We start from the raw sequence: 57,671 nt of genomic DNA, 5'->3' as shown, positions 1-57,671 counted from the left end.
CTTGTGGATCCAGACCTTTGTAGATGCCGCTATCAATATCAGCCCGCTCATTGGCGAAGTCTTCCATTTGCTTAAGGACAGGGGCTTTCGCCGGTCTCCACTGATTAATGATTACAGGGTTACGCATCATCCAATAAGTATCCAGAATGCCATACTGCTTCTCCATTTTCTCAATATCGTTTTCCTGCAAATCAACCATTTCAGGCTTCAACTGCGGCTTGTCACCGACCATCTCCCATGTTTCGCCTTCTTTACCCAGGAATAAATCGCGCTGGCCTTCTTCGCTGGCCAGATAGGTCAAGAAGCGGATGGCCCGCTCAGGGTTTTTGGTAGATTTGCTAATCATCGTCACCATCCAGCCGTCCATGTTGCCGGGGAATAGCTTTGGAGCGTCACCCTTGCTGTTCTTAGGGCCATCGACAGCGATGTAGTAGGAGTCCGGATTGGCGCTTGCAGCCAGCATTGGATTGACCGCTGCCATTCCGTTCCACTCGCGGACCATCATGAAATAACGGGCGTTATTCGTTTTTTCCTCTACCTGAGTATCGGAATCCACCAGGAAATCTACATTAATCAGCCCGCGCTCGTAAGCTGTGCGGAAGGTTTTCAACCAAGCGATATAATCAGGGTCAGTCACGCGGTCATATACTTTCCCGTCCTGCTCATGCGGCACGGCCAACAGGTTCTGCAGAAATTCAGTCATCCCGTAAGGGACATTCCCTTGTGCGAAGAAGGGGCTGATAGGCTGGCCTTTATACTCCGGATATTTATCCTTCAGCAATTGCAGCGCGTTCAAAAAGCCTTCCGGGGTACTCAGGTCCGGGCTGCCCATCTCCTCATATAGATCCTTCCGAACCAGGAAGGTCTGGTTAGCGGCTGTCATGCCGGTCTCATGCATCAGAGTGGGGCTGTAGGAATCATTCGGCACGCCATAAGTGTTGCCATTTTCTTGCCGGTACCACTTCAGTGATCCTTCACCAGCTACCTTAAAGAAGTAGGGATCATACTGATCAGCCAATTCATTCAGGGCATACACATGATCGCCCTCCCACAGCTTTTTGACAGCGTTTTCCCAAGAACCCATAGAGATTAAGTCTGGCAGCTTGCCGGAGGTCATCATTAAGGTAACATGCTCATTGGCTTCGCCGGAGGGGACTTCCAGCTTGATGTTGACGCCTGTCTTTTCCGTAACATATTTGGAGGCTAAGCTATCCCCCCAGGTTTGGCCGTACCAGTTAGCACCTACGAACCAGGTTAAATCTACGGGGCTGGTATCCAGCTTCCAGGCAGGTTCCTCGGGATTGAGCTTGACTTCGCTCGGCGGCTGCGTACTATCTGTGGGTTGCGGGGTCGGGCTACTTTCGCTCGATGAATTGCTACACGCGGCCATACCTAGCGCCAAGGATGTAGCCAGAACAAGGGTCAAGCCTGGCTTGAGAAGATTGCGTTTCATGACAGGATCATCCTTTCTTTTATCTGAATTTTTGTATTACACCTACCCTTTAATAGCTCCAATCATTACGCCTTTGACCAGATAACGTTGGATGAAAGGATAAACTACCAGAATAGGCAGTGTGGCCACCATCATGGATGCAAATTTGATAGAGTTGCCGGGCAGTCTAGCGCCGAATTGCGCCATCGCTTGCTGCTGCATGAAGGACATGGAGTTCTCTGCAATGATTTTGTACAGCATGGTCTGTAGCGGCAGCAGGTTCTGCGAGCGGATGTAAATGACACCCTGGTAATAATCGTTCCAATGATAGACGGCTGAAAATAGCGATATGGTCGCAATAACAGCCATGCTGTTGGGCAATACGATTCTGAATAGGACGCCATAGTCTGAAGCCCCGTCTACCTTCGCAGATTCCTCCAGGCTATCGGGAATGGTACGGAAGAAACTCATGAAAATGACCATATTAAAAAAAGTGTACATAGAAGGAATGATAAATACCCAGAAATTATCGTATAAGCCCAGCTTCGTCATGAGAATAAACGAGGGGATCAGCCCGCCTGAGAACAGCATCGTAATCAAGGCGATTTTCATATACGCCTTACGGCCAATCAAATTAGACTTGCTCAATCCGTAAGCGACAATGGCGGTGAACAGCACATGCGTCGCTGTCCCGACCACCGTGCGCAGAGTAGTGATGTAAAAACCATTCATCATCGTCTTATCATTGAACACAACACTATAGCTGGCCAGTGATAATTCTTTGGGAAACCAATTGACGGTACCCAGCGATGCCTGCTGCGGCGAGTTGAGCGAGTTAACGAATACAAACCACATCGGGTACAGTGTTAAAAAGCAAACCGCCAGCATCAGCAGGGTATTGCAGACCTCAAATAATCCAATATGCCGAAACCTTCTGCGTCTTTCCATACCTCTGTCCTCCCCCTTTTAAAAAATGCTATCGCCGGTAAGTTTTTTAGCTGTGGAATTAGCCAAAAATAGCAAACCTAGCGCTACAATAGAGCGGGCGAACAGGACGGCTGTTGAGAAGGAATGACGCCCGGATACCAACCCCATGTTGTAGATGTACAAGTCCAGGCTTTCCGCCATTCGCATATTCATGTTGTTCTTCAACATAAAGATCTGCTCAAAGTTACTACCGAGGATCCCGCTGACAGCGAGGATGAACAGAATAGCGATGGTGGGGCGTATGCTCTGAATGGTGATATGCCACATCCGCTGCCACCGATTTGCGCCATCCAGCTCGGCCGCTTCGTACAGCCCCGGATCAATACCGGATATTGCTGCTATGTAGATAATGGCGCTCCATCCCGTTTCTTTCAGCGTATCGGTGAAAAAGGTAATCCACCAAAAGTACTTGGGCTCGCTGTTAAACAGGATTTCGCGTTCCTGGACTCCGATCGCCATCATCAGCTGATTGATCACACCCCCCTCGCCCAGCCAGTTGAGCGCAATCCCGCCAAAGATCGTCCAGGCAATAAAGTGCGGCAGGTACGAAATGGTTTGAACCGTACGCTTAAATCGAAGACTCCGTATTTCATTAAGCAGTAAGGCAAACAAGATAGGAATGGGAAAGCCCAAGATCAGCTTGATGCTGCTCATCCCCAAGGTATTACGGATCGAACGCCAGAAGCGCTCATCCGATAAAAAATCCTGAAAGTGCTTCAGACCGACAAACGGTGAATCAAATAAGGGCTTGGCGATACTGTAATCCATAAATGCAATAATGAGCCAAAACATGGGAATATAACAAAAGATAAACATCCAGATGATTCCTGGAATGACCATGCTTTGCAATTGCCACTGCTTAAGAAGCGCTTTCATTTGTCCCGTTCTGTATTGGAACATGTTCCGTCCCCCTTTCTATTTCATCGTATGAAAATGCGCATAGGAAAAAAAGCCCATGATTATGGACCCTATCCCATTTTTTTAGATTTGGTTGATCAGCCGCAAAATTTAAGTATGCTGTGATTAAATGAGGGGAGTGTGTGAAGGATGAACAAGCTAGTATGGGAGCAGAATTTCTTAAAGCAAAGTGCTGATTTGAAAGCGTGGAATATACGCATCGGGAATGACTTGCTTGATGACAACGGCAATCCTATAGATACGGGTTGGGGCAACAACGAGCAGCAGTTTTATAGTGATCATTCCAGCAATCTGTATTTCGATGAATATGGTTTGAACCTGTGCGCGCGCAGTGAAAGCATAGAACTAGCGGGACGGAAGTTTGCATATACTTCGGCCCGTTTGGATACAAAGGACCATTTTTCTTTCTGCTACGGTAAGCTAGTCGTACGTGCAAAGCTGCCTGTAGGGCAGGGGATATGGCCTGCCATCTGGCTGCTGCCCCAAGACCAGGCTTACGGACCTTGGCCCGCCTCCGGTGAGATTGATATTCTGGAAGCGAAAGGCCGCTTGCCCCAGCAAATCTTTGGCACGCTGCACTACGGTAAGGACTGGGAACATAAAGTCATTGAGGAGTTCTCCTACCAATTAGAAGACGGAACGATTAATCAATTTCGTGATTATGCGCTTGAATGGGACGCTGACAAGATGCGATGGCTGGTAGACGGGCATTGCTATGCCGAGCATCGCCTGGAGCCAGGCGTAACGCCTTTTGACGAGCCTTTTTATCTGCTACTTAACCTTGCGGTGGGTGGGTGGTATGACAATGTAGCCGTGGATGAATCTTCGCTGCCGGCGGTTATGACCGTTTCGGGGATCTGGCTGTACCAATAAGCTAGACCTTGATGATTGATTAGATTGAAAAGGCCAGGGCATACCTATGTTGGGGATGCCCTGTTTTTGCATAATGTTGATATAGTGAGCGGTAGCGATCATTCTCTCGATTTTATGTTGAAAGAATGACCACCTAATATTTACAATTAAGCTACGGCTGAGCAACCTTTTGCATTAGCCAAAAAGGAATTAGAGATCGGAGGATTCACTGTGATCAATGTTCAATGGAGTGAGCAAGAACCATCTTTCGCTGAGTGGCTAAATCAAGGAATGGATATTACTTTCCGTGAAATAACAACTGGATTTGAAGCCGATATATTATTACTGCAGAAGAAGGATGAACCTAAGTATGTGTTAAAGGTATGGAAACAACTTTTTAATTCACAAGCACATCAACAATATAAGTTCTTATTTAATGCACAGATTGCAGGATTACCTGTCCCAACGCCTGTTGGTTGGGGAAGAACAGATACGGGGACAGAAGTTCTAGCCACTGATTTTTCAGGCTATCCAGTCGATAAACCATCAAAGCGTCAAATCGAACAATTTGCAAGGGTTCTATATCAGATTCACCATACCCCAACCCATCATCTTGGATTGGATAGTGATACCGGGGGTGAAATCATTGATATAATTATAAATCAGTATTTTCCCGATATTGAACAGCATCAAGATATTATGATTATACTGGAAAGCTTGAGAGGAACCTATCCAGATCGAGAACGCAGGCTAATTCATGGTGATTTTAACTTAGGGAATATTCTTCTTAAAGATCATGAGATCACTATAATCGATTGGACTAATGTTCAAGTGGGAGATATCCGTTACGATGTAGCGTGGTCCGCTGTTCTGCTGTTAATATCTTTAGGAGAGAATGAATACAACTGGTTCAAGTCGGCCTATTTATCTCAGCAACCCTTTGAAGATATTGAACTGAATGTATTTGAAAGCATCGCTGCTTTAAGGTGGCTGCTGCTAAACAGGATCGTTTCATTTCCGAATGGAGAGGAAAAGAGCAAAGAGCTGCAATGTTTTTTGGAGAAACGACTTCCAATAAACTTTAAACTTCGTTAAAGGGCACCAGATCAGAAGATGCTTAATGGAGCTAATACTTGCTTCTAAGCCTGTTCTATCATTTGAAGTAAGCTTGACAATGCACTGGAGAAAACCGAATCCCGGCGATGCACAAACCATACCTGTAAATTTCGATACCCTTCAGGCAAACGGTGGGAAGCGATAGCTCCCGCCTCTTCCGCCTTGGTAATCGACGATTGGGGTAGCAAAGACACGCCGAGTCCGGCGGCAACCCCATTTAGAATCACTTCCAACGTTCCAAACTCCATAATCTGATAAGAGCTGATCCCGCTCTCACTTAGGAAGCGTTCAGCTTTTGCCCGGTGTGTACATCCAACGTCGAAGAATAACATCGGCTTCGTAAGTAGTTCGTGCAAGTCGCTTTTATCCGGTTGTGAGATCAGCACCAATTCCTCGTCGAAAGCCGCAATATAATCTATATCAGGCTGGTCAATTGGCCCATACACAAAGGCTCCATCTAGCTCATAATCAAGCACCTTTTGTAAGAGACCATGTGTTTCGCCCGTTACTAGTGATAGATTGACATCGGGATATCGTAAATGATACTCGGTCAGAAGAGGGGTCAGGTGAATAACCGCTGTCGCTTCGATAGACCCTAAGCGGAGAAGGCCCGCAGGATGTTCCGAGTATTGTGTGGATTTTACAGCTTCGTCCATCAGCGTAAGTATTTTATCCGTATACTCCAGCAAGTTCTTACCTGCCGCTGTTAGTGTCATCCCCCGATTAGATCGACGAAAGAGAGGGAGCTTCAGCTCAGCCTCAAGGTGTTGTATTCGGCTCGTCACATTGGACTGGACGTAGTTCAAGGCTTGCGCAGCCTTGGTTATGGTGCCCTCGCGTGCAACGGCTTGAAATATTCTCAAATCTCCACTTTCCATTTCCACGCCACCTGCCTGGTATGATTCTTTATGATAGTCGCCTTCATTTTTGATCATTTTACTGGATTGTGTCCTCTATGTACAATTCACTATATACGATGAACTTAAGATCCGAACGTAAAGCTCGGTCGTCACTACGGTGAATGTTTGGACTTCCGGTCGCTGTTGTCTCCAGATTTCTTCGATTAAACCGCTTCTAGCGGTTGAAATCAGCAGACAAAGGCGAACGCTACGCTCCTACAGTTCCAATCATTCCCCTCCATTCCTCCTCACTTTCTGTTAATCTCTTCTGTTCATCTTATATATATTCATTAACAACGATTAAAGGAGTAATCAAAATGAAAGCAATTGTACATGCCGGAAAAAGTGGCCTGAAGGGCCTGAAATATAAAGATATTACAGATAGACAGCCGGGGGCTGGAGAAGTGAAAGTAAGGATAAAGGCGGCAGGGCTGAATCATAGGGACTTGTTCATCATGGCCGGTCGGACAGAACAGGATGACCCTCTGATTATGGGTTCTGATGGCGCGGGCAAGATTGAAGCAGTAGGTGAAGGTGTATCCAACCATACAGTGGGTGCCGATGTCATCATTAACCCGTGTCTCGGATGGGAATCTGTCGACAATGTTCCGCACATTCCAGCCATTGTGGGTGGCCCTTCAGAAGGTACATTCGCCGAGTCGATCATCATTCCTGCACAGAATGCCATCAGCAAGCCTGCGTACCTGTCTTGGGAAGAAGCGGGTGTGCTACCCCTGTCTGCCTTGACCGCCTATCGGGCTCTGTTCACGAGGGGCCGCTTACAGCAAGGGGAGCACGTTCTTATTCCTGGCATCGGCGGTGGTGTTGCGACCTATGCCATGATGATGGCGTTAGCGGCGGGAGCACGTGTTAGTGTAACGTCACGCAGTGAGGCGAAAAGACAAGCTGCCCTCGCACATGGGGCTCATTATGCATTTGACAGTAATGGTGATTGGAAGGAAAGTATGAACGGGAACAGCGTGGATCTCATCCTCGACAGCATCGGACCTGCGACGTTCCCGCATTATTTTGACATTATTAGACCCAATGGCCGTATTGTCACGTTTGGCGCAAGCTCGGGAGATCGAATAGAGATCCCCGTTCGGTCCATATTTTTCCCGCAAATCAGTATCATTGGTACCTCTATGGGAAGCAGCGAGGAGTTTGCTGATATGCTGCAATTTATGGAACGCCACGGTCTCCGTCCGATCATTGATCGGATATATCCCTTACAAGATACCGCCGAGGCATTTCACAGAATGCAGCAGGGCGAGCAGTTCGGTAATATTGGAATAAGAATAGATTAAGCGGACACTCTTGCGGATTTGAAGATTGATTTTTGAAACATTCGTTAGTTAAATTGTAATTTCATAATAATACTCCAGTTATTTTGTAATCTTGAGTATCAAGAGATGCATTGTTGGAACATTGGAGTTCAATGGTTTTATTTTTAGTAGAAATATTGTATTTGATCACATAGGGCGTTTCAATGTAAAACAAAGTGAGCACCAAGGTATCTTCGCCACACCAATATGCGTGAGTAGCTACTTCTTGATCGTGGAGCGCCAAATCTTTCGTGAATAAGTCTTGTCCATGAAAAAGAGTGCCGAACTCAAACAAATAGCCCTTATTTACTTTGTTGTCGTACATCATTTGGAACTCTAGCTGATTGTTTTGGAAAGAGAAACGGACTTCCTCTATACATTGAGGATTTTTGTGGATAGAATATCGGGCATCCTTGAAAACTAACTCTTTGTCTATTAAATCTTTAGATACTGGGAGGGGGTAAGCTATGTTAGAAAGGTATTTTTGTAATGCAAGTTCATCTTTTAAATTAGAAGAAGTCTCATAATTAATTTGCCCAAGGATATATTCATATATCAGATCCAAAAGCGATTGTAGATGCTTCATACTAGGTAGGCATGAGGTCGCTGCGATCACTATCCTCTCCTTAGGAGCTACAAAGCAAAGCTGTCCGTATCTACCATTACCCATGAAACAATCGCTACGACATAGAAATAATTGATAACCGTAACCTTTTGAAAAATCAATTCTATCCTCGTCTCGCATCGTATCAGCATTTTTTGACGTGGCGAGGTTAATGTATTTCTCAGATACAATTCGTTTATTATTGAACAAACCTTTCTCTAACAGCATTTGGCCAAATCTTGCAATGCCTTCGGTTGAAATACTTAACCCCATACCCCCCGCTGTAATCCCCTTTGGACAAGTCTCCCACGACGGTCTGGGAATCTCTAGAGGTTCGAACAATCGAGGCATCAAGAAATCGACTAAATTTTGACCGGTCACTTTTTCAACAATAGAAGATAGCATGTAAGTAGAGTGCGTACTATATCGATAATAACTTCCTGGCACATGATGTACCTCTTGGGAGAGGAATGATGCTATCCAGTCAGAATGCTTTATCACTTCGCCATAAATATTATCTTGGTGACCAGCAGTCATTGATAAGAGATGATGTATTGTCATCTGTGACAAATTAGGCGATATATGATCAGGAAGTTTGTCTGGGAAGAACGAGATCACCTTATCGTGTAAGTCGAAGTATCCTTCATCCCAAGCTATTCCTACTGCAATAGATGTAAAGCTTTTACTAAGAGAGAATAATAATTGTGGTGTATCCTTTCGATAAGGCTTCCGATAGAATTGAGAAATAGCCTGCCCGTCTTTCATTAAAATAAAGCTATTTATATCTAAATTAGACTCTTGGACTTTTTTAAAGAACGATAATAAATGTTTTGAAGTTAAACCGTGGTTTTCTGGAAGATCTTGAATAGTGGCTTTAATCAATATCGTGCCCCCTTAAGATTAGTTGTTATATTCACTATAGATTTATAATCCAATTATATAATACATAGCATCACTGACAGCAGATGTCAGTGATGCTTTTTTATAATGATGATAATCATTGATCACCAACGAAGTCGTGGTATCACTGGACGAATTGTAAAATAAGGAGAGCTTGAGAATGAATCATACGGTATACCTCTATGTATTTGACACAATGGCAGACTGGGAAATAGGTTACTTAACGGCCGAGCTGAACTCGGGAAGATATTATAAGAAAGGGCTGGCTCCATCAAAAATAGTTACCGTGGGTATTGAAAAAACGCCTGTAACAACCATGGGCGGATTGAAAATACTGCCTGACATCAAGCTGGATGAGTGCAGCATTGAAAGCACAGATACCTTGATTTTACCCGGTGGAGAGACATGGACAGAAACCATTCATGAGCCCATTTTAAAAATCACCGAGAGATGTTTACAGGAAGGAATAGTAGTTGCAGCGATTTGTGGTGCTACGGTGGGCCTTGCCCAGGCAGGGCTACTGAATTCGCGTGCGCATACAAGTAATGATCTGGATTATCTTAAAATGATCTGCCCCACTTATACGGGCGAAGAGAATTACCAAATGAAGTCTGCTGTAACGGATGAAAACCTGATCACTGCATCTGGAATGGCCCCGTTGGAGTTTACTGTTCATGTCTTGAAAGCTCTGGATGTGTTTTTTCCAACAACGTTAGATGCCTGGTACAGTCTTAATAGGACTCATGAATCCAGATATTTCTTTGAGTTGATGGAATCATTAATAGATTGAATAAGTCGATTCATGTAGTTTTATTACCACTTTCAGAAGCTCGCTGATATAATTAATATATTAGAAATTAAATTATGTGGTGAATTCATGAAAGAATTGTACAGTGCGGTGAATCGAAAAACATATTATATTGTGATGTCAATGATCATCGTTCTTATGGTTGCGGGATTAATACTTTCTACAACAGAGCTCGATAGCATAACTTTTGGGTACATTTTGCATGTTTTTTGTGTAATCTTTGTATCTGTTTCTTTGTTGATCTACCCTAAGCATGAAACGCATCTTCTCAGAAAGATCATCATTTTATTAGCCTTTGCTTATTTCTATCTTCTTTTCTTTTTATATCCTCAGACTTGGTCCACCTATATTTTTATTTGCCTCATTCCTGCTCTTTCTATTCTATTTTATGATTTAAAGTTGTTTTATTTTTCTTTTATTGTAAATGGAATATTGATAGCCCTTACTTTTAGTTATATCTTCTTGATTGATATTAATAGAGGTAATTTATATGCATATTTACATCAAGATAGTCTAGGTAATCTTATTAATATAATAGCTACTCAAGCCTTATTATTTCTTATTTTTTATCTTTCTTTTAGAAGAATGAGAAGTCAGCAACTTTATTATGAACAATTACAGCAATCTGAGCGGTTAAAGATGGTCGCTCATTTAACAGCTGCTGTGGCACATGAAATCAGAAATCCGGTAACAGTAGTTAGAGGTTTTTTGCAGTTTTACAAAGAAGATGCTTCATTTAGTGATCCTATCAAAAACAAGTTCAAATTAATGATAGATGAATTGAACACAGTAGAACAAATTATCTCGCAATTTCTCACACTGTCCAAACCGAATGGAGACCAAACAACAGAGAAAGTCGATGTGAAGGAAGTTCTGGAGAGTGTGTCAGGTCTGCTCCATTCGTATGCAATGCTATCTGATAATGAGATTCATATAGACGTGGAGGAAGATTGCTTTATTTCCATAAATAAAATTGAGTTTAAGCAGCTGCTCATTAATTTAATAAAAAATGCTTTAGAAGCTTCGGATGTTGGTAAATCCGTATCTGTTACAGCAAAGAGAAATAATAATTTTGTCGAGATAAAAATCATCGATGAAGGCAGTGGAATGTCAGAAGCTGAGGTGAAGTTGTTAGGCACTCCTTTTTATTCAATAAAGAGTAATGGAACAGGTTTAGGGTTAATGATCTGTTTTAATATCGTGGCAAAATATGATGGAGAGATTCTTTATAAAAGCTCTAAAGGTAAGGGAACAACAGTCAATATTCGCTTTTTAGCTAAGAATGACCAGTAATATTAGACTCTCACACAATGGAAAAGGGGATTACCTTCGGCCTTGCAGCCGGATAGGTAATCCCTTTTTTTGCAGATAAGAATGAATCTATTGGCTGTGACAAGGATTATTTCAGAGGAATTTTAATTTCCAGCTGCTTGTTGTAGTTTTTAACTACCTCTCCCTTAGCATCCAATTTATATGCCCCGGAGTTGCCTTTTTCGAACACTGCTTCATATGGTCTGATGGTCAGATATTGTGCGTCTGGGCGAACCTTCTCGAACAACAAATCTTCAGTAGTAGTATCCTTGGAAGTTTTAGTAGATTCCCGGGCAATGAATTCTACTTTATTCCCCAAATTATCATAAATGTCATATCCGATTGCGTACGCTTGCTCCGGTACTCCTGTAACCGTCAATCCAATGCGCACAGAGGCTTCTCCCACAGCGACTACATTGGTTTGGATTTTAAATTGTTTGTCTGCCTTTGGAGCAGGCGCTTGAATGTTACGCACCAGTCCTCCTTGCTTGAGCGAGAACTTCAATGTATACGGATCTTGGACACCATTCAGCTTCAAATTAACACTCAATTCAGAGGAAGCCAGGTTTGCCCTTTGTTTCTCATCTAACCATCCTGTTTGCAATACAATAACTGCCTTGTTGGCATCACCGTCACTGATCCAGCGTGGGGACTTTAACTGAATTCCTTCTGGCTTAGTTATTTTTGCGTCAATCCCAACAACAGTTCCTTCTGCCAGATAAGGCTCGCCTTTATCATTTAAGGTTATTCCTGCGAGATTTCCTGAGTATAAGGTTCCCTCACGGCTCAGATTGATCTTAATATAGTTACCGTCAAACTGTGCAACGCCTGTTAAAGTAAGCTTATCGTGTGAATCGGAGGCTTTCGCTGTATTCAGGGAAGTATACGCGGCCGGTTGAACAGCGGCTGCATGGGTTGCGGCCGGTATCCCCAGCCCTCCAAGACCTACAGCAGCAGCACATAGAATTGCAGATAATTTCATTGTTTTTGTTCTCATGATATTCATCTCCTAAGTTTGTTATTGGACTAGCACGCTTATCTCCAGACCGTCGATATAATGCTTCACCGGGTTGCCGGAACTGTCTGTCCTGAATGCTCCAGTTTTACTTTTCGGGTCCTTGAACTCATTAAGATAGGCACGGATGGTGAGTCTATTAGGGTGCTTATCGAACGGCTCAGTCAGCAAATCCACATGAAATGACCCATTGGAAGACGGAAGGGTTTTTTGTGATATAAAATTCAGTACCACTCCCTGTTCATCCTTTACTTCGAAGGAAATTCCATTCAGAGCGGATGGATCTCCATCTGCCCCTTGTTCAAACATGAGCGATAGACGAGTCGTTAATGGACTGTATTCCAGCTTTTGCAGCAGCATAGTCCATCCTACTGCTTGTGCGCTTATATCAGGTGTAGAAATGGTATTCGTTGTGACCTTTTGTGCAGGAATTTGAAGAATAAACGGTTCATCGATACCCTCCAAGCCAATGGTTACGGTCAGTACAAATTGGTCCGGGAACGGTTTGGCGGAGAGACCCAAATTCGAAGAATCCACCAGTCGGAAAATAGCGGTATTGTCCTCTTTGCCTCCCAACCAGGTTAGTAACGGCATAGCTTCCCAAAGACCGTCTGAGTATTCCTCCAGGGTAGCCCCGTTGATCAATACAGTTGCAGAGGTTATTGTGCCTTTCTCTAGAAAAGGCTTTCCATCCGAACCTACTGTCACTCCAGTTAGATTACCGTCCAGTTCTTCCGCCTCACGCTTCACAGAAAATGCTAAACGGCTACCGTCAAATACCGCCTCTTCGGCAGAGAGGGTAATCCCATCATGCGTATCACTGCTGTTCGGACGGGAGATCAGTCCCAAACGCTGGGCGGCCTGCAACCCCAGATCATCTGCCCGCTCAAAAATGCCGCCTACCCATGGAAGCTGCTTCAGCGCATTGGCCAGTGCTGGCGGATAGATTGCCGTTAGCATAACACTGATCAATATAGCAGCAGCCACAGCTGCGATTTTAGGATATACCTTTCTTTTCTTTTTCTTCTCCGGAGGATCTTGGACAATGGTGCCAAGTGTTGCATAAATTGAATCCTGCCGCGATCGTAGTAAAGGAGGAAGCTCCGGCGTATTAGCTCTCCCTAGTTCTCTAAGCTGCTTTTCTAAATTGTTATTATTCATTTGCAAGCCCCTCCTCCCGCACAGGATGTATCTGTTTGGATAACAATCGCCGTGCGCGGTGAAGCCGTGCCTTGACCGCTCCTTCGGAGATATCAAGAACATCTGCAATCTGCTTAATGGATAAATCTTCATAGTAGAAAAGCACGATAGCAATTCGCAGGGATTCGTCCAGCTCATTAATGAAGCTTTGCAGGTCCACAGCTCCTGAATTTTCAAAGTGCGCATAGGAAACGTCCATTTCCTCGGGAATTTCCGCCACAACCACCGTTCGCTCTCGTATGCGAAGCAACTGGTTGCATTCATTAATCAGGATGCGAATGACCCATGTTTTAAAAAACTTAGGGTGTCTAAGATTGATGAGTCCTTTATATACCTTCAGTGTTGTTTCCTGAAGCGCATCCGCACAATCTTCATCTTTCATAAGAATGGTCTTAGCTAATCTGTACAACTGTGATTCCAGTTGCCTGAAAAGACGGATAAACGCCTCATGGTCGCCTCTCTGCGCCTTTTTGATATCCAGTTCGTTTTCCAGCAAATCATTCTTCCTCCTTGAGGGCCCTCTATATGATTAGATGGAGATGTGATACAAAAGGTTATTTTCATGGAAAAAAATCTGAAACGCAGACATAACGAAAGGCACCCCAGCGGGTGCCTCGCCATTTGGCTTAATGAATAATGAGCTTCACAACTGTTATTATTCAATCCATTTTCTTGGCCCAATACGATGGAATAGCTGGTGTTTATCGTCATTTAGTGCATCCTCTATACGCTTACAGGTGAAATCACTTATCGGTCTAGGGAGGTCATCTCTTGAGCAGAATCTGCATTCCAAAATTTCGGGTGAACTTGGTTGAGGTACTTCATCGTGCTCATTCTTTGCAATGAATACAAAATGATGCATGTCATAGTCGGGATCGTAGTAAATGCCTGTTAATTGGCCTACTTCCACTTCTAACCCTACTTCTTCATGTACTTCTCTTTTAGCTGTGCCCTCCGCAGACTCGTTATCTTCAGCCTTTCCGCCTGGCAAGTCCCAATTGTTTTTTCCATAGCTGTGTTGTACCAACAATATTCTTCCTGCGGAATCCAAGATAACTGCTGCTGCACCGATTAACTTAGGCAAAATATTATCCTCCTTAGGAGTATGGAATACTACTTATTTGATTTAATGTTATAATTATCAAATTATATTGTACATTATTTTCTGTAAAATAGCGGGGAGAGAGATTGTAATGATGAAAATCGAAAAAATAAAGAGCAGAAGTGTGTTGTTTACAACCCGAACTACTTCAGGGTGGGATCTGAACGTTCAGCTTATTTTGGGGGATAAATACAATTATCTTATTGATACAGGACTTGGCTCTCTAAGCGTTGCAGCGGTTAAAGAATACATAGGGAATGATAACAAACCAATAATTGTAGTAAACACGCATCATCACTGGGACCATATTTGGGGCAATAGCTCAGTTCAGGATTGCATGATCATATCGCATAAGCTATGTAGAGAAATGATAGAGCAGAATTGGGAGACTACGTTCGAGAAGTATAAAATGTATGTTGAGGGTGAAGCAGAAATGCATCTGCCCAATCTGACGTTTGAACAAGAACTGTATTTTCCTGAAGATAAAATAAGGCTTATATATACCCCTGGTCATACCGTGGATTCTATAAGCGTACTTGATGAAGTAGAAAAGGTAATCAATGTAGGTGATAATATCGGCGACTCCGTGGATGAAATTGTTCCAAGCCTCTATGGTGAAAAAGAAGATTATATCAGCACACTATTAAAGTATCGAGAGATGGATTTTGACACTTGTATATCCGGCCATAATATAGTTTTGGACAAGCCAGTCATTGATAGAATACTAAGCATCGTTTCTTGAGGAAGAGTTGCAAAAAGGAAGCCCCACGAAAATTCCCAGCTTTTAAATAACAAATCCCTGTCATATAATAGTAACTAACTTAATCTATAAAATTAAAAGTGATATACTAGGTGCAGGTTATAATTGAGAAGATAATACTAACGTGTAAGGGCGGTAAACATGAGCAGCAGACAAACCGAAACAGACGTTATTTTAATTGGTGCCGGAATCATGAGTGCGACGTTGGGGACATTGTTGAAAGAATTAGTACCGGATTGGAAAATTACAGTGTTTGAAAAGCTGGCTAGCGCAGGAGAGGAAAGCTCCAACGAATGGAATAATGCGGGAACGGGGCATGCTGCACTGTGCGAGCTTAACTACACTACGGAAAAACCGGACGGAACCATAGATATCAGCAAAGCTGTTATCGTGAATGAACACTTTCAAGATTCGATGCAGTTTTGGTCTTATCTTGTGAACCGTGATCTGATTCGTAATCCGCAAGACTTTATCATGCCATTGCCACACATGAGTATGGTACTCGGAGAGAAGAATGTAGCGTTCCTGAAGCAACGTTTTAAAGCGCTCTCAAACCACCCGTTATTTCAAGGTATGGAATTCTCCGAAGATCCGAAACAATTGCAGCAATGGATACCGCTTATTATGAAGGACCGGCCATTGAATGAACCGATCGCAGCCACTAAAATCGATTCTGGTACGGATGTTAACTTTGGCGCTTTAACGCGCATGCTGTTCAAACATTTAAAGAGTAAGAATGTCGATATTCATTACAAACACGGTGTCGAAGATATTAGACGGACCAGCGATGGTTTGTGGGAACTGAAGGTACGGAATGATAGGGGTCAAGTTGAACGCCGTACGGCGAAATTTGTCTTTATCGGCGGTGGGGGAGGCAGTCTTCCGTTGCTGCAAAAATCCGGTATCCCTGAAAGCAAGCATATTGGGGGATTCCCGATCAGCGGGCTGTTCATGGTGTGTAATAACCCGGAAGTAGTAGCCCAGCATCATGCCAAAGTCTACGGTAAAGCTAAGGTCGGTGCACCGCCAATGTCTGTTCCGCATCTAGACACCAGATTTATCGATAATAAAAAATCGTTACTTTTCGGACCGTTTGCCGGTTTCTCACCCAAGTTCTTGAAGACTGGTTCGATGTTTGATTTGCTCGGTTCTGTAAAACCCAATAACGTGCTAACGATGTTAGCGGCAGGTGCCAAAAATCTGTCCCTGACGAAATACCTGATCCAGCAAGTAATGCTTTCGAAAGAACAACGCATGGAAGAGCTGCGGGAGTTTATCCCTAATGCTAAAAACGAGGACTGGGATCTATTAGTGTCAGGTCAGCGTGTGCAGGTCATCAAAGATACCGCGGCCGGTAAAGGAACACTCCAATTTGGCACGGAAGTGGTGTGTGCCGGTGATGGATCGATTGCTGCATTGCTTGGCGCTTCTCCGGGTGCTTCTACTGCCGTTTCCGTCATGCTTGAGGTGATCGAGAAATGCTTCCCGCAACATCTAAAAGACTGGGAACCAAAAATAAAAGAAATGATTCCTTCTTATGGTGTGCCACTAGTGGACAATCCTGATCTCATCCAGAAAATTCATACTTCTACAGCTAAGACGCTGGGTTTAAGCAGTGAGCGGCAACCCGTCAGGTAGACTGTGTAAAAAAATAAGCAGAATAGCCCTCGTTCCTGGATTCCATGGAATGAGGGCTATTTGTTTTTCTGAAAATTACCCGGAGACCGAGTAGAAAGGGACTTGTATCAGATTTTCTGAATGAAAACTAGAAAAACTCTATTGGACGCAAGGAGGTAAGGATGCTACAGTCTTTATAATTCATACTAAAACAACCGGATTATAATGTTTTAGTAAATTCATATGAAGGAGGGATAGCACATGAAATTCGCTTTATTCAGTCTGATGCTTAATCTTCCGAATGCTCTTACAGGTGAGACCTTCACCACACAACAAAAATTTCAGAACGTGCTAAAGCAGGCAGAGCTTGCTGAGAAGCTAGGCTTTGATGCTTACGGCGTAGGCGAACGACACGGAGCGCCGTTCTTATCCTCATCTCCACCGGTTGTTCTAACTGCAATTGCAGCCAGAACGAGTCGCATTCGCCTGCTTACGACAGTGACCGTCCTGAGTGTACTGGATCCTGTGCGGGTGGCTGAGGATTATGCTACGCTCGATCATCTGTCGGGTGGACGACTTGAACTGATTATTGGAAAAGGGAACGATCCGCGCCATTATCCGCTTTTCGGAATTAAGGAAGAGGAGCAGTGGGAATCCCTTGCTGAGCGCTATGAATTGCTCAAGCGGCTGTGGAGCGAAGAAAATGTCACCTGGCAGGGACGTTACCGGACGCCGCTGGATAAGGTGACGACACAACCCCGGCCGTACCAGAAATCCATTCCGGTATGGCATGGCAGTGCCTCTAGTCCGCTATCTACCGAGCTTGCGGCGAAGTACGGGGAGCCGATCTTCTCGTCAAATGGCTTTCATCCGATGGCCAAGTACAAGGCACTGATCGACCATTATCGTGAACGCTGGGAGTACTATGGACACGATCCGAAGGATGCTGTCGTCGGAGCGGGTGGTGGCAGTCTATATTTGGCTGATACGAAGGAGGAAGCAATCCGTAGATATAAGCCTTATTATGAGGCATTTAGCTCCACGGATTCGGCGAAGCATAATCAATCGCCATTTAAGAGCCTTGAAGATACGGTAGAGAACGGTCCAACGCTGGTTGGCAGTCCAGAGAGTGTAATCGAAAAGGTGCTGACTTACCACCGTGCCTATGGACATCAGGTGCTTAGCATTGGTGCGGACGGCTTGAGCGAATCTGAGCAGCTGGAGCAAATAGAGCGTTTCGCTAAGGAAGTTATGCCCGTTCTACGGCGCGAAATTCCCAGCACGGTGTGGGACGGAAAGGAACTGACTTTGCAACAGGCGTGAGTGTAGCGCATAGTCTACTAAAACGTTTAAGAGAAAAGGGGAGCTGAGTATGAAGAGACAACGGTTTATCAAATGGGCGACTTATGTATCGTTAACAACGGCATTGACACTGGTCTTGGCAGGCTGCGCGGCCAAAGGCGGAGAAGCAACAAGCTCTACCGATTCTTCTGCAGCGGCTCCAGCGGTTGCCAAGCCAGTGGAGGGCGGGGAGCTGACCTACGCGCTGGCGACATCTCCTGACACACTCGACCCAGGAGCAAGCGGCTTTGCAGTATCTCACCGGGTGTTCCGAAATATCACGGATAGCCTCGTCGTTCAGCTTCAGGATGGAAGCTTCCAGCCTTGGCTGGCAACGGAGTGGACGAAATCGGAAGACGGCAAGACTTATACGTTCAAGCTGCGTCAAGATGTTAAGTTCCAAGATGGAACGCCATTTAATGCTGCTGCTGTCAAAGCGAATTTTGACCATATTACGACGTCGGCTAGAGGTCAGGCCAAATCCCTGATCGGTCCTTTTGAATCAGCGGAGGTGGTGGATGACTATACCATCAAGTTAATCCTATCCCAGCCGTTCGAGCCGTTTCTTAGCGGGCTGAGCTCAGCGTTCCTCGGCATCTCTTCACCACAGGCCATACAGCAGTATGGTGATCAATATGGCAAGCATCCTGTAGGCACAGGGCCGTTCAAATTTGTCAGCTGGACGGAGAACGACGAAATCGCTCTGGAAAAGAACCCGGATTACAACTGGGGGCCACCAACTGCGGATAACAGAGGACCTTCGCATCTGGATAAGCTGACGTTCAAGATTGTACCGGAAGAGGCGACACGGATCGGTAGTGTACAAAGCGGGCAGCTGCTGGCTGCAGAAGCGGTTCCACCACAGAACATTGCCGCACTTAAAAATGATCCTCAGTTCCAGGTGGATCAGGCGATCACGAACGGAACAGCCTTCTCACTCTATTTCAATTTGAAGAGTGACATTTGGAGTGATATCAAGGCGCGCCAAGCGGTGCAGCTTGCGGTCGACGTCGATACCATTGTCAAAACTCTATACCTCGGAACCTACGACCGGGCTTGGTCGTCCATTACACCAGGGCTACTCGGATATGATGCATCGCTTGAGAACAAGATCAAACCCGATCTTGATAAGGCAAACCAGCTGCTGGATGAAGCAGGCTGGAAGAAAGGTGCGGACGGCATCCGTGAGAAGGATGGCAAGAAGCTGATTCTCCGTTATCTTGATGGTTCGCCAAACCGTGAGAAGCGTAACGACATTGCGGCGATCGTTCAGCAGCAATTGAAAGCGATCGGCGTCAATGTGACACTCAACATTACAAAGGATACGAGTACACCACTGAAGGAAGGCAACTTCGATCTGTTTGGCAATTCCCAGGTGAAAGCTGATCCTGACGTGATGCGGAGCATTTTCCAGTCCGGCAAGGAATACGCCAACGGCGGCACGAACTGGTCGAATCTGTCCGATCCTGAAATCGATAAGCTGCTTGATCTCGGCTCAGAGGAGTCTGATCTGGAGAAGCGGAAAGAAGCCTACACCAAAATCCAGCAATATCTGATTGATCATGCTGTTATCCTCCCAATCTATGTATTTCCATATACGGTAGCCCATCCCAAGACGGTCGAAGGTCTGAAGTTTGATTTGCTCGGGTACCCGCAATTTTACGATGTAAGTATCCACAAATAACCGGGGAGGAGGCTAATGAAATGGCCGGAACCATTGTAACGCGATTACTCACTTCCCTGCTCGTCGTGGCCGGTTCGTCGATGCTGGTCTTCCTCATCATGTATGTACTGCCTGGTGATCCGGTGCTGCAGATGCTGGATGGCAATGCGACATCGCCTGAGGCAATTGCCGATTTACGCCATCAACTCGGATTGGATCAGCCGTTCTATGAGCAATTTTCCCGCTATTTCATCCATTTGCTGCAAGGGGATTTCGGCCATTCGCGGATTACACAAGATCCGGTTCTGCCGAAAATCCTCGAGCAGGTTCCGGCTACGCTTGCGCTTACTTTCGTCAGCGCCGCTGTCTCCATCGTGGTTGGCATCCTTCTCGGCGTCTTGTCTGCGATCCACCGGAACGGCATTATCGACGTGCTGGCACGGTTTGTTGGCCTATTCGGCATATCGATGCCGTCGTTCTGGACCGGGATTTTACTTCTGCTGCTGTTCTCCATTAAGCTGGGCTGGTTTCCGGCGATGGGCTCTGGAAGCTGGAAAACACTCGTGCTGCCCGGTATCGCCCTTGGGCTTGTAGGTGCAGGCTTTATCGTCCGGATGGTCCGCAATACGATGCTTGAGATCATAAGTGAGCCGTTCATCCTGACCCTACGCGCTAAAGGGCTTGCGGAACGGGCGGTCATGTACCGCCACGCGCTGCGCAATTCCTTGATTCCTGCGCTGACGATGATTGGGGTCATGATCGGCGAGCTGCTAAGCGGAACGGTCGTGATCGAGACGGTGTTCGCGCGGCAAGGGATCGGCCGGATTCTCGCTGACGCAATCATGGCAAAGGATATACCGGTGGTGCAGGGCGTTGTTTTTTTCACCGCAATCATCTATGTGTCCGTGAACGTACTGGTAGACATTTCGTATTCGTTAGTTGATCCGCGCATCCGGCGGTCGACCTAAGAAGTCGCATAGAAGGAGGGAGAAACCAGAATGAAAGATGCAACTGCGCTTAAGCCACTGTGGAAAAGCGAACGAAAACGGCCTGCAAGGTCATGGCATCTCGGCGCATCTGATTTGTTTCTATACGCGGCAGAATTGGTTGTGCTGTTTCTGATCGTTTGCGCGATTGTGCCGGGGTGGGTCGCGCCCTATTCCCCCACGATGATGGATGCGGCTCAGTTGCTGCAACCGCCCAGCGTTAAGCACTTACTTGGAACCGATTATTTCGGAAGAGATGTGTTCAGTCTGATCGTCTACGGCAGCCGGGATTCTCTGCTCATCGGTCTGGCTTCCGTCATTGTAGGTGGCCTGACCGGTGGTATTCTCGGGGCCTTCTCCGGCTATATCGGAGGATGGATCGATCAGGTCATCATGCGTATTATCGAGGTTCTGATGACGATACCGGGGATTCTCTTGGCGCTGGCGATTGCTGCTGCCATCGGGCCCAGCTTGATTAACGTCGTACTGGCGATAGCCGCAGGCACGATTCCGCGCTATGCAAGAGTGATGCGGAGCCAGGTGCTTAGCGTCAAGAACCGGGCGTTCGTCACAGCCTCCCGTTCTATCGGAAGCACGGGGTTTCGCATTTTCCGCAAGCATGTGCTGCCCAACTCGCTGGCACCGTTTCTTGTTATGGCGACAATAGGCATCGGCACCTCTATTCTGACTGGATCCGGGCTTAGCTTTCTGGGTCTTGGGGTCATCAAGGAAATTCCGGACTGGGGCACTGTGCTGGCGCAGGGACGCGGGTATTTGACGGTAGCCTGGTGGATTTGTACGTTCCCGGGTCTTGCTATCGCGCTATTTGTACTGGCTATCAACATCATTGGAGACCGGCTGCGGGATAAGCTGGATCCGAGAAAAAGCGGCGCCTGACTGGCGGAAGGAGGCAGTATATGACCAGACCCTTGCTGGAAATCGAAAGCTTGAAGGTTGAATTCCAGGCATCCGGCGGCACACTTGTGCCGATCGCGGATGTCTCCTTTGATATCGGCCGAGGTGAGACGGTATGTCTGGTCGGTGAATCCGGCAGTGGCAAGACGATTACGTCCAAAGCCATCATGCGCTTGACCGATTTCGACCGGGGGCGCATCGCGGCGGGCAGTGTGAAGCTGGACGGTCAAGAGTTAACGACGCTCCCACAGAACTTGCTGCGGGCTATTCGCGGCAAAAAAATTGCGATGATCTTCCAGGAGCCGATGGCGGCGTTCGATCCTGTCTTTACGATTGGTGCCCAGCTTGTGGAGACGATTCGCCGTCACGACAAGCGCAGTGTAAAGGAAGCCCGGATCCATGCTGAGGAGTTGCTTCGCCGCGTTGGATTCCCGGAGCCGAAGCTACGCCTTGCGCAATACCCGAATGAGTTATCCGGGGGGATGCTCCAACGGGCAATGATTGCCATGGCGCTCGCCTGCGGGCCGGAGCTTCTAATCGCAGATGAGCCGACAACAGCGCTCGATGTCACGATTCAGGCGCAGATTCTAAAGCTGTTGAACGAACTGAAGGCGGAATATGGAATGTCCATTCTGCTGATTACCCACGATCTCGGGATCGCAGCGGAGATGGCTGATCGGATGATCGTCATGTATGCCGGACGGATCGTAGAGCAGGCACCGGCAGCCCGCCTGTTTCAGCAGCCGCATCATCCTTACACCGCCGGGCTGCTGCGTTCCATCACGACGATGGACAGTGATCGCAGTGCGGCGCTGTATACCATTGAAGGAACGCCGCCCAATGTGGCGGAATTCCCTTCCGGCTGCCGGTTTCATCCCCGCTGCCCGCTGGCTACGGACCAATGCCGTACCGAGGTGCCGGCGCTGGCCGGAGAAGACGGCCATGAAGCAGCCTGCTGGCATACGGATAAGCTTCTGAACGGTCAGGACATCGATCAGGAAGCGGACCGCCGGACAGTACTACTGGGTGATTCGGGGACGATAGCTGAGTCCCATAAAACGTCGTTTCCAAGTGTCGCAGCTGAAGCGCTAACGAAGGCGCCACCGTTATTTGAGGTTTCCGGATTAACGAAGCATTATCCGGTCAAAGGACCCTTTGGCTTGACCAAGGCCGTCGTTCATGCGGTAGATGACGTTTCCTTCACGATTCGCAAAGGGGAGACTTTCGGGCTTGTCGGCGAATCCGGCAGTGGTAAATCTACGCTTGGGCGCGTCCTGATTCAGCTGGAGCAGGCCAGTGCTGGCCGCGTCTTATTCAGCGGCGAGGATCTGACGGATATGAACGCCGCGAGGCGCCGTGATGTCCGCCGGGATATGCAGATGATTTTCCAGGACCCCTATGGCTCGGTCAATCCGAGGTGGACGATTGGTGAGACCATTGCCGAACCGTTAGTCGTACACGAATCAATGCCTGCTGCGCAGCGGAAACAACGTGTGGAAGAACTGCTGCAGCTAGTAGGTTTGAACCCGGCTTGGGCTGACCGTTACCCGCATGAATTTTCGGGCGGACAGCGCCAGCGGATCGGGATTGCCCGCGCAATTGCGCTGCAGCCGAAGTTCGTGCTGGCAGATGAAGCTGTATCCGCACTAGACGTGTCGGTACAGGCCCAGATCGTCAACTTAATGCAGAACCTCCAAAGCACGCTCGGTTTAACCTATGTATTTATCGCGCATGGTCTTAACATCGTCCGGCATGTATCATCAAGGATTGGGGTCATGTATCTTGGCAAGCTGGTCGAGGTTGCGCCGGCAGATGAATTATTCCAGCACCCGGCCCATCCCTACACAGCTGCGCTGATTGCGTCCATTCCTTGGCCGGATCCCAGCCGAAAAAGGGAATTCGTCTCCATTCAAGGAGAAATCCCCTCGCCGATGTCTCCGCCGTCCGGTTGCAGATTTCATACCCGCTGCCCAGTGGCTACGGCAAGATGCCGGGAAGAGGAGCCGAAGCTTGCGGACATCGGCAGTGGTCATGCGGCAGCCTGTCATTATCCGCTCTAATCCATTCTCATCTTCATTATAAGGAGGCCATCTGACATGAAATTCGCATTAATGAGCTTGTTGCTCAATACGCCTAACGCCCTGACGGGAGAATCGTTCACAACACAGGAGAAATTCCAGAATGTGCTGAAGCAGGCGGTGCTGGCCGAGGAGCTGGGCTTCGACGCTTACGGCGTAGGTGAACGACATAGTGCGCCTTTTATCGCTTCATCGCCGCCGGTTATACTTACTGCTATCGCCGCGAGAACCTCTCGTATTAGGCTGCTGACAACCGTGACAGTGCTTAGTGTACTCGACCCAGTGCGGGTGGCGGAGGATTATGCGACACTCGATCATCTTTCGGGCGGACGGATTGAGCTGATCATCGGCAAAGGCAACGACGCGAGCCATTATCCGCTCTTCGGCATTTCTGAGGAGGAACAGTGGGAATCACTTGCGGAACGGTATGCACTATTAAAAAGGCTGTGGAGCGAGGAAAATGTCAGCTGGCAGGGGCGCTATCGCACTCCGCTAGAGAATGTCACGACACAGCCGCGGCCGTTCCAGCAGCACATCCCGATCTGGCACGGAAGCGCCTCAAGCACGCATTCGACGGAGCTGGCCGCCAAATATGGCGAGCCGTTGTTCTCCTCCAATACGATCCACCGCCAGTCCAAGTATACAGCCCTGATCGAGCATTACCGTGAGCGGTTGGCTTTTTACGGTCATGATCCCGCGAAGGCGGTCATTGGTTCAGGCGCGGGCGGCGCTATTTTTATAGCCAACACGACCGAAGAGGCGATCAAGAAATTCCGGCCTTATTATGATGCGTTCCACGGCAGGCTGAAAGCTCCGCACGATCTGTCCCCCTTCCGGGATCTTGAAGACAATATCGAGAATGGTCCGATTCTGGTTGGTAGTGCTGAGCATGTGATTGAGAAAATCCTGCGCTATAACAAGGCGTTCGGTAACCAGGTGCTCAGTATCAGTGTGGACGGCCTGACAGAGTCGGAGCAGCGCGAGCAGGCGGCACGCTTCGCCGAAGAGGTTGCTCCTACCCTGCGGCGCGAGATCAAGAGCTCGGTATGGAATGATGTGAACCCAGCAGTGGAAACAGAAGCCGTGCAAGAGCCTGTTGTATAGGCGAGATATTGATGAAAGGCCTTTAGCAGAACGAGATAAATCATGGACAGAGAGGGTTTTCTGCACATTTTATAGAATTGTACTTTTTATAAAATGTGTAGAAAGCAGGTCCTGAATTTGATTACTTTAGAAGCTGTTAGCGAACCAATGTCGTCGGAGAATATTGAGATTCAAACATATATGATGAACTCTCAGCCGTCTTATAATCTTGTGGTTATGGGTAAAGCGTTATTAACATCTGAAGAGATATTGGAAGAGAATACGGATAATTTCAAAGCTGGTGAAAAGATGTTTTATATCAGAAAGCATGATGAGAACATCGGGATAGTCACATACCTCCTGAGAAATCCACATGATAATCATACGTGGATTGGTTTGCTGATAATACATAAGGATCATGAAGGCCATGGAATTGGAAGAGAAGCAGTGGAATTGATAGAGGGTAAATTGCGTCAGGAAAACGTAGACAAGGTAAGGCTCTGTGTTCAAAAGGAAAATGAAAGCGGGGCTCTATTCTGGGGCAAGAATGAATATGTCATTGTTAACAGCAGCATAGACCACCGTGGCAATCCCATAGATATCTATGAAAAGAAACTGTAGAAAAAAGACAGCCCCATTGAGCTGCCGGATCTTGAATGTCCGGACAAAGCCAATGGGGCTATTTTTCTCTTTTATAGTATTTGCTCAAATTCAGCAAGCGGCCGTAACAGATTCTGCTTCACGATGCGGGAAGCAGTGTCAGAATCATGCTCTTCCAAAGCCTGAATAATCTGTTCATGTTCTTCAGCTGCGGCCAGCGTTTGGCCTAGAGGCTGCTTCAGGAAAAAGTATTTAAATCGGCGAATATGAATTTGCAAGGAAGAACAGAAGGAAACAATGTAAGGGTTATCGCCAATCTCCATGATTAAGTTATGGAATTCTTCATCATATTCCAGTGCCTGATATAGATCTTTATCCTTGATACTCTGTGTGAACAAACGATTCAGCTCACGCAGCTGCTGGATTTGCTCAGGCTCAATCCGCTGGGCAGCCGTTTCGACAGCCAGGGCATGCAGTACCCCAAGTGGTGCATACAGCTTACTGATATGATCTTTATCAATAGTGGTTACGCGTGTATCTTTGCCCGGAAACATCTGAACGAGCCCTTGAGCCTCAAGCAATTGCAGTGCTTCCCGGACGGGTGTTCTGCTCACACCAATTGCCGCGGCGAGTGCAGCGTCGTTAAGCTTCTCATCCGGCTGCAGTGTACCTTCTATAATCCACTTCTTCAACTGGGATAATGCCAGGTCTTTGGCCGTGGAGCGGGTTGGTTTTGGATAATCGGAAGGAATAGGCATCATATTTCATCCTCTTTGTTGTAATGACAGATGTATGCCAAGCAGCATCTCTGTCGGTTGGTTTTTAATATATCGCATACTGCTAGCGAAATCAATTCAAGGGGTGTTCTTTTCTCAATAATCTCGCTGTCTTGACAAGGATTGTTTCCACCCTCATTTGGCAACAATGACTGGCAGGAGGGATGGGTAATATGCATGCTTATTGGGACATTTTATTTCGGGCCGCACTTTCGATTTTAGCGCTTTTACTGGTAGCCAAGCTGCTGGGGAAGCAGACAATCTCTAATATGACGTTTCACGATTTTGTGACTAGTATAACGCTGGGCTCCATTGCGGGAAATCTGGCGTTTAATGAATCGTTAAAAACATCCTATTTCATACTGGCGCTTATTGTAGTCACGGCTGTGTCATTTTTGCTATCCTACATAGCTTTGAAGAACCGTAAATTAAGAAACTGGATCTCTGGTTCTCCTACGGTACTGATCGAGAATGGGGAAATTCTTGAGCACAACATGAAGAAACTAAGGTACACACTCGATACTTTGGCTCAGGTATTGCGGGGCATGGGGATTTTCAATATGGAAGAGGTGGCTTATGCGGTGTTGGAGGATAACGGGACAGTCTCAGTATTGAAGAAAGAGGAGTACCAATTCGTCACGAAGAAGGATCTGAAGCTGCCTACGAAGACGCAACATTTTCCGGTGGAATTTGTGATGGATGGCGTCATCATGGAGAAGAATCTGGAGAATCATGGGCTGACTACGGAATGGCTAGAAAAACAAGTGAAGCGCAAGGGGAAAAAGCTGTCGGATGTGTTCTACGCCGTAAGAGGCACGCAGCATCAGCTCTTTTTTGATTTCTATGAGGATAATATTCAGAAGCCGGTAGATAAGGAATAAAGCAAAATTGACAACCGGAAGAGACAGTATTCAACAGTATCATAGTAGTTTTAATACCCGTATAAACAGGCATCTGCCAGCTGGGCGCCATACCCTGTATGATGTCTGTAGTTCGAATTAGAAAGGTGGAGAAAGCTTTGAAAAAAAGAACGCTTGGAAACAGCAAACTGGAGGTATCCGCTCTAGGTCTTGGTTGTATGGGCATGTCCGACTTCTATGCCGGGCGGGATGAAGCGGAATCCATCCGCACCATTCACCGGGCATTGGAGCTTGGCGTTACGCTGCTCGACACTGCAGATGTCTATGGTTTAGGCGAAAATGAAGAACTGCTCGGACGGGCTCTGAAGGGCCGCAGAGATGGGGTTATCTTAGCAACCAAGTTCGCCGCAGTAGTTGGTGAGAATGGTGCCGTTAGCGTCAACGGCCGCCCTGAATATGTAAAGGCTGCATGTGATGCCAGTCTGAAACGTCTCGGTGTCGATCATATAGATCTCTACTATCAACATCGAGTTGATCCGGATACACCAATTGAAGAAACTGTAGGCGCGATGGCCGATCTTGTCAAAGCAGGCAAGGTTCGTTATCTCGGTCTGTCGGAAGCCTCCCCCGAGCTTATTCGTCGTGGACATGCCGTGCATCCTATCACAGCATTGCAGACGGAATACTCGCTGTGGGATCGCGATGTCGAGGAGTCCATTCTGCCGACATGCCGCGAGCTAGGCATCGGCTTCGTGCCTTACAGCCCGCTCGGCCGCGGTTTCTTGACCGGACAGATCCAGCGCTATGAGGATCTCGAACCAGACGATTACCGTCGTACTTCTCCAAGATTCCAAGGCGAGAACTTCCAGAAGAATCTCGACCTTGTGACCAAAATCAAGGAGCTCGCAACTGAGAAGGACTGCAAGCCATCTCAGCTAGCCTTGGCTTGGCTACTTGCTCAGGGAGAGAATATCGTGCCGATTCCGGGTACAAAACGCACGGTTTATCTTGAAGAGAACCTTGGTGCGCTGGACGTCGAGCTGACACAAGATGACCTTGCCCAGATCGAAGCGATTGCTCCGCAAGGCATTGTCTTCGGTTCCCGCTACTAAGATTAGGTTCAAATAAAAAGGAGCTGTCTCATCGCATCTTTGTCTGCGGTGGGGCAGCTCCTTTTGCTGTTCACACAGAGCGCTGGCTTTATCGCTGGCGTTCTTAAGTTTGCGCTGGTCTGTTCAACTCCACGTTTTTTGCATTTGAAAAATCATTCGTATATACTACTACCATTCTTAGCTTGAATATTACGTACTGAAAGGCTGGTGGGCTTTGAATGAATCATACAAAGCAGCGTCATCACGAGCTTGGGGACTTTCTCAAAACCCGCCGGGCAAAGATTTCCCCCGAGCAAGTAGGGTTGCCTGCAGGAATACGCCGTCGTACGCCGGGACTGCGCCGGGAAGAGGTCGCTTCTCTGGCAGGAATCGGCGTAACCTGGTACACCTGGCTTGAACAGGGGCGTCCGATTCAGGTGTCCATACAAATACTGGAGAGCTTGTCCAGAGTGCTGATGCTCAACCGTCAGGAGATTGTGCACCTGTATGCTCTTGCCCAACATGTTCCTCCTTCCTATTATCCCAGCCCTGAAGAAGTTAAGCCGATGCATCAGCATGTATTGGATAATCTAATGGAATCCCCGGCCATGATCGTGGACAACCGCTGGAATGTTATTGCCTGGAATCGGGCTGCGGCGCTTGTATTCTGCGATTTCAGCCAATTAGAGTGCAGCAAGCGCAACCTTATGCGAATCATGTTCACGGATAAACATTTTGCCGGCCTGTTCCCTGATTGGGAGATCAGCGCCCAGACGATGCTGGGCAAGTTCCGGGCCGATTGCAGCCAATATATTGAAGATCCATGGATTACGCAATTTGTTGATGAGCTTAGATCGTTAAGCAAGGAATTTGATCAATGGTGGCCTATGCACCGGATCGATAAAGACCGGGATATGTACAAATTGCTGAATCATCGCCTGGCGGGACAGCTTAATTTTGAGATTACAAGCTTTCTTATATCGGAAAATACAAACCTGAAGATGTATGTCAATACGCCGAAGAATGGTACAGATACAAGGCAAAAGCTGAAGCAACTGCTAGAGGCAGACGTTAGTGAGCAAGTCCTTGTGCATCCATAAGTGTAACACCGGCAATAGTGGTAAATAGATGAATATGTAAATAGCCAAGGCGCTCTCAGGGGTGCCCTGGCTATTTGTGCTTGGCGGGCCAAGCGTATATTACATCCGATCCAAGCCATATAATGATAGGGCAGACTCCGCAAGTCTGTCCGCGCTGGAGAGTGCTGTGCTGGAAATGGTATACTTCTAATAGATACTGGAGTTTCTCACGGGAGGGTATGGAAGATGAGCGATGAGTTGTTGGAACAACTGGAAACATGGCATGAGGAAGATGAATTTCAAGAAATCGTAGATGCGATTATGGAGATTCCTGAAGAAGACCGGGATTATGAGTTAACCAGTCATTTGGGCAGAGCGTTGAACAATTTGGGTGAATACGAAGAGGCGCTTGAGCAGTTTGAGAAGATCAGGGAGGAAGGACTGGAGGATGCGCTCTGGCATTACCGGGTCGGCGTGTCTCATTATTATCTCAAGCAATATGACGAAGCCCGGCAAGCTTTTGAAGCAGCCGATAAGCTTGACCCCGAAGATGAGGATACCCTGGAGTTCCTGGAATGGATTCGGGAAAAGACCGCGAAGAAGCAGGCGAAAACACCTGCGAAGAGTTCGTATAAGCCGGTTGATGCCTCAAATTTCTGGGATGACAGCGAGGCTGCCCTGCAAGAGTATGTATCTGAGCCGCCGACAGACGACCTGATCGATTCCGTGGAAGAACAATTGGTCTTCAAGCTGCCTCCATCCTATGTTGCTTTGATGAAATTACATAACGGCGGTATTCCTAATCATACGAGTTACCCCACAACAGAAGGGAAATTCATTACGATCGCTGGTATTCGTGGAATTGGACGGGACAAGCCTACTTCACTGTGTGGAGCAGCAGGCAGCCGGTTTGTAATTGAAACTGAGGGTTATCCGGAGATTGGCGTCGTCATTGGCGACAGTCTTGCTCCCACAGAAGGTGTGATTATGCTGGACTATCGTTCATCCGGTAATGTCGGCGAACCGGAAGTTGTCCATGTCAGCCAAGAGAAGGGTCATAAGATTACAGAGTTAGCGCCTAACTTCGAGACCTTTATCCGCGGGCTGGTGAGCCAAGAGGCAGGCGTGACCGAGTAAGATAATCGTTCTAAAAAAACGAGCCGCTAGAGAAATTCTAGGGCTCGTTTCTTATATATTATCAGGACATTAACCCGCTGCCCAGACATCCAATTCAATTTTTAGTTCAGGCAAACCTAAGCCTTGTATATATGCAACCGTCATGGAAGGCGATGTGGGTCCGAATACAGCGTTCCACTTCTCATAGAAATGATCCCAATCGATCTCTTCAGTCGCCCAGATGTTTATTTTAATGACGTGATCTGGCGTCAGTTGTTGAGAAGACAAGATGGCGACGATATTGTTCATGGTATTGGTGACTTGCTCATTAAAATCGGCGGGAATATGATTGTCCTGATCGATGCCAATTTGGCCGGAGAAGACGTATAGCTCTGCATTTCGGTCTATTTTGGTGACATGACTATAGTTTCCAACAGGCTTCGCGATCATTTCAGGGTTATATCGTTGAACTGGAATTTGTTTAAGATTCATTGTGTGCAGGTCTCCTTATAGATGGAAAATACATAATGGTTTACGATTATATATTTTCACCGTTTTTTTATAGAATGCTAGCGATTTAGACAGACGTATCCCGTCAATCTCGATTCTAGAAAAAAACAGCCGTAGAATACCCGATACCAGAGGCTAAGGATTTAATCGATCTCTTTTTCATCAGGTACTCCTCCTTCATGTTTATAAGTGACTTACCGCTCAATAGTAACATAAGCGAATAAGAAGTACAAAAATGGACGGGAACTAGAGTTGTGCTACTTGTTGAGAAACTTTACTGTGACGCTTATCACGGGTGAGATAACTTAATCTCTTTACTGTGAGAATCATTATCAATATAATGTAGGGAAACCGCAGTAATGCGGCTGAGGGGATGATGCACTGCGATGAACTTGAATGAGCATATTATGCTGTGGAACCATACTTCGGTGAAAATAATGGATGTACGGTATATACTGCTGGAGCAGGGGGAAACGTCGGTGGAGTACTCTCTTCCGGCTAGTACTTTTGTGTATGTGGTTAGCGGCCGTGCAACAATTTGGCTGGATAATTCAATGTATAGCGTGAATCGGTTCCACGTCCTGCATGGAGGGAAAGGCTCGCGTCTTGACATCGCAGTTGAAGACCAGCTTGAGTATTATTTGGTATTATACAAAGCTGGACTGACATGGCCAGCGGCTCAGGAACAGTCACGGCTGCTGGGGCCAAACAAACCGTTTCAGCTTCAATATTCATTCGTACCGTTATATCCGCTCTCACTGCTCGGCCAGGTGGAGCTTATGTTTCAAGAGTGGATGAAGTCTGCGCCGTTGGAAAAGTTACATGCAAGAACGCTGTTCTATCAATTCGTATATGAACTGTTAAGCCAGATGCAGCAACAGGGTATTGAACCTATGCGGCCTGATCTGGTGGCACAGGCACTCCGATTCATGAATGACCGCTATATGGAGCCTATAACACTTGAGGTGATGGCGGACCTGTTAGATTGCAGTACGAGATATTTGACTAAGCTGTTCAAAAGCAGAATGAAGGAAAGCCCGATTCGCCTTCTCACACAAATTCGTATGAACAAGGCCGCGCAGCTATTAATAGATTCAGAAGGTACCTTGCAAGAGATTGCTCAGCGTGTAGGCTACCCTGATGCACATTCACTGAGCCGTAGCTTCAAGAAGCATTATGGTGTAGCGCCTGCATTGTTCAGAACGAAGGGACGCATTGAACATTTAGTTCCCAAATTGCCCTTTAATGCTTCCCGATCTGCCATTGTGCCTGGCATTCCGATTCGATATATTGATAATGAATGTGAGAATAATTATCAATTGTATGGAAAAGGGGATATACATATGTACAAACAATACAAATCAGCCTCTATGGCGACAGCAACATTGCTGTTATGTATGATGTTGTTGCTTAGTGCCTGTTCAAGTGGTAGTACGAGTACAGGAAACAGCGCTTCTGGCACAGGAGGTACTGCAGTATCAGGTCAGAGTTCTAATGATGCATCTCCAGCACAGTCGTCTCAAGCGGCTTTAACCAAAAACTATACGGACAGTCAAGGAACTGTGGTGATTCCGGCGAATCCACAGCGAATAGTAGATCTGACGGGTAGTTTTACCGGTAATTTACTTGCACTAGGCGTCAAACCGGTGGGGGCACAAAGTGATGCTCTAAAGAATCCGTTCCTGAAAGGCTTGGTGGACGGAGTAGAAGCTGTTGGTGACACATTCTCGCCAGAGAAAATCTTAAGCCTGCAGCCTGATCTCATTATTGTAGTCGCTGCCGATGTGATGGAGCCAACCTACAAAGAGTTGGACAAAATCGCCCCGGTCGTTCGTATAGAATATGGAAAGTATTCTTACAAAGATCTGATGCTCGAATACGGGAAGCTTGCAGGCAAGGAGCAGGCCGCACAGGACTGGGTCAAAGAGTGGGACCGGAAAATCAATGAATATAAACCGCAAATACAGGAGGTCGTAGGTGACAGAACAGTTTCCATCCTCCAGCCGTATGCGAAGGGAATTTATGCATTTGGCGATTTTTATGCCAGGGGCGGTGAAATTCTGTACGGAGAGCTTGGCTTGAAGGCCCCTAAGATTATTCAGGAGGAGGTCCTGGACAAACACGAAGGATTTGCTGACTTATCTCTGGAGCAGCTGCCGGAATACGCTGGTGATTATATCTTTACGAGTAACTGGGGATGGGACGACGGTGACCCGGATGTGGTGTATGGCAGTCCCTTATGGAAGAGCCTTCCTGCTGTAAAAGAGAACCGTGTGTTTTTTATGAATGCCAAAGGTTCTTATTATAATGATGCTGTATCTATGGAAGCTCATCTGGACTTTATTATTAAGAGCTTCCTTGGAAAATAATATCTGCACTTCTTACGCTTGAATAAGGGCGCCCCATGGGGCGCCCTTATTCTTCGTAGGACCAGATATAGCTGCTGTCGCTTTTACTCTTACGAGAGTCAGGAGTCATTTATACTTTAACTGTGTTGATAGCCATGTCTTCTGTGTACTCAGTGACTGGATTACCACCAGGGCCTTCGAATTTGCGGCCCCAGCCGGTCAGAACAGAAAAGATGAGAACAACGAACAGACATAATGGATAAAAGGAGGTCAAGAATAAGGAGACGGGATTGATTTCCGGTATAAAGCTGTATTCGGTTCTTAAGGAGCCAATAATTGAAGTAACAATAAAGATAAAGGCGCTTAGGAAGGGGATAACTGCTGCAATGGTCATCGAGAAGCAATCCACAAGAACAGCACGCCGGAATGGATGGAGATTTTTACGTTTTCCAATCTCATCTGCAACTGGACCAAAGGTAAGGATCGAAGCGCTCGTCACCCCGCCTACCAGAGCTGTAGCAATGATCGTGCCTCCCGCTATGGCCAACTCGGCACCCTGTACGCTTTTAGCCATACGACTTTTACAAATATAGCTAGCGATCCTGTCCATGGTTGAGCTCGCTATGAGTATACCCATTATTCCGAAGAGCGACAGAACGAACAGTACCGTGCTGACCATATTGTTAAAACCTTCAAACAGGAACCCTTTCACAGCACCATCCTTTAAGGAGAAGACATCTGTCCACGTAAATACTCCGGAAATCAAACCAACGACTATACCTACTGCGATCCCAACCGGAATAGCTTTGAATATATCTCTTGTCTTCACTGCCACAATAAGCAGAGCAACTACCGGAATCAACATAATAAGGCCTTTAGGAGTCGCATTCCCCAGTGTAGCTACACCGGTCGCGATTACCTTGTTGCTGGAGCCGAATACATAGAAGAAGATGCAAGCAAGAATACTTCCGGCTAAAGCAAATTTGAACCGGGTGGTCACCACGCCGGCGATTTCCGCCGTTCCTTCCTTACGGGTATAGGCTTGTGTAGAAGCTGAGGCTACAGTGGTATCTGAGATTGGCGCAATGTTATCCCCGAATATAGCACCGGATAAAATAGCGCTGGCCAATACTACTGGATCAGCTCCCAGCAATATTCCGGATGCGAAGAATACAGGAAAAGCTGTGAACAGTGTTCCGATCGATGTTCCTGTCGAAGCAGAAATGATGCATACCGAGATAAAAGTGAATAAGGTGAACGCACCACCGTGCAAACCTAACATATTAGCAAGCCATGCAAACCCTTCGGCCACACCACTCTTAGCCATTAGCTTGGAGAACATCCCGATCACAAGCAGAACGGTCGCAATCGTAATGGCCATCGGGCTACCGATGCCTTTTAGGATAACAGCGTTCCAGTACTTTTTATAATCTTTGGAAAATGCTCCGCCGATGATGATGGAAAGAAACGCGCACATGGCTAGTCCCGTCATATCGAAAACCTTAAATACGGTAAAGAACAGGATACAGAATACCAGGAAAAGCGCTATTGGAATGAATGCCATTGACTTTCCGCCTCTGAATTCTAAAGTAGTGTTATCCATGAGCCGCTACCCCCTTGTCGATGTCCAATTGAATTAATGCTTGTTTTATACGTTCCAGTGCCGCGTAGAGGACATTATCGTCTTTATAGCAGCCATGAACGATACGAATGTATCCTTCGCCCCCTACACCGTATGGTGTACCTTCATTAACTACAACGTTGGCATGATCAATTAGATATTTGCTAATTTCGGCGGAAGTCCCTAATTTTGAAATATTCACCCAAGAGAGAAATCCGCTCTCCGGCATGGCCATAGACACGCCTGGAATGGAATTCATGATTTCATAGACAGCTTTCCGTCTACGGTCAAAGATAGCATTGTATTCTTTCACAAAGCTGCGGTCCTTCATTGCCGCTATGGCTCCGATTTGTGCAGAAGTATTCGTCGCTCCGATTACATTCACAGTACAGCCGTACAATACGTCGATAATTTTGTCATCTGCAACCAGATAGCCTACTCTGAAGCCGCTTAGTCCCATCCCTTTAGAAATTGAAAATACACTGATCGTTCGCTCCCACATTCCAGGCAATGTTGCTATTGAGACAAACTCGATGTCATCATAGATTGCATCTTCGAATGCTTGGTCTACAACCAGCACCAAATCATGCTCAATGACAAACGTGGCAATTTTCTCAAGGCTGTCGCGTCTTAATACAGTACTTGTAGGATTGTTCGGGTTCGTCAGAAGAACCATTTTTGTTTGCGGAGAAACTCTTTTCTCGAATTCCTCAATCTCAATTTGGTAGTTATTCTCTTCTTTTAGGGGGACGGGCACTGCAATGCCGCCCAGCAGCTTTGGATTAAGGAAATTACTTGGATAGCTGGGAGCAGGAATAAGTACTTCGTCACCCTCTCCGATGAAGGGCATCATCGCAAACATTAAACCGGAGTCTGAACCCGGTGTAATTAGAATATTCCGGTCTGGATCGACATTCATATGGTTATCTTCCTTTAATTTGACGGCTATCGCCTGTTTAAGGTCACTATTACCGATGGGCATTGTGTAATGGGTAGCCATTCCTTTATCAATGGAATCTATGACAGATTGTTTTACATTCTGCGGAATCACAAGGTCAGGGAAAAAGGGGTCCGCCCAACACATTAGATCAACGCCTCTTTTCATCAGATCCGATACGGCATTTCCTACATCTGCCTTGTGCACACTGGCAAAAAGCCCCCCTTGTAAGTCTTTGAAACCCTCACGCATGTTATTTTTGATATCCATTTTACGCTCCCACCCATCGATTTATAATTTCATGTAACATTACATGACTCAATTCGTTTTATGTGTCATGTTTCGTTTCATGTATTGTTAGTCCAAATCATAACCACTTGATAAAAAAATGTCAACATGATAAATTATTATTATTATAAAATTTAAGCTATTTTTAGGAGGTGCCATTTTGGCAGCAAATACACCGATTGAGGTACTAGAAGGAATTAATAGATTATTTCCGACAGGTGACCTGGACAAGCTACTGACGTTGTATGATCCTGAAGCTGTATTTGTGGCCCAGCCGGGTGTTGTCGTAAAGGGATGGAATGCTGTCCGTGAAGGACTTAGTCAAATGATAGAACTCAATCTTGATTTTGAGCTGACGCCTAAGAAGGTGCTGGAATTTGAAGATACGGCACTTGTCATTTCGAAGTGGACTATGAAGGACCCGTTAAGCGGTGAGGTCCGGGTTCAAGGTCAGTCCTCTGATGTCGTTCGCCGTCAGCCGGATGGTACGTGGGTATTAATTATTGATAATCCTCATGGTTTGGAATGGGCATTGCAGGCATAAAGCTGGCCCCTCCTATGGAGGGACATTGGATAAAGGAGAGGTTTTTTTGTCACCCGATGAAATTATTAACTCATATAAACCTATGGTGGAGTTTATCGCGAGTATTTGCGGGAAGAATTGTGAGGTTATTTTACATGATCTTCGTCAACTTGAAAGCTCTATTGTAGCCATTAGCAACAATCATATTACTGAAAGACAGGTTGGAGGAACAATAACCGATTTTGCTCTTCAGATTATTCATGACAAGGAATATGAAACCAAGGCGTTTATTGCCAACTACCCCGGAAAAGTTACAGGTAAAGATCAAATGCTGCGTTCGTCCACCTTCTTTATCAAGGATGAGGATAAGAATGTGATTGCTATGTTATGTGTAAATGTGGATACTACGGCGCTGAAGCAAGCCCAAATGCTAATCAAGGATCTATTAATGGAACCGGAAGAGCAAGAAGATCCTACCGGACCGGAAAAAGAATTGTTCACGAACTCCATGGAAGAATTGCTACATAATTTTATTACGGAAGCAATTCATAAATACAAACTGGAGGTCTCCCGTTTGATGATTGATGAGAAGAAAGAAATCGTAAAGGATCTTAATGATAAAGGAGTCTTTCTATTAAAGGGAGCTGTCTCCGAGGTGGCCCAACGACTCGAAACTTCAGATCAGACGATCTATCGCTATCTCAAAGAACTCTAATTAACTCTAACTACTAAAGGAGATTTTTTTCATGAAAACACAAGTGAGCACTCCGCATGCCCCTCAAGCTATTGGGCCCTACTCACAAGCTGTCTTGGCTGGAGATTTCCTATTTGTTTCCGGGCAAATCCCGCTTGATCCGCAGACGGGTCTGATGGTTAGCGGCGGAATTACATCACAGACCCATCGCGTACTGGATAATCTCAAGGCAGTGCTCGAAGCAGCTGCTGTAAGTCTGGAAGAGGTCGTAAAAACCACGATTTTCCTTAGCAGTATGGATGATTTTGCAACGGTTAATGAGATTTATGGCAGTTATTTCACAGGTGAAATTCTACCGGCACGGGCGGCTGTCCAAATCGCCAAATTACCCAAAGACGCACTTGTTGAAATTGAATGTATCGCATACAAGGGAGGGACAAGTCTCCCTCTGTTAAGTGGGGGGAATTGAAATGGCGGAGAACAATAAAATGATCTCCTGTGATCTCGAAACAGGGCTGTGTTCTGAGCATGAAGACGGACAAGATTATGAGATGGTCAAGGTCGAGCTAGCACCCGTACGTAAATTCAGAGTTATCTATTATACCGATCCGATCTGTTCTGCTTGCTGGGCGCTGGAGCCGTATATCCGTAAGCTAGAGGAGGAATATGCCCCGCTGCTGACGATTGAATACCGGATGGGCGGGCTGCTGCCGGGATGGGAGCATTTCTCCGATGGAGGTAATGGCATTTCCAAGCCATCTGATGTGGCTCATCATTGGGAAGAAATTGCCGAACAGTCCGGCATGTCTATGGACGGTGATGTTTGGCTGGAGGATCCGCTTCATTCCTCTTACCCGCCTTCAATCGCGTTCAAAGCGGCCCAGCTACAAGGGAAGGAACAGGCGGACGCCTACTTGAGACGTCTTCGGGAGATGGTGTTCCTGGAGAAGGTCAACATTGCCAAGGAAGAAGCCCTTATCCAGGCGTCCATTGATGTCGGTTTAGATACGGAACGATTCAAACGCAGTTATCATGATCCTGCAACGGCAGAGCTGTTCTATCAAGAGATTGAAGAGGGTGCGGAATTAGGGGTTAGAGGTTTCCCGACGATTCTCATCGTTGATGAAGAAGGACAGGGTGCCAGAGTATCCGGCTATCGTCCTTATCAACATTATGTTGAAGCGCTGAACAAGGTGGCCAAAGACGCTTTGCAACCGAATCAAAAGGTATACACGGCTAAACAGTTGCTGCAGAAATACAATTTCCTGGGTACTGAGGAAATCCGTATCATGCTCGATGGTTCGAGAGAAGAGACTTTGGCTGAATTGCAGCGTTTGGAGCAAGCAGGGCTAGTCGAGTGCGTTCCTGTGAAATTCGGATTTTTCTGGAGAAATGTAAATTAGATTTTCTTAGATTGTCAGCCTCATTGAGCGACCGGATGTTAAAGGTCCGGAACGCCAATGGGGCTTTTTCGTGTTGTATCTCCAGTTTTAGAAGAGTGGATTGGTTATTTAAGAAATTCCGAATTACTTAAGGAGTGTAAGTGTCACCTCTATCGAATTATCAATAAATGATCGTTCTGGACGAGACTTCAACATTACGGTTAACCCAATTAACGATATGATTAGCGCCTGTGATACAGCCTTCGCATTTAACCCGCTTTCGAGCTCGCCTGATTGTATGCCTCGTTCAATGGTTTCTTGAAATATGACCGCTAGGAACATTTGATGTTCCCTTGTAAGAATTTCGAATTTCTCATCATGAGGTGCAAGTTCAACCATTGTATTGATGCAAAAGCATCCTTTTCTAGGGCTTTCTGCATACTCATCATCAACCACACTTTCAAAAAAAGTATGAAATGCTTCTTTTACAGATGGATTGCTTTGAAGTCTGGTTCGGATAAGAGAAGCACGGGACTTCGTGTATTTGCGTAGCGCGGCTTCGAACAATTCTTCTTTGCCTCCAAAAGCTGAGTATATACTGGGTCGTTGGATTCCCATTCTGGAAGTTAAATCGCTTAATGAGGTAGCTTCATATCCCTTCTCCCAAAATAGTTGCATAGCTGCATCTAATACTTTTTCTTCGTCAAATTCGCGGATTCGTCCCATAATCAATACCTCTCGTTACTCTTGTTTTTTTAATTGCTCAATGATTCAAGTCATATGCAACGGCTAGTGGCCTTTATATACGTACCGAATAGTACGTTATTATTTTATAATTATCCGTGTATAATGTCAAATTCAGGTCGGATCAATAAGATGTTTTCACAATATTCCTTGACAATTCTCGTTTTTTGCATTTATATTAACTGGTAAATAACATACCGATTAGTATGATATTTTATCGATATTTAAAGTTCATGGAAATAGGGCATACATATCAACCTGCTTGAAAAGAACCGGAATAATGCTGACAGAGAAAGCTATGGAATAGGAGAGAGTGAGTATGGAGATAGGTATTACTTCGTTTGTAGAAACAAAGCCGGACACTCAGACTGGTGAAGTGATGAGTCATGCACAGCGATTGCGTGAAGTTGTGGAGGAAATTGTCCTTGCTGATCAAGTGGGACTTGATGTGTTTGGCGTAGGTGAGCATCATCGTAAGGATTATGCGGCATCTTCACCAGCACTTGTGCTGTCTGCGGCTGCATCTCAGACGAAGCGGATTCGGCTGACCAGTGCAGTGACGGTGCTCTCTTCAGTTGATCCAGTGCGCGTTTTTCAGGATTTTGCTACGCTGGATGGCATTTCAAATGGACGTGCGGAGATTATAGCGGGCCGGGGTTCCTTTATTGAATCTTTTCCGCTGTTTGGCTATGACTTGAATGACTATGATGAGCTTTTTGAAGAACATTTGGAATTGCTTCTTAAAATACGGGAGTCCGAAAAAGTAACCTGGAAGGGCGGGCATCGGCCGGCGATTAACCATTTGGGCGTGTATCCGCGGCCCGTTCAGAATTCTTTGCCGATATGGATTGGCAGTGGGGGCAGACAGGAGTCTGCTATCCGTGCAGGTCTGTTAGGACTGCCGCTGATGCTGGCGATCATTGGTGGAAAACCGACGGATTTTGCACCGCTCGTGCAGCTTTATAAGATGGCAGCAGCGCACGCTGGTCATGACGAATCACGGCTTAAGGTTGGGGCGCACTCGATAGGATTTGTTGGAGAGAATACTGAACGAGCTGCAGATACTTTTTTTCCTTCTACCATGGCAGGTATGAATAGATTAGGTAAGGAACGCGGCTGGGGGCATTATGATCGTTCCAGCTACGATGCCGCGCGCAGCTTTGAAGGTGCACTGTATGTCGGCGATCCCGAGACTGTTGCCCAGAAGATTATTCACCTTCGCAAAAATGTAGGCGTTACACGTTTTATGCTATATGTTCCTTTAAGCACGATGCCGCATGCAGAAGTGATGAGAGCCATTGAGCTGTTGGGAACAGAAGTAGCACCCCGGGTTCGGGAGGAAATAACCAAATGGGAAGTTGAGACGGAGAAAAGATCATAATTCAATTATAGGAGTGGTTCGAATGGATTTTGAAAGTCGGGTATTGCCAGAATTAAGGTCGGTATTAGCAGAATTTCCTGGTTTTCAACTGGAGGAAAATTTAGAGCTAAGCAGAAGCTATTTAACGGGTCCTCCCATTGAGAAATCAGAGCACGTACACACGACAAGCCGGATGATTCCGAGTGTAGCGGGTGAGATGTTAGTCAAAATCTACGAACCTGCCCAGCGAACTGGCGCCAAGCTTCCAGCCTTGCTATGGATTCACGGGGGAGGCTACGTAATGGGGCATCCTGATATGGACGACGCTTTGTGCGAACGTTTCGTGCAGGCGGCTAAATGCGTTGTCGTATCGGTCGATTATCGGCTTGCTCCCGAGCACCCCTACCCAGCTGCTATCGATGACTGTTATACCGCCTTGACATGGATGACGGACGAAGCTGAACTGCTGGGCATCGACTTGGATCGAGTCGCAATTGCTGGTGCAAGCGGGGGCGGCGGTCTGACCGCAGCGCTTGCTTTAATGGCTCGCGACAAAGGCGGTCCGGCCCTCATCTTCCAAATGCCGCTGTATCCGATGATTGACGACCGGAATATTACGGCGTCAAGTCATGAAATTACGGCCGATAACGCAACGTGGAACCGAACAAACAATTTGACGGCCTGGAACATGTACCAGGGCAATCGTACTGAAGACAGCGGGTTGTCCCCATATGCGGTGCCGTCGAGAGCGGAAAGCTTGGCGGGGCTGCCACCGACCTATACGTGCGTAGGACAACTCGATCTGTTCCGGGATGAGACGATCGAATATGTGACGCGCCTTGCCCAAGCGGGTGTAGACGTCGAATTTCACCTTTATCCCGGTACCTTCCACAGCTTTGAAGTGATGGTTCCGCAAGCGGAAATAAGCCAGCGCGTCAGCAATAGTTATGTAGACGCACTGGCAAGAGCGCTTCATCCTTAAATAAAAATTATAGAGAGAATAAACACGATACAACAAAGTTGGAATCACTACACGGGCTGTCCATAGGAATCACTCCAACTGAAGGATCTCTAAACGAACGAAAAGCATCCTGTTTCACTATAAAAAGTGTGACGGATGCTTTTCGTTCGTGGTCTGGTTATGCGGCTGATTAGTATTTTTGTTTGAGGATCAGCGGGGATTTAGCTTCACCTGCGAGCCTTTGCCGCCGGTCTGGATGCCAGTATCCTTTACTCCGGCCTCTTTCAGATCCGCCACTAGTCGTTCTATCACAGTCTTGGCGGCCGCAGCTTCTTTTGCGCCGGAGGCCTTTACGACCAATTGTACCGGCTTGCCGGACCGCAGATGCTTATCGGCCTGGCGTAGCTTGGTGTCGTAATCATGCTCTTCGATATGAGCGGTGAAGCGCAGCTCTTTAACCTTCTCCTTACTGCCCTTCCCGGCAGCTCGTCCGGCATCACCCTTGCGTACCGCTGACGATTCCTTCTGCGCGGCCGCTTTGGCTTTTCCTTTTGCCATCAGGCTGCAAGGGGGAGGACTACTCATTAGCGAGGTACACACCAGGTCTGCCCCGGCTGAGCGGGCCATAGCCAGCGCCTCTTTTGTGGAGACAATGCCAAGCTTCTCGCCTCGGATTCCAGTGAGATCGACCTCTGATGCCCTTATTTGTTCATTAATGAATACTGCCATGTGAATGAAACCTCCTATAGATAACAATGTAAATCGATCAAATCGTACATTTAAGTTAATCCTTTAGCTTATCCCCACGATCCGGTATGACAAAGGACACCGTGGTTCCTTCTTCAGGTCTGCTGTGAATAGACAGCCCTTGCCCATATAACTGCGTCAAACGCCGGTTTGTATTGGACAATCCGATACCACCTTTACCCTTCAGAGAAGGATTTAACAACGCAGTCACTCTGTCTTGCTCCATCCCTTTACCATTATCACTTACTTCTACAAGTGTGGAACGATCCAGATGGGTGATCCGGATATGAAGTGTCCCTCCTACATTCCGGCTAAGCAGACCATGCTTGACGGCATTCTCCACCAGTGGCTGTATGGAGAGCGGAGGCACCTGTAGACCGCTGATATCCGGCTCAACCTCCCATTCAATAGTCAGTCTGTCTGAAAAACGTTCTTGCTCAATATGCAGATAGGCTTTAACCAGATCCAGTTCGTGGGAAAGTTCGACCAGTTCGCCTGTATTAAGAAAGTCAAAGCTAATCCGCAAAAAGGATGTGAACGCCCCCACCAGCTGTTGCATTTTTTGTGTATCGAGATCGCTCAGCGCCATAATCGAATTCAGCGTATTGAATAGAAAATGCGGATGAATCTGGGCTTGCAGATAAGCGGCTTCTATGCGCAAACGTTCATTGATAGATTGCTTTAGCTCCGTGAGTGCTCTAATCCGGTACCTCAGCTCAACCGCGTCTACTGGCTTGGTAACATAATCGTTAGCACCGGACAAGAATCCAGTGTAAATATCGGCCGGCTGACTACGTGCGGTTAGCAGTAGCACCGGAAGCTCCGATAAGGAGTAATGCTCCCGTACCTTTTGTGTCAACTCGTAGCCAGACATGTGTGGCATCATCACATCGGCAATCAGCAGATCCCATTGCTCCTTGTCCAGCAGTTCCAGCACCTCGCGTGCTGAATTTGCCGTGGTAATGGTATAGGGCTCTGTCGAAAGAATTCCCATGAGTACATTCAGATTCACGGGATCGTCATCCACTGCCAGAATGTTAACTTTCTTCTTTGTCAGCAGCGGCGGAATCTGCATAGGGATATCCAGCCCGCTCCATTCATGTTCCGGAAAAATCCACTCTGCTAATTGCTCCTTAGCCGCATCCGTAATCGGATAAAGAGCCGCGGCAGGTGTTACCGTCTGCTGATTGAATGAATCCGCAAGAGGCAGATCAAAGCTGAATACGGAGCCCTTGCCAATCTCGGAGCGAACGGTTAATGTGCCTCCATGCAATTCCACCAGCTGCTTGCATATGCTCAGGCCAAGCCCGATGCCTCTCCCGTCGCTAATGCCATGAGCACCTTGCTCATACGGACGGAATATCCGTGCCTGGGTCTCCTTGTTCATGCCCACACCCGTATCCGAGACATGTATTATCGCGCGTCCATGCTGCACTTCTGTTGAGATGGAGATCGTACCTTCCTCGGTGTATTTGAGGGCATTGTGAACCAGATTATATAGCACTTGCACCAATCTTTTCTCATCGGCGAGAACGGGAGGTGTAGTGTCTGGAAGATTCATGGTCAACTGCACCGGTTTGCCTTCAATCATAAATTTAAGCATACCAATTACGCCAGGGACTACGGACTGGATTTGTAAAGGCTCCTGGTGCAGGGTAATACGATGCTCTTGAAGACGAGCCACATCCAGCAGATCTCCGAGCATATGAGACATACGGCGGCTGATGGTGATTAGTAGTTCCATATCTTTGCGGCTGCTCTCGTACAGCTTCTCATTTTCTTTGGTGACCACGTTCTGCGCGATGTTCATAATGCCGTGCAGCGGTGTTCGCAGCTCATGTGACGTGTTGGCGAGAAATTGATCCTTTAGCTTGTCTGCTTTCTTGAGTTGTTCGTTGAGCTGGGCATTTTCCGTGGCATTCTGAAAGTATTTCTTGAACCAATAGGCAGAGAAGCCCACAATCGCAGCAATGATATCTATCGGATAGTAGACAAGCAAGGAGCCCCATATGTTCCAGAGCAGATTAGAAATAATTCCCGCTGCTGAGAGCAGCATGAAGACAACATCCTTGTCCTTCTGCTTCCTGAAGAGCATAATCCCCATGATATAGATGAGCCAAATGAAAGGTGAAAAAAGAAAGAAGTTAAACACGCCTAAGTGGATGGACTCACTCACCCATCGAGCTGGTGACACCAGCAGGAATACTGTATAGAGCGAAATTGCCGCGGTGAACAGGTATACCCCTTTGTTGTTCGTAGGTGCAGCAATAAACTTTCTGAACACAAGCATGATAAAAAAGAGCTGCCACATGGAAGAGATCAATCGGATCTTCAGGGCCCATGTGTAATTGAACGGCGTTAATAGGAACAGCACGCTGTCATTACGGAACAGAATGATTACCGCTACGGATAGCGTCATTAACCCAACAAGAAGCAAGACCCGCTCTTCAGGACTAAATAAGAAGAGAATAAAAGCATACAAGACATGCAGCAGCAAGATGATCGCTGTAAGAGCTTGAAATCCCATAGAAATAAAGCGCACACTGTCCACTTTGTCCTGACTGCCAAAGAAAACCGGACCTTCTATGCCGCCCTTGTAAGGATGATCAAAGTTTGCTGCACGAATAAGCACTTCAATTTCTGTCGTGCCTTCTGCAAAGTAGGGGGCAGTGTAAGAGCTCGTTTTGGGCTTGTACGCCTTATCCGATATAGCGAGGTCACCAACACGGGCCGAATCGACCCCGTTGATTTCCACAGCGGATGAGGTTTGAATTTGTTTGATCCACAAAGAGACAGGCTGACGCAGCGGGTCAACCAGAATACGTAATTGATAGGTTCCGTAACCATAAGAAGAACCCTGGCTATTCGCCAGCGCCCCACTCCAGTCCCCCGGGACCTTAAGCGTATGTGATTGATTTTGTAGTGCTGCAATGTCCTTATGGTAGACAAACTTGGAAGGGTAGAATTTCCATTCACCGTTCAGCTTGAATAGGTCCGCCTTCTCAAGGTCTTGGCCGCGCAGATCCAGTACGCCATTGACCACAGGAGGAGAATCAGATGTCGTAAAAACGCTGAGCCATGCTATTCGAAAACCAAACAAAACGGTGATAAACAATAGAATCGTCGCTATATTTTTCAGAACGGTATTATTTCTCATGTACATCATTATAACAAGAATTCGATATAGCGGACTCATTTCCCCTAACGATTATGCGAACTGCTGGTGAAAAAAGTTTGGGCGTGACTCCCGCCCCACTCTGGTAGAATAGTGTAAATACCAACATTGAAAAATTTGCTGCATTATTACAATCTATAATCTGGAGGCGGAGACCATGCAAAATGATCTTTTGGCGCAACTGGCCCTTTGGCATGAAGAGGGTGAGCATCAGCGAATTGTGGACACTATTATGGAGATTCCTGCGTTGGAGCGGGATCCTCAGCTAAGCAGTCAGCTGGCTAGAGCTTTGAACAATCTTGAACGTTACGCGGAGGCGCTTGAGTGGAGCCGTGGCGAGCTGTCCCCGGAATCGTTGATGCTCTCGGATTTCTGGGATGATAGCGACTATGCTCTGAAGGAATATGTGTCCGAGCCGCCGACCGATGAGTTGATTGCTTCTGTGGAAGAAGAGTTAGGCTATAAGCTGCCTGCTGCTTATATTGAGATGATGAAGCAGCATAATGGAGGCATCCCCCGCAACGCATGTTTTCCGACAGAGGTGACGGAATCTTGGGGATCGGAATACATCTCAATCTCAGGGATTCTAGGCATTGGGCGGGAGAAAAGCTACTCGCTGGGCGGTGAATTTGGCAGCCGATTCATGATTGAGGACTGGGGCTACCCTGATATTGGTGTGGTTTTTTGTGACTGCCCTTCGGCAGGCCATGATGTTGTCATGCTGGATTACCGCAAATGCGGCAGAGAGGGTGAACCGGAAGTGATCCACGTGGATCAGGAGGGCGATTATGCCATTACTTATCTGGCACCGAGCTTCGAGGCTTTCATCCGTGGCCTGGTGAATGATGATGTTTACGATACTTCTGAAGCGGACAAAGAGGAAGCATTACGAAGAGTATCGCACGGCAAATTCTCGGCCCTTCTGACAGCGCTATGCGGCAACGTGAATGAGACAGAGGACATTGAGGGTCAAATCCGTGTGGTCTGCACCAGGATTGTTGAGGACAAAGGCCATTTTTCATTCCATGCCGATGAATTATCTATATTGATGTACGATGTGCAGTTCTGGCTGTACACCAAGACTTATCCGAATACGAGCCAAGAGGAATATCTGCAAGTCTATGATAAAATGATTGCCTTTGGCGGCGAGTTCGGCCAGAACGGCTATGCTCCCGGATGGATTACGGACTGGCTGGATCAGAGAATCCAGCAAGGCATGATCACTGAGCGCAGCGGAGTACTATCCTTCACAGCGCAAGCTATTGAGGACGTGTTGAGCAGGCTCAGGTCAGCAGCAGTTCATTAGGAAGCGGCAACCTTCGCAGAAGAGAACATGCCTGAGTTAGTGGACACGCTACGCTTTGACCCGGAGGCGGATATGTTCTGCATGTACTCCAGCAATAGAGCTGCTGTGCAGAGCTTCGCGGCCGGGTTCAAGGTAGCCTGTGAGGGCGAAGAACGAATTAATGATTTGTTATCCCGTTCCGAGATGGACTGAAGTCAACGTCCTCCAAAAATTCGATGATCTCTCCGTTGGGACTATGAATGACCGCGTTTTTCACGATAAGGGGTGGTTCACCAAGTGAGAGAATTCCCGGTTCTACGTAAGCCTTTGCGCCGTGAGCAAGGGCTTTTTGATAGATAGCCTCCACATCCTCCACATAGAATGCAAAATGCAGTAATGCGCCATAAGCGATCTCTTCTTCGGAGGTTGCTTTTTTGCCTTGGGCGGGAATGACGGCTTCGTTGTCAAAAACCTCGATGCATGTTCGTTGATCCGGAGAGATCAGCATGGTTGCTTGTTTGAGTTGAAAGGCAGGCAGACTCCAATGATGCCCCACTTGGAACCCCAGCACCTTTGTGTAAAAAGCAATAGTTGCTGTATAATCCTTGGCTTGAATAGCTACATGGGCAAGTCCTTTAATGCTCATTCATCATCACTCCAATTCATAAGATGTGTTAGATTATAGTAAATTGGAGATGTAGAATACATATGGAAAATAAGCATTTTATCGTATAAAGATCACTGAATATAAGGTATTGTAGCTGAAAAGGTTTATTTTCAAAAATCCCACCTGGAGGTCCTCCTATTGGAACACATCATTGACGAAGTTGATAGAAAAATCATGCAGCTGCTACAGCACAATGCGCGAATGCCCATTTCGCAAATCAGCAAAGAGGTATCGATGTCCCAACCGTCTGTGAAAGAAAGAATTGTGAAGCTGGAAGAGAGAAAGATTATCTCCGGGTATACGGCGTCCTTTGAATTGCGCGAACTGAACCGCGGTACGACTACATTTATTCTTTTGAAGACCGAGCATTGCCAGGAGCTTGTGGATTATTGCACCGGAGCCAGGGAAGTGACCGATCTGTTTCGTATCAGCGGAGAATATAACTACTTGTTGAAGGTTCAGACTTCATCGGTGGAAGAGCTGGCTGAGTTTCAAGATGCACTGCTCAGGCTTGGACCCTCTAAGTCGCATATCAGTCTGAAAAATATTTTAGAGAACCGAATCATGCTTTAACTGGATCTAAAAGGGCTTGATTCTCTGCTCGTTGAAGAGGGATGAGACTATTTCTAAACTTCTCCAATAAAAATAGTGAGTTTATCTTCCTAACTGCAGCCATTGGCTGAAGTTTTTTGATATTATGAAGCTAAGGTACAAGGACATTTAGCACAGGAGCCGCACAGAACTATGAAGCTCAATCTCTATCTTTCCGAAATATTAATAACTGCAACGGTGTGTTCTTTGGTTCTCGTCTATCTTTCCTGGAGAAGAAGGCAGCTTCCGATAGCCAAAAGTTATGGGCTTGGTGTGTTTGCAGGCGCCTTTTATACCTTTGGATATGCTTTTGAACTTGTCAGTGACGATCTGAAGGATATCCTCTTCTGGCTCAAATTCGAGTATATCGGGATCCCTTTTGCTCCGACACTATGGATGATAATGGTACTGCAGTATACGGGACGACAAGCATACATACGTAGATGGACTGTTGCTATACTCATGATTGTTCCTGTCTGTACTCTCGCTGCCGTCCATACGAACGATTGGCACCACTTATTTTATAGAAGTGTGTCGTTAGATTTTTCTGAGGGTGTTCCCCTAATCGATTTGAATCACGGCCCCCTGTTCTATCTTCATGTTGTGTACTCCTTCTTTTTTTTCTTCCTAGGCATGGGTTTACTACTCCATATGTGCTTCATAGCTCCGTCCCGAATGAAGAAGCAAATTATTTTTATGATGATTGGATCTTGTGGGCCATTTGGGTTCTCACTGATGTATGTTACCGGGATTCTAAAAACCTCCATAGATGTATCCCCATTCGGCTTCTTAATCTCTGGAGTATTCTATTTGCTCGGTATTTATCAATTCAATATGCTCAGGCTCTCTCCCCTTGCACATCAGAAGGTATTTGACTCTATACAGGATGCGGTTATTGTCTTTGATCTGGATCATAATATTTCTGAATACAATCGTTCAGCGAGTCGGATGATTGAGGGCCTACACAACAGAAACGCGATTGGCCAGCCTGCGGCGACACTCTTCTCCTCTTATCCGATACTCCTTAACACCATTTTGCAAGAGCCTCTCTCGGAGAACAGGGTATTATCCGGTGACCACGGCAATGATCGGGTGTATCAGGCGCAAGTGCTATATATTTACGACAATCGCTCCAGACCAACGGGTAAAATGCTTTTGCTCCGCGATACGACTGATGCTGTACGTTCCGAAGAGAGATTGATCAACAACGCCAAGCAATTGCAGGAGCTTAATACATTCAAGGATGAACTGTTCAGTGTAGTAGCCCACGACATTCGTGACCCGCTGGCGATCCTCCTGAATTTAATGGAGATCCTGGAAGAGGAACTGCCAGCCGGTAGTGGGGGCCACGAGGAGATTGTTCATGAAATGGGTCAGCAATTACGCAAAACACTCACCTTAGCAGAGAATCTGCTGGGCTGGTTCCGGAAACACCAAGGCGGCATGATCCTGAGTCCTGACACCCACGATTTGTTCGATGCCGTACAGATGAGTCTACATCTTCTGCAGATTCGCAGTGGGGGCAAAGGAATTGTTATGGTGTCTGAGGTTCCCCCGGATACTTGGGTCTACGTGGACAAGGAAATGCTGAGTTTAATCGTTCGCAATTTGCTCTCCAACGCTGTTAAATTTACGGATACCGGAGGTAGCATTAAGGTGAGGGCTGAACATTCGGATGGGAAAATGATTGTAGCAATAAGCGACACGGGCGTTGGGGTACGGGAGGATCTGGCCCAAACCTTATTACAATCAGATTATTCAACTTCTACGGCAGGTACAGCTGGAGAACAAGGTATCGGTTTAGGGCTTGCGATTTGCAGAGAATTTGTTCGGTTAAACGGAGGGGAGATCTGGTTTGATAGTGATCCCGCCCAAGGAAGCACATTCTATTTCACCCTTCCGCTTCCCCCGGGAGTTTCGAATATAGATTCAAATATAGCTGTTGATTTGTATGAAAGGAGGGCTGCTGAATGAAGATCGTGCTCATCGATGATGAAAAAGCGATGCACTTAATTATGAAGCGAATGTTGAACAAAATAGGTGAGCTGGAAGTTGTGGGAGCCTTCCTGAATACAGCTGCGGCCGAAGTGTATTTAAACGAGCATGATGTGGACATCGTCTTTATGGACATCCATATGCCGCAAGAGAGTGGCCTCATGTTCGCTCAGCGGTTAAGAGATAGGGGCAGTAAGATCAAACTCGTGTTTGTGACATCGCATACCGAATATGCCTTGTCTGCTTTTGACGTCTTTGCCTACGATTATATCGTGAAGCCTGTTGCACTGGAGCGGATACAGCGAACGGTTCAAAGAGCCTTGGCTGAGGCCAAGCGGGAGCAGGGGCCAGCAGAATTGCCGGCAAATCCTTCGGTTCATGTAAAGATCAATTGTCTGGGCCGAATGGAGATCAAGGGTGCACAGAACACTATGCTTAAATGGAAGACCAGTAAAAGTGCAGAATTGTGCGGATACTTACTATTACATCATGGCAGTCTGGTCTCCCGCTCTACGTTGATCGAGGATATCTTCAAGGAGATGCCGCTCAAGAACGCAGAGACCTATTTGAACACCACCGCTTATCAGCTACGCAAGCTACTTGGCGAGAATGGACTAAGGGACTGTCTGTATTCCGATGGCAATCATTATGCTTTGAATCTGTCCTCAGCTGATGTCGATCTGTTCCGGTTTGAAGAAGGTTGTAAGCAGATGATGGTTATAGACGAGTCGAATCTCGAGCAGGCGTTTGCGCTGGAGCGGCTCTATGTGGGTGACTTGTTCGGAAGTTATGGCTACCCTTGGGCTTTAAGTGAGATTGAGCGCTATTCACTGATGTATGTTCAGTTTACTCAACGCTTATGCAGAGCATTGTTGTCACGGGGGGATTTCTTGACGGCTATTCCCATTCTCAATAGGCTGGCTACCCACAATGAATTGGATGAAGAGACCGTTAAGCTTCATTTGCAGGCCCTGGCTTTGCAGAAAAATAAAGAGGGCTTGACCCGCCGGTTCTCTAACTTCACGGAGCTACTATTGCGAGAGGTGGGGGCTACTCCCTCGCCAGAAATGGTACTGCTATATGAGCAGTTGCTGTCGCCATTGGAATCATTGCATTCGTTTTATAGTGAAATATAGGTTTATGTGATCACAGAACTGGAGGGTATTTATGAAAGCATTGATTTTTGAGCATTTTGGCGGGCCAGAGGTACTGCGTTATGCAGATCTTCCTGATCCGGAGCTGGAGCCAGGGACGGTATGGGTTAGAATGAAGGCGATTGGATTAAACTTCGCTGACATTTATCGCAGACGGGGCGATTACCACTTGGCTGGTCAGGCACCCTACATTTTAGGGTACGAAGGTGCAGGCATTGTGGAGCGGGTTGCGGAGGATGTGAAGACGGTAGAGGTTGGGGACAGGATTGCTTTTGCCGATGTCCCTTATGCGAATGCCGAACTGGTAAAGGTGGGAATCGATCATATCATTCCATTGCCGGACGACATCACTTTCGAGCAATCAGCCGCATTGCTGCTGCAAGGCCTGACGGCGCATTATCTGGTGAATGACAGCTATTCGGTTCAGCCAGGCGACGAGATTGTGATTCATGCGGCAGCAGGCGGAGTGGGGCAGCTTCTGACGCAGCTGGCTAAGGCCAAGGGCGCCAGAGTTCTCGGCTTGACCTCTTCTCCTGCGAAGCGTGAAGCTGCGCTCTCTGCGGGTGCAGACGAAGTGCTGCTGTACGACAGTGATTGGGCGAACGCGGCGATCCGTTGGTCTTATGACGGCCAAGGTGTGAACGCAGTCTATGATTCAGTAGGTTCCACCTTGATGGGTAGCTTCAAGGCGACGAAGATCAAAGGTTCAGTTGTATTCTACGGAATGGCCGGCGGCAATCCGCCCCACATCGACCCCCGTATGCTTATGGACACTTCCAAAACCTTGACCGGAGGCGACCTGTGGAACCATATCGTTACACGCAGCAACCGGGTTGAGCGTTCAGAGAAGCTTTTTGAAGCGATAAGACAGGGACATCTAAAGATGGAGGAACCGAAGTCGTTCCCGCTCCGGGAGGGTGCTGAGGCACATCGGTTGTTAGAGAGCAGAAGCAGCACGGGAAAGATTTTGTTAATTCCTTAAACAGAATAAGCGAATATCATTCCTCTTCATTCAACTTTGGCTCTCGCATTAGCGAACCGATGAATCCCGAAGTCCGGGTAACCAGAGGCGAGAATGGCTTCGCGCAAGGGATAAAGATTGTCCGTGAAGCGCAGCTCGGCTCCCGTGGCTAGAATTCGGTCTACTAGATGATCCATAGCTTCTACTCGAAGAGGTTCTAGGGTGCGCGGCGAAGTATAATATCCTGCGGTTTGGTCAAACAGCTCAAAGCCTTGCCGTGGGAAAACGTATCTGTACAGCGTGGTGTTCTTTATGGCCGTATACCAGCGGCTTTCAACTGTGATGATGGTTGTGGCCGTAGTACCTGCGAAAAGGTTGCCAGCCTGGTCATCAGTTGCAGCCGCCGTTTTTCGCAGGATAATTCTGGGGCAGTCTCTGGGAAAATAGTAACTCACCTCATGCTCTTGATCAATCGCCCAGACGAGTGGCGGCATTCCCTGGATGTTTTGTTTCTCTTTAGGGACAAACCTCTTAATGTCAGACTCTTCGCTAAAATGATAAAGATACATTCGGCACCTCTTCCTCTCCTACATAAAGTCAAAAAAGTAACGGATCACATGAAACAGTACCGGCGAGGTATAGGTCAGGCTGTCGACCCGGCTTAAGTAGCTTTTTTTCAGAGCCTCGAATTTGCCATCATCGCCGATTAGCAGATCGCGCTTCAGCACGGACACGGTCAAGCTGCCGATGAAGCCGCTAAGGCTGATCAACATCCCGGAGAAGATCCCGAAGATCGGGGTAAGCGGCGTCAAATAAGGATAGATCAGATACGATACCGCCGTGGTAACCACGAACGCACAAGCGAAGCCTTCCCAGGTCAGATAGGGATTGGCTGTGGGGACCACTTTTCTTTTGCCAAAATAGATCGAGGCCAGGTGATGCACCACATCATTAAGCTGCGTCAGTACAACCAGAAACAGTACAAGTCCCGCCCCATACTCGGGGGTAGCGAACTGGAAATACGCCAGATGGCTAAGTCCAAACACCATCAGCATAAGACCCCACTGGGTCGAGCTGACACTGCGCAGAAATCCGACCGTCCCTTTATTGATCATCCGGGGAAGCGGCAGCAGCAAGAACACATAGACAGGGATAAAGACGATGAACATCCCGTACCATTCGATATAGATCCAGTAGAATTGCAGCGGAATCGACAAGTATGCCCACAGGAACAGCCTGCGGTCCGCTTTTCTGGACTTGATCATGGAGAAGTATTCCTTCAGCGCGAAGAAGGTCAGCACCATCAGTGAGATTAGGGACACCACGGAATTGAACAGAGTAGCGAGGCAGAAGATGAACACCATGCCCCACCAGGTTTTGATGCGGTTTCCGATGGGGGCGTAATCCTTGTTCGGCTGAACTTTGCTTATGACATAATAGATGAGTTGAATGGCGCATAGAGCTGCCAAAATAAGAACTAACGTTAACAAGCTTCTATCCAGGGCAATCACCAACTTGTCGTGAGGTAGGATTCCTAGAGAGGTATCCTATGTTATTATGAAGGAATAGTCCAATCTTGATAAGGGGAAATTTCGTGAATGGTTGCAGATCAGTCGGTTTTTATCTTGCTTACGAATACCGGAACGCTTTTTACGAAAATGATTCAGACTTACACAAAAGCGCCGTATAACCATGCTTCGATTTCATTTGACCGCGAGCTTTCGGAGATGTACAGCTTCGGGCGAAAGAATCCGAATAATCCGCTGAACGGGGGATTCGTGAGGGAGGATATCCAGACAGGCACATACAGCAAGTATCCCAGTACGACGTGCGTGATCTATGAATTGCAGGTAACCGAACGTGAAGTGGAGAAAATGAAGCGGGTTCTGCATATCTTTATCCGCAGCCGCAAAAAGTACCTTTATAATATTCTAGGCGTAATTGGCATCGCCCTTAAAGAGCCTGTTGAGTTCAGCAACTCCTACTTCTGCTCGCAATTTGTTGCGGAGATCCTTGAGCGTTCCGGCATTAAGCTGTGGAATAAGCTGCCTGCACTCGTGACACCGGATGATTTTCGGCAGAGTGACAGGCTGCAGTTGATTTATGAGGGAAGGTTGAGCGAGTACTTGAAATAGGCCGTATACAATTAGGGCTGGAGCTTAATTGTGTAGAGATAATGCAGCAAGACCAACTTCTTTTAATGCATTCATCGCCTCTAGATAAGGTAGAGGACCATAGCTGATACGCGCCACGCCCAGTTCGGCAAGCTGCCTGAGGGACGGGGTATGCGAGGTTACCATAATGTTCACCGGAAGCGGTGAGTGACTACATAGGGTTTCGATCAGTCTGGCATCGCTTAACCCCGGTACAAAAATACCGTCGGCCCCGGCTTCTGCATAAGCGTGCGCACGGCTGAGGGTCTGTTCAATACAGGATGCGTGCTGCCCGGCGGCCGTTTGAAAGAAAATATCCGTTCTGGCGTTAATAAAAAGAGGTAGTCCAGCCTGTTGGCCTGCTGCACGGGCAGCGGCAATGCGCAGACATTGCTCCGAGGTCGTATAGAGACCTTCTTCGCCAATCCGCTGATCCTCCAAGTTAATCCCCACAGCTCCTTTTTCAATAACCAATCCTACATTCACTTTAACATCGTCTGGACTTAGCCCATATCCCCCTTCAATATCAATGGTTACGGGAAGATCTACCTTATCCTTGATTCGTTTCAAATTCTCCAGTACGAGTGGAAAAGGAAGTGCCTCGCCGTCCTCATATCCGTGCGAAGCAGCCACGGACCAACTGCCGGTCGCAATGGCCTTGGCTCCGATGGCCTGAACCGCCTGCGCGCTCCCCGCATCCCAGATATTGATAAGCACCAAGGGGTCTCCTTTGGTATTATGCAATTGATGAAACTGAAGCGCTTGTTCATGTTGGGTATTCATATCTCTATTCTCCTCCCTGCTCATGATGGAGCAGCCAATTTTTACGTGTCAGACCCCCGCCATATCCACCCAGTTCCCCGTTTGCATTAATGACACGGTGACAGGGAATCACAATGGCCAGCTGATTGGCCCCGTTGGCTTGAGCGACCGCGCGGAAGGCCGTCGGTTTGCCGAGGGCTACGGATATGTCCAGATAGGAACGTGTTTCCCCTGGCGGGATTTTCATTAATTCTCCCCATACACTTTGTTGAAAAGGGGAGCCGAGAAGAGCCAGCGGCGTGTTGAAGGTGGTCCGTTCTCCGTCAAAATATTCCGACAGCTCTCGTTCAATCGAGAGAATAGGGGCGGTAACGCCCGGAATAATCGCGGATTTCGTTCGTTTCCGAAGGCGTTCTATCTCCCGTTCCAGACCCCGGCGGTCGATAAATTCCAATAGATACAGGGCTTCATCATTGCCGATGGCCATCATAGGGCCAAGACGGGTGTCAATCCAGGCAGCCTTCAGGACCTTGCCGTCCTCTAGCAGGGTAGGGGCAGCCCCCATGATCCGGGAAAAGGCGTCTCTGAAGCCGCTGCTGGATTCATAGCCGGTGGACAACTGGCTGTCGATAACGGTCTTGCCCGACCTGATATTCTTCAGGGCAAGACCCATACGGCGTGCGCGGGCGTATTCCACAAAGGTCATGCCAAACCGCTTTTTGAATTGACGCCGAGCCGTAGATTCATCGACCGAGAGATTCTTGAAATCCTGTGTCGTCCAGCGTTTCTCCGGGTTGCTCTCCACAGCTTCAACGAGCACACGGACAATCTCCGGGACGTGATTGGGATGGGAGAGCGGACGGCAGCGCTGGCAGGGCCGATAAGAGGCCAGCAGCGCCTGCTGAGGATTCGCAAAGAACTCACAATTCTTCAGCTTCGGCTTTCTGGCGGGGCATGTCGGACGGCAAAATACACCTGTAGTTTTGACGCCAACGTAGAACAATCCCTCGTACTCCGTATTTTTCTCCAGCAGCGCCTTGTAATACTCTTCATATCGCTCAGCAGGTAACAATAGCAGCACGTCCTAACCTTTCAATGTTGTTCTCATTATAATATCTTCCTGCGGAGGGCATCGCCGAAATTCAGGCATCAATATTGGGAGCATAGTAAAAATTAGTGGTTTACGCTGCATGAGGCCGTTACAGGTTCGACGGTTCTTACGATCGCTGTTAGAACCCGATTACTGGATTGTGAAAGGACTTCTATATAGAACGCATTAAAAACAAACGTAATCAAGAAAAGTGAGCTTATATAGGTAGTATAGAAGTGCAATTTCCGGCATCGACAGCAATTAACGGCATTTTCGTACCTTAATTCCTCAGCAGCAAGGGGTTAGTGAAGATTAAGTGCAATATTGTACCTTAATTCTTCCAGAAGCCCCGGCTCAACATGATTTTTCGAAAAATAAGATACAATAATGCCCTTATGTCCCTCATTTACCTATATTGAGGAAAAATAAGGTACAAAAATGCTCTTAGTTGAGGAGGTCCCTCTTTTTCATTGTTAAGACGATTGGTGAAGGGGAATATACCGCTTCTAGTGATATCGCTGGATTTGAACAGCCATGGATTATAGGTTTTGTTATCGACGGTCTATGTTACGGTACTAGCTTTCCTATGGAAAGCTTTCAGGCGAGCGCTTTGCGCTTACACAGCCGCAAACGTCCCGTTCGCTTATCTTAGCTAGTTGTTAATTTCTTTTGTTCGACTTATATAGATCCCTTTTTCATTAAAAAAAGACGCCCTCAGCGGGCGTCCTTCTCTATTCCTCGGCATGAGCAGCTTCGTCTTTGACTTCTTCCTTGAAGCTGCGAATGCTCTGTTTGCGGCGTGCATTTTTGTCCTCAATCTGAGCTCGTTCCTTGCTGTCCAGCTCTGAAGAGAATTCGTTCAGGTAGCCTTCAGCTTCCTGCAGGTTCTCTTGCGTATTCTGGATGCTTTGCTGCAAATGTTCTACATTATCTGCCCGATTATCTGGCTTTGCCATTGCTTAGATCGCCTCCTGATCATTGAAGCACCCGACTGACTTGGGAGCTAACAAGTAGGTTGATCGTTGCCGGCTCATTTTATGCATAGACTCCTATACAGGCGATGGCTCGATATTAAAAAAACCTCCCGCCTCAAGGGCGGAAGGGAAGACGGTTAAGCGGTTACACAGTATGAGTTAGCGTGTCAAAGTCCTCATCGCTTAACTCTAGGCCGGCTGCGGCAATATTTTGCTCCAGATGATTTACGGATGAAGTTCCAGGGATGGGGAGAATATTGGCGGCGCGCTTCAGGAGCCAAGCCAGGGCCAATTGAGCAGGTTGTGACCCAAGGC

55 protein-coding genes (2 of these 55 cut by a window edge) are annotated in these 57,671 nt (G+C 47.0%); 32 read left to right on the top strand and 23 right to left on the bottom strand.

Annotated features, from left to right (window positions below; genetic code table 11):
- The 3 genes in view from HPT30_RS21960 to HPT30_RS21950 are tightly spaced (at most 42 nt apart) and all read right to left on the bottom strand, a layout consistent with a single transcriptional unit that may run on beyond the window.
- On the bottom strand, positions 1-1,453 hold the 5' portion of the coding sequence (locus HPT30_RS21960; protein ID WP_175373457.1) for an extracellular solute-binding protein. It extends 206 nt beyond the left edge of the window; only the first 1,453 of its 1,659 coding nucleotides appear in the window; it begins with the start codon at positions 1,451-1,453; its stop codon lies off the left edge, out of view.
- Between the two features lie 42 nt (positions 1,454-1,495).
- Entirely contained in the window at positions 1,496-2,380 is an 885-nt protein-coding gene (locus HPT30_RS21955) for a carbohydrate ABC transporter permease (protein WP_175373456.1), read from the bottom strand.
- Positions 2,381-2,398: 18 nt separating this feature from the next.
- Positions 2,399-3,319 carry an ABC transporter permease gene (locus tag HPT30_RS21950; RefSeq protein WP_066377994.1) on the bottom strand — a complete coding sequence of 307 codons (921 nt, stop codon included), beginning with the start codon at positions 3,317-3,319 and terminating at the stop codon, positions 2,399-2,401.
- Positions 3,320-3,466: 147 nt separating this feature from the next.
- Here HPT30_RS21950 and HPT30_RS21945 point away from each other — a divergent pair, with 147 nt between their 5' ends.
- The gene (locus HPT30_RS21945) at positions 3,467-4,210 is read left to right on the top strand and encodes a glycoside hydrolase family 16 protein (RefSeq protein ID WP_175373455.1); all 744 of its coding nucleotides are present in this window, start codon (positions 3,467-3,469) and stop codon (positions 4,208-4,210) included.
- A gap of 210 nt (positions 4,211-4,420) precedes the next feature.
- Complete coding sequence (locus HPT30_RS21940; protein ID WP_175373454.1) at positions 4,421-5,284, top strand: phosphotransferase enzyme family protein; 864 nt, start codon at positions 4,421-4,423, stop codon at positions 5,282-5,284.
- 44 nt (positions 5,285-5,328) lie between these two features.
- Here HPT30_RS21940 and HPT30_RS21935 read toward each other — a convergent pair whose 3' ends face one another.
- The gene (locus tag HPT30_RS21935; RefSeq protein WP_175373551.1) at positions 5,329-6,183 is read right to left on the bottom strand and encodes a LysR family transcriptional regulator; all 855 of its coding nucleotides are present in this window, start codon (positions 6,181-6,183) and stop codon (positions 5,329-5,331) included.
- Between the two features lie 338 nt (positions 6,184-6,521).
- Here HPT30_RS21935 and HPT30_RS21930 point away from each other — a divergent pair, with 338 nt between their 5' ends.
- Positions 6,522-7,511 (top strand): zinc-binding dehydrogenase, encoded by a 990-nt coding sequence (locus tag HPT30_RS21930; RefSeq protein ID WP_175373453.1) that lies wholly within the window; start codon positions 6,522-6,524, stop codon positions 7,509-7,511.
- Positions 7,512-7,572: 61 nt separating this feature from the next.
- On the opposite strand, the gene HPT30_RS21925 is transcribed toward HPT30_RS21930, so the two are convergent.
- Positions 7,573-9,015: a serine hydrolase domain-containing protein gene (locus HPT30_RS21925; protein WP_217622485.1), complete on the bottom strand. Its 1,443-nt coding sequence runs from the start codon at positions 9,013-9,015 to the stop codon at positions 7,573-7,575.
- A 178-nt stretch (positions 9,016-9,193) separates the two neighbouring features.
- Between HPT30_RS21925 and HPT30_RS21920 the strand changes: the two genes are divergently transcribed.
- Both HPT30_RS21920 and HPT30_RS21915 read left to right on the top strand, forming a co-directional pair.
- Complete coding sequence (locus HPT30_RS21920; protein WP_175373452.1) at positions 9,194-9,823, top strand: type 1 glutamine amidotransferase family protein; 630 nt, start codon at positions 9,194-9,196, stop codon at positions 9,821-9,823.
- 87 nt (positions 9,824-9,910) lie between these two features.
- Positions 9,911-11,134 (top strand): ATP-binding protein, encoded by a 1,224-nt coding sequence (locus HPT30_RS21915; RefSeq protein ID WP_175373451.1) that lies wholly within the window; start codon positions 9,911-9,913, stop codon positions 11,132-11,134.
- A gap of 106 nt (positions 11,135-11,240) precedes the next feature.
- Here HPT30_RS21915 and HPT30_RS21910 read toward each other — a convergent pair whose 3' ends face one another.
- The 4 genes from HPT30_RS21910 to HPT30_RS21895 form a co-directional block, all read right to left on the bottom strand.
- A complete protein-coding gene (locus HPT30_RS21910) occupies positions 11,241-12,149 on the bottom strand; it encodes a DUF5643 domain-containing protein (RefSeq protein ID WP_175373450.1) in 909 nt (302 codons plus the stop codon).
- 21 nt (positions 12,150-12,170) lie between these two features.
- Positions 12,171-13,328: a DUF5643 domain-containing protein gene (locus tag HPT30_RS21905; RefSeq protein ID WP_175373449.1), complete on the bottom strand. Its 1,158-nt coding sequence runs from the start codon at positions 13,326-13,328 to the stop codon at positions 12,171-12,173.
- Positions 13,321-13,863, bottom strand: a complete 543-nt coding sequence (locus HPT30_RS21900) for a sigma-70 family RNA polymerase sigma factor (RefSeq protein WP_246317338.1) — start codon at positions 13,861-13,863, stop codon at positions 13,321-13,323. Before HPT30_RS21900 ends, HPT30_RS21905 begins: the two co-directional genes overlap by 8 nt.
- 159 nt (positions 13,864-14,022) lie before the next feature.
- Positions 14,023-14,451: an NUDIX hydrolase gene (locus HPT30_RS21895; RefSeq protein ID WP_175373448.1), complete on the bottom strand. Its 429-nt coding sequence runs from the start codon at positions 14,449-14,451 to the stop codon at positions 14,023-14,025.
- A 109-nt stretch (positions 14,452-14,560) separates the two neighbouring features.
- On the opposite strand from HPT30_RS21895, the gene HPT30_RS21890 reads away from it, so the two are divergent.
- The 9 genes from HPT30_RS21890 (at position 14,561) to HPT30_RS21850 (ending at position 25,533) form a co-directional block, all read left to right on the top strand.
- Positions 14,561-15,211, top strand: a complete 651-nt coding sequence (locus HPT30_RS21890) for an MBL fold metallo-hydrolase (RefSeq protein WP_217622484.1) — start codon at positions 14,561-14,563, stop codon at positions 15,209-15,211.
- Positions 15,212-15,370: 159 nt separating this feature from the next.
- Positions 15,371-16,867 (top strand): malate dehydrogenase (quinone), encoded by a 1,497-nt coding sequence (mqo, locus tag HPT30_RS21885; RefSeq protein WP_175373447.1) that lies wholly within the window; start codon positions 15,371-15,373, stop codon positions 16,865-16,867.
- A gap of 240 nt (positions 16,868-17,107) precedes the next feature.
- On the top strand, positions 17,108-18,169 hold the full coding sequence (locus tag HPT30_RS21880) for an LLM class flavin-dependent oxidoreductase (RefSeq protein WP_175373446.1): 1,062 nt from the start codon (positions 17,108-17,110) through the stop codon (positions 18,167-18,169).
- A gap of 49 nt (positions 18,170-18,218) precedes the next feature.
- Entirely contained in the window at positions 18,219-19,871 is a 1,653-nt protein-coding gene (locus HPT30_RS21875) for an ABC transporter substrate-binding protein (protein WP_175373445.1), read from the top strand.
- Positions 19,872-19,891: 20 nt separating this feature from the next.
- Positions 19,892-20,818: an ABC transporter permease gene (locus tag HPT30_RS21870; protein ID WP_175373444.1), complete on the top strand. Its 927-nt coding sequence runs from the start codon at positions 19,892-19,894 to the stop codon at positions 20,816-20,818.
- Positions 20,819-20,848: 30 nt separating this feature from the next.
- Positions 20,849-21,733 (top strand): ABC transporter permease, encoded by an 885-nt coding sequence (locus tag HPT30_RS21865; RefSeq protein ID WP_175373443.1) that lies wholly within the window; start codon positions 20,849-20,851, stop codon positions 21,731-21,733.
- Between the two features lie 20 nt (positions 21,734-21,753).
- Positions 21,754-23,811 carry an ABC transporter ATP-binding protein gene (locus HPT30_RS21860; protein ID WP_175373442.1) on the top strand — a complete coding sequence of 686 codons (2,058 nt, stop codon included), beginning with the start codon at positions 21,754-21,756 and terminating at the stop codon, positions 23,809-23,811.
- 36 nt (positions 23,812-23,847) lie between these two features.
- Positions 23,848-24,933: an LLM class flavin-dependent oxidoreductase gene (locus tag HPT30_RS21855; protein ID WP_175373441.1), complete on the top strand. Its 1,086-nt coding sequence runs from the start codon at positions 23,848-23,850 to the stop codon at positions 24,931-24,933.
- A gap of 117 nt (positions 24,934-25,050) precedes the next feature.
- Positions 25,051-25,533: a GNAT family N-acetyltransferase gene (locus HPT30_RS21850; protein WP_175373440.1), complete on the top strand. Its 483-nt coding sequence runs from the start codon at positions 25,051-25,053 to the stop codon at positions 25,531-25,533.
- Positions 25,534-25,604: 71 nt separating this feature from the next.
- Here HPT30_RS21850 and HPT30_RS21845 read toward each other — a convergent pair whose 3' ends face one another.
- Complete coding sequence (locus tag HPT30_RS21845) at positions 25,605-26,273, bottom strand: GntR family transcriptional regulator (protein WP_312876358.1); 669 nt, start codon at positions 26,271-26,273, stop codon at positions 25,605-25,607.
- A gap of 188 nt (positions 26,274-26,461) precedes the next feature.
- Between HPT30_RS21845 and HPT30_RS21840 the strand changes: the two genes are divergently transcribed.
- The 4 genes from HPT30_RS21840 to HPT30_RS21825 all read left to right on the top strand — a co-directional run bounded on the left by HPT30_RS21840 (position 26,462) and on the right by HPT30_RS21825 (position 30,455).
- Positions 26,462-27,169 (top strand): DUF421 domain-containing protein, encoded by a 708-nt coding sequence (locus HPT30_RS21840; protein WP_175373439.1) that lies wholly within the window; start codon positions 26,462-26,464, stop codon positions 27,167-27,169.
- A 137-nt stretch (positions 27,170-27,306) separates the two neighbouring features.
- On the top strand, positions 27,307-28,260 hold the full coding sequence (locus tag HPT30_RS21835) for an aldo/keto reductase (protein ID WP_217622483.1): 954 nt from the start codon (positions 27,307-27,309) through the stop codon (positions 28,258-28,260).
- Between the two features lie 218 nt (positions 28,261-28,478).
- A complete protein-coding gene (locus HPT30_RS21830; protein WP_175373437.1) occupies positions 28,479-29,339 on the top strand; it encodes a helix-turn-helix transcriptional regulator in 861 nt (286 codons plus the stop codon).
- A gap of 225 nt (positions 29,340-29,564) precedes the next feature.
- Positions 29,565-30,455: an SMI1/KNR4 family protein gene (locus HPT30_RS21825; RefSeq protein ID WP_175373436.1), complete on the top strand. Its 891-nt coding sequence runs from the start codon at positions 29,565-29,567 to the stop codon at positions 30,453-30,455.
- 69 nt (positions 30,456-30,524) lie between these two features.
- On the opposite strand, the gene HPT30_RS21820 is transcribed toward HPT30_RS21825, so the two are convergent.
- Positions 30,525-30,926 (bottom strand): RidA family protein, encoded by a 402-nt coding sequence (locus HPT30_RS21820; protein ID WP_175373435.1) that lies wholly within the window; start codon positions 30,924-30,926, stop codon positions 30,525-30,527.
- 404 nt (positions 30,927-31,330) lie between these two features.
- On the opposite strand from HPT30_RS21820, the gene HPT30_RS21815 reads away from it, so the two are divergent.
- Positions 31,331-33,313, top strand: coding sequence for an AraC family transcriptional regulator (locus HPT30_RS21815; RefSeq protein ID WP_175373434.1), 1,983 nt, complete (start codon positions 31,331-31,333; stop codon positions 33,311-33,313).
- A 109-nt stretch (positions 33,314-33,422) separates the two neighbouring features.
- Here HPT30_RS21815 and HPT30_RS21810 read toward each other — a convergent pair whose 3' ends face one another.
- Together HPT30_RS21810 and HPT30_RS21805 are read right to left on the bottom strand one after the other, a co-directional pair.
- Complete coding sequence (locus HPT30_RS21810; RefSeq protein WP_175373433.1) at positions 33,423-34,895, bottom strand: Na+/H+ antiporter NhaC family protein; 1,473 nt, start codon at positions 34,893-34,895, stop codon at positions 33,423-33,425.
- Entirely contained in the window at positions 34,888-36,120 is a 1,233-nt protein-coding gene (locus HPT30_RS21805) for a pyridoxal phosphate-dependent aminotransferase (protein ID WP_217622482.1), read from the bottom strand. The genes HPT30_RS21810 and HPT30_RS21805 overlap by 8 nt, the downstream gene beginning before the upstream one ends.
- 178 nt (positions 36,121-36,298) lie before the next feature.
- Between HPT30_RS21805 and HPT30_RS21800 the strand changes: the two genes are divergently transcribed.
- The 4 genes from HPT30_RS21800 to HPT30_RS21785 are packed head-to-tail and all read left to right on the top strand — an operon-like array spanning position 36,299 to position 38,758.
- Positions 36,299-36,682 carry a YybH family protein gene (locus tag HPT30_RS21800; RefSeq protein WP_175373432.1) on the top strand — a complete coding sequence of 128 codons (384 nt, stop codon included), beginning with the start codon at positions 36,299-36,301 and terminating at the stop codon, positions 36,680-36,682.
- Positions 36,683-36,728: 46 nt separating this feature from the next.
- Positions 36,729-37,376: a helix-turn-helix transcriptional regulator gene (locus HPT30_RS21795; RefSeq protein WP_175373431.1), complete on the top strand. Its 648-nt coding sequence runs from the start codon at positions 36,729-36,731 to the stop codon at positions 37,374-37,376.
- Between the two features lie 31 nt (positions 37,377-37,407).
- Complete coding sequence (locus HPT30_RS21790) at positions 37,408-37,824, top strand: RidA family protein (protein WP_175373430.1); 417 nt, start codon at positions 37,408-37,410, stop codon at positions 37,822-37,824.
- A gap of 1 nt (position 37,825) precedes the next feature.
- Complete coding sequence (locus HPT30_RS21785) at positions 37,826-38,758, top strand: DsbA family protein (RefSeq protein ID WP_175373429.1); 933 nt, start codon at positions 37,826-37,828, stop codon at positions 38,756-38,758.
- Between the two features lie 123 nt (positions 38,759-38,881).
- Here HPT30_RS21785 and HPT30_RS21780 read toward each other — a convergent pair whose 3' ends face one another.
- Complete coding sequence (locus HPT30_RS21780; protein WP_175373428.1) at positions 38,882-39,463, bottom strand: TetR/AcrR family transcriptional regulator; 582 nt, start codon at positions 39,461-39,463, stop codon at positions 38,882-38,884.
- Positions 39,464-39,800: 337 nt separating this feature from the next.
- Between HPT30_RS21780 and HPT30_RS21775 the strand changes: the two genes are divergently transcribed.
- Complete coding sequence (locus HPT30_RS21775) at positions 39,801-40,862, top strand: LLM class flavin-dependent oxidoreductase (RefSeq protein WP_175373427.1); 1,062 nt, start codon at positions 39,801-39,803, stop codon at positions 40,860-40,862.
- Positions 40,863-40,884: 22 nt separating this feature from the next.
- The gene (locus HPT30_RS21770; protein ID WP_175373426.1) at positions 40,885-41,823 is read left to right on the top strand and encodes an alpha/beta hydrolase; all 939 of its coding nucleotides are present in this window, start codon (positions 40,885-40,887) and stop codon (positions 41,821-41,823) included.
- Between the two features lie 189 nt (positions 41,824-42,012).
- Here the strand turns inward: HPT30_RS21770 and infC are convergent, their stop codons facing one another.
- Together infC and HPT30_RS21760 are read right to left on the bottom strand one after the other, a co-directional pair.
- Entirely contained in the window at positions 42,013-42,531 is a 519-nt protein-coding gene (gene infC / locus HPT30_RS21765) for a translation initiation factor IF-3 (protein WP_175373425.1), read from the bottom strand.
- 55 nt (positions 42,532-42,586) lie between these two features.
- Positions 42,587-45,745: a hybrid sensor histidine kinase/response regulator gene (locus HPT30_RS21760; RefSeq protein WP_246317336.1), complete on the bottom strand. Its 3,159-nt coding sequence runs from the start codon at positions 45,743-45,745 to the stop codon at positions 42,587-42,589.
- Between the two features lie 136 nt (positions 45,746-45,881).
- Between HPT30_RS21760 and HPT30_RS21755 the strand changes: the two genes are divergently transcribed.
- Together HPT30_RS21755 and HPT30_RS21750 are read left to right on the top strand one after the other, a co-directional pair.
- Positions 45,882-47,030: an SMI1/KNR4 family protein gene (locus HPT30_RS21755; protein ID WP_175373424.1), complete on the top strand. Its 1,149-nt coding sequence runs from the start codon at positions 45,882-45,884 to the stop codon at positions 47,028-47,030.
- A gap of 27 nt (positions 47,031-47,057) precedes the next feature.
- Positions 47,058-47,222, top strand: a complete 165-nt coding sequence (locus HPT30_RS21750) for an Imm51 family immunity protein (RefSeq protein ID WP_175373423.1) — start codon at positions 47,058-47,060, stop codon at positions 47,220-47,222.
- On the opposite strand, the gene HPT30_RS21745 is transcribed toward HPT30_RS21750, so the two are convergent.
- A complete protein-coding gene (locus tag HPT30_RS21745; protein ID WP_175373422.1) occupies positions 47,188-47,655 on the bottom strand; it encodes a VOC family protein in 468 nt (155 codons plus the stop codon). The two genes, HPT30_RS21750 and HPT30_RS21745, sit on opposite strands and share 35 nt — an antisense overlap.
- A gap of 159 nt (positions 47,656-47,814) precedes the next feature.
- Between HPT30_RS21745 and HPT30_RS21740 the strand changes: the two genes are divergently transcribed.
- From HPT30_RS21740 to HPT30_RS21725, 4 genes are all read left to right on the top strand, one after another.
- On the top strand, positions 47,815-48,249 hold the full coding sequence (locus tag HPT30_RS21740) for an Lrp/AsnC family transcriptional regulator (protein WP_175373421.1): 435 nt from the start codon (positions 47,815-47,817) through the stop codon (positions 48,247-48,249).
- Positions 48,250-48,420: 171 nt separating this feature from the next.
- Positions 48,421-50,241, top strand: a complete 1,821-nt coding sequence (locus tag HPT30_RS21735; protein ID WP_175373420.1) for a sensor histidine kinase — start codon at positions 48,421-48,423, stop codon at positions 50,239-50,241.
- Positions 50,238-51,398, top strand: a complete 1,161-nt coding sequence (locus tag HPT30_RS21730) for a response regulator (protein WP_175373419.1) — start codon at positions 50,238-50,240, stop codon at positions 51,396-51,398. Before HPT30_RS21735 ends, HPT30_RS21730 begins: the two co-directional genes overlap by 4 nt.
- Before the next feature lie 31 nt (positions 51,399-51,429).
- Positions 51,430-52,398, top strand: coding sequence for a quinone oxidoreductase family protein (locus tag HPT30_RS21725; protein WP_175373418.1), 969 nt, complete (start codon positions 51,430-51,432; stop codon positions 52,396-52,398).
- Between the two features lie 26 nt (positions 52,399-52,424).
- Here the strand turns inward: HPT30_RS21725 and HPT30_RS21720 are convergent, their stop codons facing one another.
- Together HPT30_RS21720 and HPT30_RS21715 are read right to left on the bottom strand one after the other, a co-directional pair.
- The gene (locus HPT30_RS21720) at positions 52,425-52,946 is read right to left on the bottom strand and encodes a DUF6886 family protein (protein WP_175373417.1); all 522 of its coding nucleotides are present in this window, start codon (positions 52,944-52,946) and stop codon (positions 52,425-52,427) included.
- Positions 52,947-52,964: 18 nt separating this feature from the next.
- Complete coding sequence (locus HPT30_RS21715) at positions 52,965-53,879, bottom strand: phosphatidate cytidylyltransferase (RefSeq protein ID WP_066378567.1); 915 nt, start codon at positions 53,877-53,879, stop codon at positions 52,965-52,967.
- A gap of 96 nt (positions 53,880-53,975) precedes the next feature.
- Between HPT30_RS21715 and HPT30_RS21710 the strand changes: the two genes are divergently transcribed.
- Positions 53,976-54,512 carry a hypothetical protein gene (locus tag HPT30_RS21710; RefSeq protein WP_175373416.1) on the top strand — a complete coding sequence of 179 codons (537 nt, stop codon included), beginning with the start codon at positions 53,976-53,978 and terminating at the stop codon, positions 54,510-54,512.
- A gap of 24 nt (positions 54,513-54,536) precedes the next feature.
- Here HPT30_RS21710 and HPT30_RS21705 read toward each other — a convergent pair whose 3' ends face one another.
- The 4 genes from HPT30_RS21705 to HPT30_RS21690 all read right to left on the bottom strand — a co-directional run.
- Positions 54,537-55,313 carry an isocitrate lyase/PEP mutase family protein gene (locus HPT30_RS21705; RefSeq protein ID WP_175373415.1) on the bottom strand — a complete coding sequence of 259 codons (777 nt, stop codon included), beginning with the start codon at positions 55,311-55,313 and terminating at the stop codon, positions 54,537-54,539.
- 4 nt (positions 55,314-55,317) lie between these two features.
- Positions 55,318-56,364: a bifunctional transcriptional activator/DNA repair enzyme AdaA gene (locus HPT30_RS21700; protein WP_175373414.1), complete on the bottom strand. Its 1,047-nt coding sequence runs from the start codon at positions 56,362-56,364 to the stop codon at positions 55,318-55,320.
- A 749-nt stretch (positions 56,365-57,113) separates the two neighbouring features.
- Complete coding sequence (tlp, locus tag HPT30_RS21695; protein ID WP_175373413.1) at positions 57,114-57,338, bottom strand: small acid-soluble spore protein Tlp; 225 nt, start codon at positions 57,336-57,338, stop codon at positions 57,114-57,116.
- Positions 57,339-57,501: 163 nt separating this feature from the next.
- Positions 57,502-57,671: the end of an aldo/keto reductase gene (locus HPT30_RS21690; protein WP_175373412.1), read on the bottom strand. The gene runs 694 nt beyond the window's last position; the window shows 170 of its 864 coding nt (coding positions 695-864); its start codon lies off the right edge, out of view; it ends in the stop codon at positions 57,502-57,504.

The sequence above is a fragment of the Paenibacillus agri genome (assembly GCF_013359945.1).
GTDB classification, from domain to species: domain Bacteria; phylum Bacillota; class Bacilli; order Paenibacillales; family Paenibacillaceae; genus Paenibacillus_AQ; species Paenibacillus_AQ agri.
Note: the sequence above shows the minus strand (reverse complement) of the source record. Positions and strands in the feature narration are given on the sequence as shown.

Excerpts from the sequence above, each read along its gene's own strand:
- HPT30_RS21955 (WP_175373456.1), bottom strand. The coding sequence starts at position 2,380 with ATGGAAAGACGCAGAAGGTTTCGGCATATTGGATTATTTGAGGTCTGC.
- HPT30_RS21950 (WP_066377994.1), bottom strand. The coding sequence starts at position 3,319 with ATGTTCCAATACAGAACGGGACAAATGAAAGCGCTTCTTAAGCAGTGG.
- HPT30_RS21945 (WP_175373455.1), top strand. The coding sequence starts at position 3,467 with ATGAACAAGCTAGTATGGGAGCAGAATTTCTTAAAGCAAAGTGCTGAT.
- HPT30_RS21935 (WP_175373551.1), bottom strand. The coding sequence starts at position 6,183 with ATGGAAAGTGGAGATTTGAGAATATTTCAAGCCGTTGCACGCGAGGGC.
- HPT30_RS21930 (WP_175373453.1), top strand. The coding sequence starts at position 6,522 with ATGAAAGCAATTGTACATGCCGGAAAAAGTGGCCTGAAGGGCCTGAAA.
- HPT30_RS21920 (WP_175373452.1), top strand. The coding sequence starts at position 9,194 with ATGAATCATACGGTATACCTCTATGTATTTGACACAATGGCAGACTGG.
- HPT30_RS21915 (WP_175373451.1), top strand. The coding sequence starts at position 9,911 with ATGAAAGAATTGTACAGTGCGGTGAATCGAAAAACATATTATATTGTG.
- HPT30_RS21910 (WP_175373450.1), bottom strand. The coding sequence starts at position 12,149 with ATGAGAACAAAAACAATGAAATTATCTGCAATTCTATGTGCTGCTGCT.
- HPT30_RS21905 (WP_175373449.1), bottom strand. The coding sequence starts at position 13,328 with ATGAATAATAACAATTTAGAAAAGCAGCTTAGAGAACTAGGGAGAGCT.
- HPT30_RS21890 (WP_217622484.1), top strand. The coding sequence starts at position 14,561 with ATGATGAAAATCGAAAAAATAAAGAGCAGAAGTGTGTTGTTTACAACC.
- mqo (WP_175373447.1), top strand. The coding sequence starts at position 15,371 with ATGAGCAGCAGACAAACCGAAACAGACGTTATTTTAATTGGTGCCGGA.
- HPT30_RS21880 (WP_175373446.1), top strand. The coding sequence starts at position 17,108 with ATGAAATTCGCTTTATTCAGTCTGATGCTTAATCTTCCGAATGCTCTT.
- HPT30_RS21875 (WP_175373445.1), top strand. The coding sequence starts at position 18,219 with ATGAAGAGACAACGGTTTATCAAATGGGCGACTTATGTATCGTTAACA.
- HPT30_RS21870 (WP_175373444.1), top strand. The coding sequence starts at position 19,892 with ATGGCCGGAACCATTGTAACGCGATTACTCACTTCCCTGCTCGTCGTG.
- HPT30_RS21865 (WP_175373443.1), top strand. The coding sequence starts at position 20,849 with ATGAAAGATGCAACTGCGCTTAAGCCACTGTGGAAAAGCGAACGAAAA.
- HPT30_RS21860 (WP_175373442.1), top strand. The coding sequence starts at position 21,754 with ATGACCAGACCCTTGCTGGAAATCGAAAGCTTGAAGGTTGAATTCCAG.
- HPT30_RS21855 (WP_175373441.1), top strand. The coding sequence starts at position 23,848 with ATGAAATTCGCATTAATGAGCTTGTTGCTCAATACGCCTAACGCCCTG.
- HPT30_RS21845 (WP_312876358.1), bottom strand. The coding sequence starts at position 26,273 with ATGATGCCTATTCCTTCCGATTATCCAAAACCAACCCGCTCCACGGCC.
- HPT30_RS21840 (WP_175373439.1), top strand. The coding sequence starts at position 26,462 with ATGCATGCTTATTGGGACATTTTATTTCGGGCCGCACTTTCGATTTTA.
- HPT30_RS21830 (WP_175373437.1), top strand. The coding sequence starts at position 28,479 with ATGAATCATACAAAGCAGCGTCATCACGAGCTTGGGGACTTTCTCAAA.
- HPT30_RS21825 (WP_175373436.1), top strand. The coding sequence starts at position 29,565 with ATGAGCGATGAGTTGTTGGAACAACTGGAAACATGGCATGAGGAAGAT.
- HPT30_RS21820 (WP_175373435.1), bottom strand. The coding sequence starts at position 30,926 with ATGAATCTTAAACAAATTCCAGTTCAACGATATAACCCTGAAATGATC.
- HPT30_RS21815 (WP_175373434.1), top strand. The coding sequence starts at position 31,331 with ATGAACTTGAATGAGCATATTATGCTGTGGAACCATACTTCGGTGAAA.
- HPT30_RS21810 (WP_175373433.1), bottom strand. The coding sequence starts at position 34,895 with ATGGATAACACTACTTTAGAATTCAGAGGCGGAAAGTCAATGGCATTC.
- HPT30_RS21805 (WP_217622482.1), bottom strand. The coding sequence starts at position 36,120 with ATGGATATCAAAAATAACATGCGTGAGGGTTTCAAAGACTTACAAGGG.
- HPT30_RS21790 (WP_175373430.1), top strand. The coding sequence starts at position 37,408 with ATGAAAACACAAGTGAGCACTCCGCATGCCCCTCAAGCTATTGGGCCC.
- HPT30_RS21785 (WP_175373429.1), top strand. The coding sequence starts at position 37,826 with ATGGCGGAGAACAATAAAATGATCTCCTGTGATCTCGAAACAGGGCTG.
- HPT30_RS21780 (WP_175373428.1), bottom strand. The coding sequence starts at position 39,463 with ATGGGACGAATCCGCGAATTTGACGAAGAAAAAGTATTAGATGCAGCT.
- HPT30_RS21775 (WP_175373427.1), top strand. The coding sequence starts at position 39,801 with ATGGAGATAGGTATTACTTCGTTTGTAGAAACAAAGCCGGACACTCAG.
- HPT30_RS21770 (WP_175373426.1), top strand. The coding sequence starts at position 40,885 with ATGGATTTTGAAAGTCGGGTATTGCCAGAATTAAGGTCGGTATTAGCA.
- infC (WP_175373425.1), bottom strand. The coding sequence starts at position 42,531 with ATGGCAGTATTCATTAATGAACAAATAAGGGCATCAGAGGTCGATCTC.
- HPT30_RS21760 (WP_246317336.1), bottom strand. The coding sequence starts at position 45,745 with ATGAGTCCGCTATATCGAATTCTTGTTATAATGATGTACATGAGAAAT.
- HPT30_RS21755 (WP_175373424.1), top strand. The coding sequence starts at position 45,882 with ATGCAAAATGATCTTTTGGCGCAACTGGCCCTTTGGCATGAAGAGGGT.
- HPT30_RS21750 (WP_175373423.1), top strand. The coding sequence starts at position 47,058 with ATGCCTGAGTTAGTGGACACGCTACGCTTTGACCCGGAGGCGGATATG.
- HPT30_RS21745 (WP_175373422.1), bottom strand. The coding sequence starts at position 47,655 with ATGAGCATTAAAGGACTTGCCCATGTAGCTATTCAAGCCAAGGATTAT.
- HPT30_RS21735 (WP_175373420.1), top strand. The coding sequence starts at position 48,421 with ATGAAGCTCAATCTCTATCTTTCCGAAATATTAATAACTGCAACGGTG.
- HPT30_RS21730 (WP_175373419.1), top strand. The coding sequence starts at position 50,238 with ATGAAGATCGTGCTCATCGATGATGAAAAAGCGATGCACTTAATTATG.
- HPT30_RS21725 (WP_175373418.1), top strand. The coding sequence starts at position 51,430 with ATGAAAGCATTGATTTTTGAGCATTTTGGCGGGCCAGAGGTACTGCGT.
- HPT30_RS21720 (WP_175373417.1), bottom strand. The coding sequence starts at position 52,946 with ATGTATCTTTATCATTTTAGCGAAGAGTCTGACATTAAGAGGTTTGTC.
- HPT30_RS21710 (WP_175373416.1), top strand. The coding sequence starts at position 53,976 with ATGGTTGCAGATCAGTCGGTTTTTATCTTGCTTACGAATACCGGAACG.
- HPT30_RS21705 (WP_175373415.1), bottom strand. The coding sequence starts at position 55,313 with ATGAATACCCAACATGAACAAGCGCTTCAGTTTCATCAATTGCATAAT.
- tlp (WP_175373413.1), bottom strand. The coding sequence starts at position 57,338 with ATGGCAAAGCCAGATAATCGGGCAGATAATGTAGAACATTTGCAGCAA.